Genomic DNA, 57,543 nt, shown 5'->3' on the forward strand with positions numbered 1-57,543 from the left:
CCCTTTGCCGCCATCGAGGGCGAGGGGCTGTCGAAGTTCCGCGACACGGCAATGGCGATCTTCGGCGGCGCCAAGCTGCTCACCGACGATCTGGTCGCCATGAACACGGCGCTGATCAACGGCGAGATCGATGCCTATTTCACCGGCGGCACCTATACCGCGTCGCCGGCCCGCTATGATGGGGCAACCAATGTGCGGGCGATCACCCCGAACTCTGGTCCGGTGGACGGCAAGGGCGGCTGTGTCTGGGTCGAGTTGACCTCGGCGGTGAACAATCCCGACCCCAGCTCCGTCGCCGAGGACTTCCTGGAGTTCGTGCAGACGCCGGAGATCGCCAAGGCGGTGGCCTTCACCGAAGGCACCTACAACCCGGTCAGCCAGATGGGCAATCCGGACGTGTTGGCGCAGTTCGACAGCGAGGAGCTGGACGCGATTCAGATGGACAGCCTGGCGGAGGAGATGGCCCGGTCGCTCGATTACGATGTGGTGACGTCCTACGACGCGCTGATCGACATCTACACCGAAGCCCGTCGCACCTGACCGAAGCCAAGCGCTGGAAGCCATTCATGACATCGCAACCCATCTTGCGGCTTCGGAATGTCGTCAAGACCTTCGGGAGCTTTACCGCGCTGCCCGGTGTGAACCTCGATATCGAGGAAGGTGAATTCTTCACCATCGTCGGTCCCTCGGGCAGTGGGAAATCGACGTTGATCCGTCTTCTCGTCGGCATGGACGAGGTGACTGAGGGGGAAATCTGGCTGCGCGACCGGCGCATCGACCAGACCCCGGCCAACCAGCGTCCCACCTGCATGGTGTTCCAGTCGCTTGCGCTGTTCCCGCATATGAGCGTGGGGCAGAACGTGGAATTCCCGCTGAAACTGCGCAAGGTCCCGGCCGAGAAGCGCCGGGACCGGGCGTTGGAGCTCCTGGATCTTCTGCGTCTGCCCCAGAGCTACTACAGCAAGCGGATTTCGCAATGTTCCGGTGGTGAACGGCAGCGGGTGGCGCTGGCCCGCGCGCTCGCCTTCGATCCGGAGATCCTGTTCTTCGACGAACCGCTTTCCGCGCTCGATTACCGGCTTCGCAAGACGCTGGAAAAAGAGCTGAAGGATCTGCACTCCCGCACCGGCAAGACCTTCGTCTACATCACCCATTCGCTGGAGGAGGCAATGGTGATGTCCGACCGGATCGCCATCATGAACAAGGGGCATTTCGAGCAGATCGCCGTGGCCGACGAGATCTACGGCCGGCCGGTCAACCGGTTCGTCGCCGAGTTCATGGGCGAGGTCAATCTGTTCGATGTCACCGGCACAGACGGGGGCGGGCTCTCCGGTGCGGGGCTGGAAAGTCATATGAACGGCCATGCCGAGACCTGCGGCGTGGCGATGGCGCCTGGTGCCACTGGCACCTTGATGGTGCGGCCGGAATACGTGCGCTTCCTTGCCAGTTCCGACACCGCCGACTTCACCCTGCGCGGCATTTTGCACGGCGAATACGCCCTTGGCTCGCGCATTCAATACGAGGTGGAGACGCTAGGCGGGCAGGTGATCACCGTGGAGAAGCTGCGCGAGGACCGGGTCGACCGTCAGCCGGGCGCCGAGGTGGTACTGGGGTTCGATGGCGACCATGTTCACCTGATCCGGGGGCAGTGATGGAGCGTCACGACCGCAAACTGGGTCTTCTGTCGGCGATGCCCCTGGGGCTGATCCTCGTGCTCAGCTTCCTGGCGCCGCTTGTGGTGGTCGCCGTCTTTTCCGTGATGCCGGCGAAGGTGTTCACCCTGGCACATATGCCGGACTTCTCCGCCTACAGCGTCTTCTTCGAGCGCGGCTATTACAAATCGCTGCTGTGGTCGCTCGCCATGGCACTCATTGCCACCCTGGCGTTGTTCCTGGTCTGCTGGCCGCTGGCCTTCGGCATGGCCAAGGTGTTTGGCCGGTTTACCCTGGTCCTCACCGTTGCCGTGGTGATGAGCCTGTTCGTGTCGGAAAACATCCGCCTGTTCGGTTGGGTGCTGACCCTGATGAAGGGCGGTCTGTTCGAGGGCTACTTCCGCTCTCTGACCGGCATCGGCTTTGACAGCCCGCTCTACAACACCGGCATCATCATCTTCGGGCTGGTCTACGTCTATCTGCCCTTCATGCTGTTTCCGCTGGCCCAGGGCATTTCCATGGTTCCGGACGATACACGCCAGGCGGCGGCCGATCTCGGTGCCTCGCGCTGGCAGATCCTGTGTCAGGTCGAGCTGCCACTGGCCGCGCCCGGCATCATGGTCGGCTCCCTCCTGACCTTCGTGCTGGCGGCCGGGGCACTGGCGGAATCCAAGATCCTCGGCGGTCAGGCGGTGATCGTCATCGCCGATGATATCGAAACCGCCTTCACCTTCGGCCAGAACTGGCCGCTCGGCGCGGCGCTCTCCATGGTGCTGATCGTCATCATCGGCGGGCTTGCGCTGTTCGGTGTCAGCCGGATCGACCTCGACGCGATCATGGGGAGGAAGCGCTGATGAAAACGAGCCAGACAACCCGGATCGCGCTCTATGTCTATGGCGTGGCGATCATCGTCTTTCTCTACCTGCCGCTGGTGTCGGTCGGCTTTGCCTCGATTTCCAAGGCGCGCTACCTGAGCTTCCCGATCCGGCACTACTCGACCAAATGGTACGCCGAGGCGCTGCGCAGCGATACGGTGAGCGATCTGCTCTTCACCTCGCTGAAGGTGGCGGTGATCGTCACGCTGGTATCGATGGTGGTGGCCTTTTTCGGCGCGCTGGCCTTTGCCCGCTACCAGTGGCGCTTCTGCAGCCTGTTTCAGAAGCTGATCCTGCTGCCGATCTTCTTTCCGCAGACCGTGCTCGGGCTGGCGCTCTTGATGTGGTTCAACTCGGTTGGGGTGATCCCGTCCTGGAAGACCGCAGTTGTCGCCCATCTGGTTTGGATCGCGCCAATCGCCACCCTGATCGTTGCCATTCGCGCCTATAGTTTCGACCCGGCGCTGGAGGAGGCGGCGCGCGACATGGGGGCATCGACCGTGACGATCCTGCGTGAGGTGACTCTGCCGCTGCTGATGCCGGGTCTCGTCTCCGCCGGTCTGTTCGCCTTTCTGCTCAGCTGGGGCAATTTCCCGCTGTCGCTGTTCACCACCGGCGCGGATTCGACCCTGCCGGAATGGCTCTACGCAAAGATGGTCTCCGGCTATTCGCCGCTGGTGCCGACACTGGGAGTGATGTCGGTCGTCGGCTCCTTTGCCCTGATCCTTCTGGCCATGTCCATCGGCTGGCTGGTCAGGTCCGTGCGGGAGGCGCGGGCCGGATAAGAGCGGCAGGGCAGGAACACACGTACTTGGAGCAACTCGGGAGGAAACATGCTCACATCCATCAAGGGAAAAAGCGTCATTGTCACCGGCGGGTCGAAGGGGATCGGCCGAGGCATCGCCTCCGTCTTCGCCCGGCAGGGCGCCAGGGTGACCCTGGCGGCGCGCGGCGAGGAGGCGCTGAAGAATGCCGCCGCCGAGATCGGCGGGGAGGTGCGCTACGAGGTCTGCGACGTCGCCGACTGGGACAGCATGCGTGCCATGGTCGACAGCACGGCCCGGGCGCAAGGCGGGATCGACATCCTGTGCGCCAATGCCGGCGTCTTTCCCCAGACCAAGATGGTCGACATGGATCCGGCCGAATGGGACCGGGTGATGGCGACCAACCTTCGCTCCTCCTTCCTGTCGGTGAAGGCCTGCATTCCCCATTTCGAGAAGGCGGGCAAGGGCAGGGTGGTGCTGACCTCCTCGATCACCGGCCCGGTGACCGGTTTTCCCGGCTGGTCCCATTACGGCGCTTCCAAGGCCGGGCAGCTCGGCTTCCTGAAGACCGCCGCGATGGAGCTGGCCCGCTACAACACCACCATCAACGCGGTCATGCCGGGCAACATCTACACCGAGGGCCTTCAGGACCTTGGCCAGGACTATCTCGACACCATGGCCGCCTCGATCCCCTTGAAGCGTCTCGGCGCGGTGGAGGATATCGGCAACGCCGCCCTGTTCTTCGCCTCCGATGAGGCCGGCTACATCACAGGTCAGCAGATCGTGGTCGATGGCGGGCAGATCCTCCCCGAATCGCTTGAGGCGATCGCGGAGATCTAGGTCGGCCTTCGCGGCGTCCGGCTAGGGCACCGCGACCGGAAAGCCCGATCGAATTCCAGCAGTCAGGGCCCCCGCGCCTCGCCAGGCGGCGGGGCGGCCCGGACGCCGAAGGTTAGGAAACAGCATGTCTAAATGCGATATGCCGCTCGAGGAGCTCCTCGAGCGATTGGAGACGCTTGCCAATCGCTCACTCATCCTGTGGGACGTCCCGGACGGGGCAACGGCTCGGCTGATCAATGTCTCGGAGAACGCGACTTATCTGGTCGAGGCGGGGGACTTTCGCTCCGTGCTGCGGGTCCACCGGGAGAATTATCACTCCGAACGGGCGATCGAATGCGAGCTGGCCTGGTCCGACGCGCTGAATGCGGAGGCCGGCATCACCACCCCCGGGGTCTATGTCGGGCGCAATGGCAAGCGCATCCAGCAAGGCAGCGTGCCGGGACTGCCGGCGCCGCGTTACATGGTGATGTTCCATTTCGTCGAGGGCGCGCAGCCAGACGAAAGCCAGGACCTGGTCGGCCATTTCGAGAAGCTCGGCGAGATTGCCGCCCGCACCCACAACCATTCCGTCAGCTGGCAACGCCCGGTGAATTTTGAACGGCTGGTGTGGGAGGAGGAGGCGGTCTTCGGGCGGAACCCGACCTGGGGCGACTGGCGCGATGGCCCGGAGGTGGATGGTCCGACCCGCGAAGTGCTGGAGGAGGTCGAGGCGCTGGTTCGCCAGCGGCTGGCCGCCTTCGGCAAGGGGCCGGACCGCTTCGGCCTGATCCACGCGGACATGCGCCTTGCCAACCTGCTGCTCAGCCCCGAGGGGCCGCGCCTGATCGACTTCGATGACTGCGGCATGGGCTGGTTCCTCTACGATTTTGCTTCCGCCATCAGCTTCATGGAAGACCACCCGGCTGTGCCGGACCTCAAGACCGCCTGGGTGCGCGGCTACCGCCGGCATCGGCCTCTCAGTGCGGCGGAAGAGCGGGAAATCGACACCTTCATCATGCTCCGCCGGATGGCGCTGCTGGCCTGGATCGGCAGCCATATCGAGGCGCCCGAGCCACAGGCGTTGGCGCCCGGGTTCGCCCGTGTGACGGCGGAGCTGGGCGCGGACTACCTGCGCCGGGTGGGTGAGGGCCAGCCTGTCAATTCAAACTGCGGACCTGTCAAGTCAGTCCTGCGGAAATCGCTCTAAGTAGCGGTAACTGTTGAAAGGAAGCCCGATGTCCCAGGCGAAGACAGAGTTTCTGGAACGGTCCAAGACCTTCTGGAATCCAGGGAAGACGCAGGACTGGATCGACATGGGAGTCGATCTGGTGATCGACCGGCGTGAAGGCTATCACCTTTACGATATGGACGGCCGTCGCCTGATCGACCTGCATCTGAATGGCGGTACCTACAACCTCGGGCACCGCCATCCGGAACTGGTGGAAGTGTTGAAGGCCGGCACCGAGCGCTTCGACATGGGCAACCACCATTTCCCGGCGCTGGCCCGCACCGCGCTGGCCGAGGCGCTGCAGGCGGTCGCTCCCGGTCCCAACTTCAAGTACACCGCCTACGGGTCCGGTGGCGGCGAGGCCATCGACATTGCCCTGAAGACCGCCCGTCACGCCGCGCAGAAGAAGAAGATCGTCTCGATCGTCAAGGCCTACCACGGCCACACCGGTCTGGCGGTGAAGACCGGCGACGACCGCTTTTCCAAACTGTTTCTCTCCGAGGATGCGCAAGGGGAATTCGTTCAGGTTCCCTTCAACGACCTCAATGCGATGGAAGACGCCCTGCGCGGCCGGGATGTCGCCGCCGTGATCATGGAAACGATCCCGGCGACCTATGGCTTCCCCATGCCCGAGGTCGGCTATCTGCCGGCGGTGAAGAAGCTCTGCGAGAAATACGATGCCTTCTACATCGCCGACGAGGTGCAGACCGGCCTCATGCGCACCGGTGAGATGTGGGGCTGCACCAAATACGGCGTCGAGCCGGACATCATGGTCACCGGCAAGGGCATTTCCGGCGGCATGTACCCCATTGCCTGTGTGCTGATTTCCGAGCGTTGCGGCGGCTGGCTGTCGGAGGATGGCTTCGGCCACATCTCCACCATGGGCGGCGCGGAGCTTGGCTGCATCGTCGCCATGAAGACGCTGGAGATCATCCAGCGCCCGGAGGTGCGCACCATGGTGCAGTACATCGGCGATTATCTGCGGGCAGGTCTCGACGACATCATGGCCCAGTTCCCCGACTTCTTCATCGGCATCCGCCAGCACGGCGTGATCATGGGGCTGGAGTTCAATCACGAACAGGGCGCCAAGCCGGTGATGAAGCACCTTTATGAAAACGGGGTCTGGGCGATCTTTTCCACGCTCGATCCCCGGGTGCTGCAGTTCAAGCCGGGCCTTCTGCTCAGCCAGGCCGATGCCGAGGACGTGCTTCGGCGCGTCGCCATCGCCGTCGAGCTGGCGCGGGATGAGGTCATGGGCAGCCGCCGGAGGACGTACTGATGGATCAGGCGCTTTACAATTCGCTTGTCGATATTTCGGACAGCCCCGCCGCGCGCGCCGGCAAGGCGGATCTGATGCTGGACCGTGCCCGCTGGGCCGCCACCGTCTTCGACCGCTACGATCGGGCCGCGACCATGGCGATTGTCGATGCGGTCGCCGAGGCGGCCCATGCGATGGCCGGGGAGATGGCGACCAAGGCGGTGGAGGAAACCGGCTTCGGCGTTGCCGAGCACAAGAAGCTGAAGAACGAGCTGACCGCGCGTCCACTGGTGGAGCACTACCGCGATCAGGATTTCGTCAACTCGCGCATTGATGACGCGCGCAAGATCGTCGAAATCCCCCGGCCGGCCGGGGTGATCTTCGCGCTGACCCCCTCGACCAATCCGGTGGCGACCCTCAACTACAAGATCCTGTTGGCGATGATGACCCGCAACGCCATCGTTATCTCGCCCCATCCGGCGGCGCGCGCGGTCTCCATCGAGGCGGCAACGGCGCTGGCCCGGGCGGCGGAGTCCGCCGGTGCGCCGAGCGGTGCCATCCAGATCCTGGAGACGCCGTCGATCCCGCTGGTCGAGGCTTTCATGACCTCGCCGAAGACCAACGTGATCCTGGCGACCGGTGGCACGCCGATGGTGCGCGCGGCCTATTCCTCTTCCAATCCGGCGATTGGCGTGGGGCCGGGCAACGCCCCGGTGTTCGTCGATACCTCGGCGGATATCGGCGCCGCCGCCCAGGCCATCGTTGCCTCAAAATCCTTCGACAACTCGATCCTGTGCACCAACGAAAGCGTGCTGATCACGGTTCCGGAGGTCGAGAACCAGTTGCGGATGGCGCTGAAGTCCGCCGGCGCCTACCTGTGCACGGAGGAGGAGACGGCGGCCTTGCGCCGGTTCCTGTTCCATCCGCGCGGCTTCAACGTGGAAGCCATTGGCCGGGACGCCACCTGGATTGCCCAGGAATGCAACATTCGCGTTCCCGCCAACACCCGGATCCTGGTGACGCCCATCACGCAGATCGGCGTGGAAGAGCGGCTGTCCAAGGAAAAGCTGTGCCCGGTTCTGGCTCTTCATGTTGCAAAGACCCGAACGCAGGCCCTCTCCCAGGCCCGCGCGGTCCTGCGGTTGACCGGAGCCGGGCACTCGGCGGCAATCCATGCCCGCGATGAGGCGGTGATCATGGACTATGCCGCGCTGGTGGAGGCCTACCGCGTGGTGGTGAATGCGCCCTGCTCGCAAGGGGCGGCGGGTTTCGCCACCAATCTGGCGCCCACCTTCACCATCGGCACCGGTTTCTTCGGCCGCTCGTCCATCGGCGAAAACGTCGGCCCCCAGCACCTCGTTCACTGGACCCGCATTGCCTACAACGCCGACCGGAAGGTGCCCTTCGGCAACTTTCAAGGCGTGACCCGCGCCTTCCGGGGACAGCTTCCCACCGCGCCCGCCGATGGTGTGCCGGGCACCGCACCGCCGCGCTACGCCGCCCCGTCGGCTGCCCTGTCCCCCGCACCGTCGGCGGCGTCCTCGCTGGACGCTGCGACCAAGGACGAGCTGCGCCGCCTGATTGCGGCCGAGCTTCGCGATCTCCTGAGGAAATAACCCCATGGCAGACCTTCGCTCCTTCATTTTCATCGACCAGTTGCAGCCGCAGACGCTGGCCTATGTGGCGACCTGGATGCGCGGCAGCCTGCCACGCTCGCGCATGGCCGCGCAGATTATCGAGATCGCCCCCGGGCTCGACATCGAGGCCCTGACCGACGTGGCGCTGAAAAGCGCCGACGTAAAGGCCGGCCTTCTGGTGGTCGAGCGCCAGTTCGGCACGCTGGAGTTCCATTCCCGCTCCACCGCCGAGGTGCAGGCCGGTGCCGACGCGGTGCTTCACGCGCTTGGCGCGCGGCGCGAGGATGCGGCGCCGCCGAAGATCCTCGCTTCGAAGATCGTCACGCGGGTGGATCACCAGCACGCCTTCCTGATGAACCGCAACCGCATGGGCTCGATGATCCTCGGCGGCGACAGCCTCTACCTCCTGGAATGCCAGTCGGCCTCCTACGCCATGCTGGCCTGCAACGAGGCGGAGAAGGAAGCGAACATCAAGCTGATCGACTACCGCATGATCGGCCCGAACGGGCGGCTTTATCTCGCCGGTGACGAGGCGGAGGTGCGCAATGCGCGCAACGCAGCGGAAGCCGCACTGCGGTCGGCGGGAGCGGTCTAGTGGACGACCTTCGCCAAGTCCTTCGCGAGCTGTTGCGCGAGGAACTGGGCCGGGTGCGGGCGGATCTGGCGCCCGCCGCCGCGCCGCAGGTCACGCAGGAAGCGGTGGCGATCCGCTCCAGCGCCGATCTCAACGCCTTCGCCCTCAGGGTGCTGGAGATGGCCCAGGACGGCGCGCGCCGGGCCGACATTCTCGCCGGGCGCCACCGTTTCCGCCTTGCCGAGGACGGCGCGCCGGTGCGGATCGAGGCGCATCAGCCGGCGGCCCCGCCGCCACAGGCCGCGCCCCGTCAGGTGCGGTTCGAGCGGGGGATGATCTCGGAACGGGACATCGCCGGCCTGCCGGACGGGACCACATCGGTTCTTGCGGATAAATCCGTGCGGCTCACCCCTCTGGCCCGCGACGAGTTGCGGCGTCGGGGCATCCGACTTGAAAGGACAGCGTCATGATCCGTGGAAAAGTGACAGGCCGGGTCTGGGCCACCAAACGCATCGACACCCTGCCGGTCGGCTCCCTGCTGGAGGTCGATGTCGCCGGCACCACCATCATCGCCTTCGACCCGCTCGGCTGCGCCGAGGGTGAGGACGTGCTGATCACCCAGGGCTCTGTTGCCGCTGGATATTTCACCAAGATCAAGGCTCCGGTCGATGCGCTGATCATCGGCTCGATCGACGAGAACTGACGGGCGGCCCCGCCCGTTCTGGACAAGACCTGAAAGAGGAGAAGCATCATGGCTAGTCAGGCAATTGGAATGATCGAGACCCGTGGCTATGTGCCGGCGCTGACCGCTGCCGACGCGATGGTCAAGGCGGCCAATGTGGAGATCGTCGCCCGCAACGAGGTCGGCGGCGGGCTTGTCTCGGTGGTCGTCAAGGGCGACGTCGGTGCGGTCAAGGCCGCGACCGAGGCCGGCGCGGAAGCCGCCAACCAGATCGGCGAAGTGGTGTCGGTGCATGTGATCCCGCGTCCGCATCCCGATCTCGGCAAGCACTTCGAAGCCGCGAACGTCAAGTAAGGCATCGATCAGGAGAAGGCCGGAACCATGACAGAACTCAGGGTCTATCTGCCGATCCAGGATCTGCAGCCACAGTTTGCGGCCTATCTTGCAACGCCGCTGCGGGCGCGGGGCTATCCGCCCTTCGAGGGTCAGAACAGCCTGATCATCGAGGTGGCCCCCGCGCTTGCCATTCACCGGATCGCCGATCTGGCCTTGAAGGAATCGCCGGACATGGAGCCCGGCATTCTCTTCACCGAGCGCCAGTTCGGCCTCCTGGAGCTGCATTCCGACGATCCGGAGGAATTGCAGAAGGCCGGACAGGCGATCCTGAAGGGGATCGGCGCCAAGGACAGCGACCAATTGGCGCCGAAGATCCTGTTTCAGGACATCATCGACGACCTGTCGGACCAGCACGCGATCATCCTCAACCGGTCACGCGATGCGTCGATCCTGGTGCCCGGCGTGTCCTTGCTGATCTACGAGATGGCGCCGGCGCTGTTTGCCTGTGTCGCCGCCAACGAGGCGGAGCGGGCCGCGCCCGAAGCCACCCTCAACGATGTGCAGATGATGGGCGCCACCGGCCGCATCTTCATGTCGGGCTCGCGGGCGGACATGGAAAAGGCCCGCGATGCCATCACCCGGACACTGGAACAAGTGCAGGGGCGGGCGGGGTAGCCGCCCGCCGCGCCGCAAAGTCACGGCGAAAACCGGAAACCGGCCGGATCCGTTCAAGGATCCGGCCGGTTTCGCTTGGGAGCTGCCCTGGGAGGAAGGCGCTCAGACCGCTTTCGCCAGTTCGCCGGCAAGGGCCTTTGCCGGAACGAAGTTGGTCTCGTAAAAACGCAGCCAGTTCTCGCCGAGAATGCCGTCGGTCTCGGCCTCCGAGAAACCGACCGCCAGCAAACCGTCGCGCAAGTTTCCGAAGTCCCGGTTGTCCCGGTACCACTCCGGCATCGGCGGGAAGCCCGGATTGTCCGCCGAGCCCTCGCCATAGTCGATCGACTTCGACCAGCGGCCGACCCGCATCCATTCCACCACGCTGTCCGGCTGGTCCTGGCACAGGTCCGAGCCGATGCCGATGGCGGCTGGCCCCATGATCTCCGCCGTGCGCGCCGCCATCTCGCAGAAGCTGGCCAGCGTGCAGTCGGACTTGTCCTTCAGGTGATGGGGGTAGAGCGAGAACCCGAGCATGCCGCCCGACTGGGCCAGCGCCCGCAGGATGTCATCGCTCTTGTTGCGCAGGGCAGGGGCCCAGGCCTTCGGATTGGCGTGGGTGATGGCGATCGGCCGGGTGGAAATCTCCATCGCTTCGAAGGTGGAGCGGTCCGCCGAATGGCTCATGTCGATGACGAGCCCGACACGGTTCATTTCGCGGATCACCTCTTTGCCCATGCGGGTGATGCCGGGGTCTTCCGCCTCGTAGCAGCCGGTGGCGAGCAGCGACTGGTTGTTGTAGCTGAGCTGCATGAAGCGGGCGCCGAGGTCATGAAGCACCTCGACGAGGCCGATATCATCCTCGATGGGCGAGGGGTTCTGGAAGCCGAAGAAGATCGCCGTACGGCCGGTCTCGCGTGCCCGGCGCACGTCGCTGGCCCAGCGCCCGGGCATGATCAGGTCGCCGTGCTGCTCGAACCAGCGATTCCACTTCTCGATATTGGCGACGGTTTCGCGGAAGGTCTCGTGATAGGCGATGGTCACATGCACCGCGTCGAGCCCGCCGGCGCGCATCTGTTCAAAGATCTTACGCGACCAGTTGGCGTATTGCAGATTGTCGATGCGAAAGGCCGGGCTTGCCATGGGCGGGGTCGTGCTCCTCGAAAAGAAAGCGCCGCCCGAAACGGCGGTGCGACTGTTGCCGCACTCTCGACCCGGAGACAGATTTCAGTCAAAATCAAATATCTGAAACGAACTTGAGAAAACCTGAAATGGCAATCAAGCTGGAGATGTTGCGCTGCTTCGCGGCGGTGGCGCAGCGGGGCAATCTGTCCGAGGCTGCGGACCATCTTGGCCGCACCCCCTCGGCGGTGTCGATGATGCTCAAGCAGTTCGAGGAGCACCTTGGCGCGCCCTTGTTCGAGACTGAGCGCAAGAGCAAGCTGACCGGCCTCGGCCAGCATATCTTCGAACAGGCGTTGCAGACGGTGAACCATTTCGACGGCACGGTCGATGAGATGCTGAGCTATGCCCGCTCCGAATCCGGCTCCGTTCGGATCGCCGCCGTGCCCTCGGTCGCGGCCAGCATCCTGCCGGAGGTGATCAAGACCTTCGCCCGCGCCCGACCTCGGGTCTTCATCGACCTGCGGGACATGGATTCGCTTGCGGTGACCCGTGAGTTGACCCGCGGCCGCGTCGATATCGGCCTGGCGAGCTTTGCCAACGATAGCGGCGAGCTGCTTGTTGAGCCGTTCCTGTCAGATCCATTCGGGCTGGTTTGTCCGCCGGATCATCCGCTGGCCGAACGGGGAGCGCCCGTCGACTGGAGCGATCTGCAAGGGCTCGACTTCCTCGCCAACGGCACCTGCTTCCAGATCACGGTTCCGGAGTTCAAGCCGATCCTCGACGGCTCCCGCATGATGGTGCGCAACAACACCTCGCTGTTCTCGCTGGTCCGGGCGGGGGTTGGTGTGACGCTCCTGCCGGAACTGACCATGCGCGGTGTGTCCGACCTGCGGTTCCTGCCGCTGGCTGATGAAAACGCGCGGCGGCGGGTCGGGATCCTGCGTGCGGCCCGCGCGGTTCCAAGCCCGGCAGTTCTGGCGTTCCTGGAGGAGTTGCGCGATCTCAGGTTGAAACTTCAGGAAAGCTGAAGTTTGCATCAGAAATTTAAGCTTGATGGAAAGGCGGCCACGCGTCACCCGTAGAGCATCGGACCAATACGACGCAGCGTCGCTTGCGCGATCCGTTGCCTTCAGGGAGGAACCATGATGGTTGAAGCACTGAACAGACGCACATTCCTCAAGTACACCGGCGTCGGCGCTCTTGCCGCCGCGCTGCCGCTGTCCGGCGGCCGGGCGCTTGCCGCCGCTCCGGACTTCCTGGCGATTGGCGCTGGCCCCTCGGGCGGCGTGTTCAACATCGTCGCCACCGGCATTGCCGACATCCTGCGCGGTGTCTACCCGGACACGATCATCGACGTGCAGCCGGGCGGCTCCGGGCCGAACCTTCTGCGTGTCCAGTCCGGCCAGGCGGATCTCGGCCTGACCTCCGCCAGCAACGCCTGGGATGCGTGGAACGGCAAGGACCCGGCGACGCCGGAAGCGCCGGTGCGCAAGACCCGTGGCCTCATGTCGCTGATGCAGAGCGGCATTCAGATCTGGGTCGACGCCACCTCCGACATTCACTCGCTCGCCGATCTTCGCGGCAAGCAGGTCAGCGCCGGTCAGCCGGGCCAGACCTCCTGGAACGCCTTCAAGACCCTGCTTGAGGCCGCCGGCATGTCCATGGCCGATATCGAGGCCGATGGCGGCGCGATCCGCGAGTTGAGCTGGGCAGAGTCCCACAATGCCCTGCGCAACGGCCAGCTCGATGCGGTGATGTGGCTGTCGCTCTTCCCGCATCCGAGCGTACGCGAGACCGAGACCGCGCGGCCGATCCGCACCCTGTCCCTCGACGCGGCTACCATCGACCGCTTCCTGGAACTGACTGGCGGCGGCTATGAGAAGCTGACCCTGCCGAAGGGGCTTTATGGCGGTCAGGCCGAGGAGGCCCACACCGTCGGCACCTCGACCTTCCTGTTCGCCTCCGAGGACATGCCCGACGATCTGGCGCGCGCCGTGGTCGAGGCGATCTGGGCCCGCCGCGAGGACTTCAAGAGCATTCACGCTCTGCTGGCCGGCGTCTCCGAAGAGAGTGTCGGGCGTGGCATGGGTGTGCCGATCCATCCGGGCGCGCTGGCCTTCTACAAGGAACAGGGCATCCCGGTTTCCCCCTCCACGCTTGTGCAAGACAAGGGTTGACGCCCGTGTGGCCCATGAATGACCGGCGTGTGGTCATCATCTCCGTGCTTGCGGTGATGATGACCCTCTTTCACCTCGCCGCCGCATCGCCGTTCTGGATCGCGCCGAACCTGGTGCTTCGGGGCGTCCATCTGTTGTTCGCGGTAATCATCGGCATCCTGATGTTCCCCGCGCGCACGCGCTTCTTCCCCCGCTGGGTGGATGGCGCGCTGATGGCGCTCGGTATCCTGTGTATCGGCTATGCGGTGGTTGAGCATCAGGCCATCTCGGTTCGCCCGCCCTGGACGCTTGAGGCCTCGCCCTTCGAGCTGTTCGTGGCGCTGGGTGCGATCGTCGTCGTTCTTGAGGTCACACGGCGCAGCCTTGGCATGACCATTACCGGTCTGTGCCTGGCCTTCATCGCCTATGCGTTTGTCGGCCCCTATCTGCGCTTCGTCGACTGGCTCCGGCCGCTCGCCCATCGCGGCGTCGGCATCAACGAGTTCGTCGACCAGATGTACTTCAGCTTCGAAGGCATCTTCGGCACCGCGCTTGGCGTTTCGGCGGAATACATCTTCCTGTTCGTTATGTTCGGCGCGGTGTTGCAGGTGGCCGGCGGCGGTGACTTCTTCATCAATCTGACCCGTGCGGCCACCGGCGCGAGCCGGGGCGGACCGGCCAAGATGGCGGTCATCGCCAGCGGCCTGATGGGCATGATGTCCGGCAGCTCGGTCGCCAATGTGGCAACCACCGGCTCGCTGACCATCCCGATGATGAAGAAGCTCGGCTATCCGGCGCGTTTCGCCGGTGCGGTGGAAGCCATTGCCTCCACCGGCGGGCAGATCACCCCGCCGATCATGGGCGCTGCGGCCTTCCTGATGGCGGCGATCCTCGGTCGAGACTATCTGGAAATCGCCTCGGCGGCGCTCATTCCGGCGCTGCTGTTCTTCGCCGCGCTGCTGATTGCGGTGCACTTCACAGCGCTGAAGAGCGATCTTGCACCGCTTGAGGAAGGCGAGCGCGGCTCCACCTGGAACACCTTCAAGGCCGGCTGGACTTTCATCATTCCGGTGGCCGTCATCATTGGCATGATGCTGAAGGGCTACACCGCCAGCTTCAGCGCCTTCTTCGGCGTGCTGGCGACGCTTGCGGTGCCGTTCCTGCGCCGCTCCACCTTCATCACCTTTCCCCGTCTTGTCACCGGCATAAAGCTCGGTGTGCAGGGGGCGGTGATCGTTGCCGCCGCCTGTGCCTCCGCCGGCATCATCGTCGGCATCGTGCAGATTTCCGGCCTCGGGTTCCGCTTCAGCGCGCTGGTGACCGATATCGCCGGCAACAACCTCGATGCGGCGCTGTTCCTGGCGATGATCGCTTCCTTCATCTTCGGCATGGGCATGCCGACGACGCCGGCCTACATCGTCCAGGCAACCCTGGTCGCGCCGGTGCTGATCAAGCTGGGCGCCGATCCGCTGGCGGCGCATTTCTTCGTCTTCTACTACGCCGTGCTGGGACAGGTGACGCCGCCGCTCGCCGTCGCCGCCTATGCGGCCGCGCCGATCGCCAAGGAAACCCCGTCCCGGGTTGGCTGGAGCGCCTTTGCCCTCGGCATTCCGGTCTACATCATTCCGTTCCTGTTCGTCGCCAACACCGAGTTGCTGGCGCCGCAGATGACGCCGGAATTCCTCGCCACGGTGCTGCGCAGTCTCGTCGCCATCGGCGCGCTGTCGATCATGATCGTCGGCTGGATTGGCGGCACCCGCCTGCCGGTTGTCGGCCGGGTTCTGCTTCTCGCGGTGGCGGCGTTGATGATCCATCCGGATCTGACGACGACGCTCGCCGGGCTGGCGCTGGCCGCCGCGATCTACGTGGTGCAGCGTTGGCGGGCGAAGGGCGAGGCGCGAACGCGCGGCGATGCGCTCAAGGAAGGAGTGTGATCATGGCCCTTGGCGAAGCATTCGAGACCGTCTTCGACTACATTCCCTCCGCCACCGATGGCCGGATCCTGTGTCTTGCCGGCCAGATCCCCAAGACGGGGCCGGAGACCATCCACATCGCCGGCCGCGTCGGCAGTGAGGTCTCGCTGGACGATGCGCGCGAAAGCGCCCGGATCGCAGCCCGGCAGGCACTGGCGTGGCTGGAGCGGGAAACCGGATCTCTGGAGCGGATCGATCGGATCCTGCGGATCAGCGTCTATGTGGCGGTTGCCGACGGGTTCGGTGAGATTTCGCAGGTCGCGGATGCGGCCTCCGGGATCTTCGCGGAGGTGCTCGGCGAGCGCGGCCGTCACCCGCGCTCCGTTATCGGCGTGTCCTGCCTGCCGCGCAATGCGCCGGTGCTGCTTGAGGTCACCGCAAGTCTGCGGGCCTGATCGCTTCCGGATACGCCACGGCGGCGAGCTCCATTTCACCCATTCTCTCTTCACCCGGACGGTCCCGGCCAGCCTCCCTGGTCGGGGCCGCCGTTTCCTGCCGCATGTGCGGCCCTTCCTCCATCCAGGGATTTCGACATGACTTCAACCGTCAAGCGCTTCGGCGCGCAGACCCGCTTTTCCAGCATCGTCGTCCATGGCAACACGGTGTATCTCGCCGGCCAGGTGTCGCAGCTCGTCGATGGCGACATCACCGCCCAGAGCGAGGATGTGTTCGCCAAGATCGACGCGATGCTGGCCGAGGCCGGTTGCAGCCGCGACAGCCTGCTGTCGGCGCAGATCTGGCTCCGCGACATGAGTGACTACGATGGCATGAACGCTGCGTGGGATCGCTGGCTGGAAGGACGCGCCAAGCCGGTGCGCGTCTGCGTCGAGGCGCCGATGGCGAAGCCCCATTACCTGATCGAGGTTCTGGCGGTCGCTGCTCTCGACGGCTGATCATTGCTGCCCCGGGGGCGGGATCGGCCCCGGGGCTTCTGGGCGGATAGTCCCGCCTCGAAAACGAACTCCGGCGCGCGCCCTTTCCCAGGTGCGCGCCGTTTTTTTGGCGTTAGCTGAAAACCACGGTCTTGTGTCCGTTCAGCATCACCCGTCCTTCCAGATGCATCTTGACCGCGGCGGCCAGCACCCGGCTTTCGATGTCGCGGCCCGTGGCAACCAGGTCCTCCGGACCCATCGCATGGGTCACGCGGCCGGTTTCCTGCTCGATGATCGGCCCCTCGTCGAGGTCCGGCGTCACGTAATGGGCCGTGGCGCCGATCAGCTTGATGCCCCGCTCATGCGCCTGATGATAGGGGCGGGCACCCTTGAAGCTCGGCAAGAACGAATGGTGGATGTTGATCACCTTGCCGTAAAGCCGCTTTGACAGGGTGTCGGACAGCACCTGCATGTAGCGGGCGAGCACCACCAGATCGGTTCCGGTCTCCTTCACCAGCGCCAGCAACTTCTCTTCCTGTTCGGCCTTGTTCGCCTTGGTCACCGGCCAGTGATGGAACGGGATGCCTTCGATCTCGGCGGTGCGGCGGCTGCCCTCGTGGTTGGAGACGATGGCGACCACTTCCGCGTTCAGCCAGCCGACCCGGATCTGATAGAGCAGATGCAGCATGGCATGATCGAACCGCGACACCATGATGATGATCTTGGGGCGGTAGTCGCCGTCAAGGATGTTGATGCGCATGTCGAAGCGGTCGACCGCCGGTTTCAGGCTGCGCTCGACCGTCTCCCGGCTGACGTCCTCGCCGGCGGTAAAGGCAATGCGCATGAAAAAGCGGCCGGTCTGGCGATCCCAGAACTGGTTGCTCTCGGCGATGTTGGCGCCAAGGCTGGCCAGTTCCGTCGTCACCGCGGCAACGATGCCGGGCTTGTCATCACAGGACAGGGTGAGGACGAACGAGCGGGTCGACATGAAACAGCATCTCCATGGAAGGCGGAAGCAGGAGTGAGTGAAATTTCCTGCGGGGCGCGCAGGGGAACTGATGGGTGCTCCGTCGCGAGAAGGGCGGGGTGCCCAGGTCACACGGAGCGACGCCGCGTCAGTGTAACGTCATCGCTGCAAATTCAGCAGCCATTCGTTCTGGTGGGACTGCATCGAGCGCGGTTTCAACAGCTTTTCTGTCGCATCGGTGGGCTTGCGAGACAAATGATCGCAAGACACCTGCAAAACGCAAGAAGGGCGCCCCGAGGGGCGCCCTTCAAATGTGGCCGAATGGCTCCAGACGTCAGCGACGCTGGTTGATCGGCATGTAGTCACGCGGCCCGGCGCCCGTGTAGAGCTGACGCGGCCGGCCGATCTTCTGCGACGGATCCTCGACCATTTCCTTCCACTGGGCGATCCAGCCCACGGTCCGCGCCAGGGCGAACAGCACGGTGAACATGGTGGTCGGGAAGCCGAGCGCACGCAGCGTGATGCCCGAGTAGAAGTCGATGTTCGGGTAGAGCTTCTTCTCGACGAAATACTCGTCGCTGAGCGCGATGCGCTCCAGCTCCATTGCCACTTCCAGCAGCGGGTCGTCGCGATGGCCCAGCTCGGCGAGCACCTCGTGGGTGGTCTTCTGCATGATCCGCGCACGCGGGTCATAGTTCTTGTAGACCCGGTGACCGAAGCCCATCAGACGGAACGGATCGTTCTTGTCCTTGGCCCGGGCGATGTACTCGGGGATGTTGTCGACGGAGCCGATCTCGGCCAGCATGTTGAGCGCGGCTTCGTTGGCGCCGCCATGGGCCGGACCCCAGAGGCAGGCGATGCCGGCGGCGATGCAGGCGAACGGGTTGGCACCCGAGGAGCCGGCAAGACGCACGGTCGAGGTCGACGCGTTCTGCTCGTGGTCCGCATGCAGGATGAAGATGCGGTCCATCGCCCGCGCCAGCACCGGATTGACCTTGTACTCCTCGCAAGGCACGGCAAAGCACATGTGCAGGAAGTTCGACGCATAGTCGAGGTCGTTGCGCGGGTACACGAACGGCTGACCCACATGGTACTTGTAGGCCATGGCCGCCAGCGTCGGCATCTTGGCGATCATGCGCAGCGAGGCAACCATGCGCTGATGCGGATCGGAGATGTCGGTGGAGTCATGGTAGAAGGCGGACAGCGCGCCGACCGTGCCGACCATGATGGCCATCGGGTGGGCATCCCGGCGGAAGCCGGTGAAGAAGCGGCTCATCTGCTCGTGGATCATCGTGTGATAGGTCACACGATTCACGAAATCGTCCTTCTGGGCCTTCGTCGGCAGTTCGCCGTAGAGCAGCAGGTAGCAGCTCTCCAGGAAATCGCCATGCTCGGCCAGCTGTTCGATCGGATAGCCGCGATACAGCAGCGTTCCGGCATTGCCGTCAATGTAGGTGATCTGGGATTCACACGAAGCCGTGGATGTGAACCCTGGGTCGTAGGTGAAGCAACCGGTCTGTCCGTAAAGGGACGCGATATCGATGACGTCCGGTCCAACGGATCCGGAACGGACCCCGAGATCCCAGGACTGGTCACCGATCGTCAACTTGGCAGTCTTGTCGCTCATTCAGGCTACCCCCATTTGAGTAAGGCGCGGTTGCACAGCCGGAAGTGGCCCCGTTTGCGGGGGACCGGACCGGTGGCACGGCGGGAGGAATGGTGCCCGTTGCCTATCCCATTTGCCGCCCCCCCGCAAGCGCGCGCCCATGACGCTTTCGTCACAGGGGGGGCGAAAAGGAGTGAAAACGCCAGATCTTCCCGAGGGGAATCCGGGATTCTCACTCCTTGTTTCAGACTCTCTTGAATTCAGCCCTGGGCCTGATCGAGCAGGCGGGCGAGTGATTCCTCACGGCCGAGAACCGCCAGAACGTCGAAAATACCGGGCGAGGTGCCCCGGCCGGTCAGCGCCGCGCGCAGGGGCTGCGCCGCCTTGCCGAGCTTCAATTCGACCTCTTCGGCATAGGCGCGCACCGCCGCTTCGGTGCTCTCCGCACTCCACTCAGGCAGTGCCGCCAGCCGCGCGTGCAGGGCGGCGATGATGTCGCGTGCCCCCTCGGCGCCGAGCAGCTTGGCCGCCTTCTCGTCGATGTCGAGCGGGCGGGTGGCCCAGAGATATCCTGCGCTATCAACGAGTTCGACAAGGGTCTTCGCGCGATCCTTGAGGCCAGGAAGGGCCATGCGTAGCATCGCCTCGTGAGCCGGATCGGCGAGCCAGTCCAGAATCGGCTGACCATTTTCCACATGCGGCAGGAAGGCCATCAGGTCGGCCATTAGCGAATCCGTATCCGCCGCGCGCATGTAGTGGCCGTTGAGGTTCTGCAGCTTCTGGAAGTCGAACCGCGAGGGCGATTTGCCGATGGCGTCGAGATCGAACCAGCCGATCATCTCCTCGGTGGAGAAGATCTCGTCGTCGCCGTGGCTCCAGCCGAGCCGCGCCAGATAGTTGCGCATGGCGGCGGGCAGGTAGCCCATCGCCCGGTAGGCCTCCGCGCCGAGGGCCCCGTGGCGCTTGGACAGCTTGGCGCCGTCAGGCCCGTGGATCAGCGGAATATGCGCCATCACCGGCACGTCCCAGTCCACCGCCTGATAGATCAGGGTCTGGCGGGCGGCATTGGTCAGGTGATCGTCGCCGCGCACGATATGCGTGATACCCATGTCGTGATCATCGACCACCACCGCCAGCATGTAGGTCGGCGTGCCATCCGAGCGCAGCAGCACCAGATCATCGAGATCCTTGTTGGGGAAGCTCACCCGCCCCTGCACCTGGTCATCGACGATGGTCTCGCCCTCGGTCGGTGCCTTCAGCCGCACCACCGGCTTCACGCCCTCCGGGGCTTCCGAAGGGTCGCGGTCGCGCCAGCGGCCGTCGTAGCGCGGCGGCCGGCCCTCGGCCCGGGCCTTCTCGCGCATTTCCGTCAGCTCTTCCTGGCTGGCATAGCAGTAGTAGGCGCGGCCCGCGGCAATGAGCTGCTCTGCCACTTCCCGGTGTCGCTCCGCCCGGGCGAACTGCGAGATCGGCTCGCCTTCCCAGTCAAGCCCCAGCCAGGTCAGCCCGTCGAGGATCGCCGCAACCGCCGGCTCGGTGCTGCGCTCCCGGTCCGTGTCTTCGATCCGCAGCAGCATCTTGCCGCCATGGCGCTTGGCATAGAGCCAGTTGAACAGCGCCGTCCGGGCTCCGCCGATATGCAGGAAGCCGGTTGGGGAGGGGGCGAAACGTGTGATGACGGCTGCGCTCATGAACGATGGGCCTTGTGATCGGGTGTGAATTTCAAATCGCGACAGACGACAGGCGGCAGGCGACAGACGACTGGCAGCGGGCAAACTGGGAACTCCCTCATGCCGCGTACCGCGTGCCGGCTGCACGTTTGGGCGTGGCGCGAGGTCGGCGCCCGTGTAGCATAGGCGCCGGTGTGGCCATAGCCACAAATATGCGGTGCTGGCAAGGCCGGCGCCGGGAGGGGGACAAGGTGTCGGGGCGTTCCGGGGGGCCACCTGCCATCGGAGAGGATGCGGAGGACGCCGCGCCGGAGGCGGTGGCTGCGGCCGCGCGCCTTGGCGAGCGGAGGGGCGTGGGGCTTGCGCGGTTCCGGGCAGCCCGCTCGCGCCCGCGCCCATCGCCCGCCCGCTGGAGCCGCGCCGCAGTATCCCACCGTTTTTCTCAGGCCGTATCGGAGGCGCTCGACCGGGGGCAGGGGCTGGTCTGGGCGGTGCTGCCGTTCGGGCTCGGCATCGCCCTTTACTTCCATCTGCCGGCCGAACCTTCGGTGGTCGTTCTCGGCCTGCTTGCTGGGCTGCTCACCGGGTTTTCTCTCTGGCTGCGCCGGGCCGGGCAGGCGCCGGCCGGGTTGATCGTCGCCGCGCTGCTGCTCGCCGGCATGACGGCGGCCGGTGTGCGCACCCGCGCAGTGGAGGCGCCGCGGCTTGACCGGCCGCGCACCGTCGAGCTGGCCGGCTTCGTTGAACACGTCGACAGGACCGCGCGCGGGCATCGCCTGGTGCTTCGTGTCGTCTCCGCCGGCCGTCTCGACGCGGCGGCGCGTCCCGCCCGCGTCCGGGTCTCGTTGCGCGGGGAGGCGAAGGCGCCAGTCGTGGGCGCAGCGGTGCGGATGCGGGCGCGGCTGATGCCGCCGCCCCGGGCCACCATGCCCGGCGGCTATGATTTCTCCTTCCGCGCCTTTTTCGACGGCATCGGCGCGACCGGATTTGTCTTTGGTGCCGCCCGCCCCGCAGATCTTGGCGCGGTTCCGACGGATCTGCGCCTGCGTAGCGCCATTGCCAGCCTGCGCGCTGCGGTGACCCAGCGGATTGTCGAGGCTCTTGGGCCGGGGACCGCCAGCGGTCTGGCGGCGGCGCTGATCGTCGGCGACCGCTCCGGCATTCCCGAGCCGGTCACCGATGCCCTGCGCACCGCAGGTCTTGCCCATATCCTCGCCATCTCCGGTCTGCACATGGCGCTGTTCGCCGGCTCGGTGTTCTTCGTCATTCGCGCGGGGCTGGCGCTGTCCATGCGCCTGTCGCAGTCGCGCCCCATCGACATCTGGTCCGCGTGGGGGGCGCTCTTCGCCGCCAGCTTCTATCTGGTGCTGTCCGGCGCCTCGGTCGCTACACAGCGCGCCTATGTGATGATCGTTCTGGTGCTGGCCGGACGCCTGCTCGGGCGCCGCTCGCTGACCCTGCGCAGCGTTGCCATCGCTGCCTTCGCGATCCTGCTGATGACGCCGGAGGCGCTGCTGGAGCCCGGTTTCCAGATGTCCTTCGCCGCCGTGGTCGCGCTGATCACCGCCTATGAGGAGCTCACCCGCCGCCGGCTCGCCCGGCAGCGCGAGCGTCACGAGGAACCGCAAGGGAGCGGCATTCGGCAGGCGCTTGTCTGGGCAGTGAAATGGCTCGGGGCGATCTTCCTGACATCGCTGATCGCCGGCATCGCCACCGGCGCCATTGGCGTGCATCATTTTCACCGGATCGCGCCGCTCGGGCCGTTGATCAACCTGTTGGCCATGCCGATCGTCACGGCACTGGTGATGCCGATGGCGGTGCTGGCGCTGGCGCTGCTGCCGCTCGGGCTGGAGGTGGTGCCGCTCACCATCATGGGCGCGGCCATCGATCAGGTGGTGGCCCTTGCCCTTTGGGCGCAAGAGAACACGCCGGGCGAAGGCACCGTCGGCGCGCCCTCCGCAGCGGCCACGCTGTTGATCGTGCTCGCTGGATTGGTGGCCTGTCTCGCGCCGAAGGGCTACCGGCGCGCGTGCCTTCTTCCACTCGCCGGCGCGCTCGTTCTACACCTGCAGCACCAACCGCCCGATCTCTTGATTTCCGACGATGGAAAGTCGCTGGCCCTGCGGGATCGCAGCGGTGATCTGTATGTCACCATGCGGCCCACCGGCTTTCTCGGCGAGGTCTGGCTGCGGGCGGAGGGAATACCGGAGGCGGAGCGACGACGGCGCCGCGTGCCGAAGTCGGCCATGTCCTGCGATCCGCAAAGCTGCATCCTGCTGGCGTACGGTCCAGATGGGGAAGGGGTAGAGGTAGGGGCAAGAGCAAGAGCGGGACAGGCCGCACCTGCCGCGCCGCCAGACGCGCTGCCGGGGACCCCGCGAACGGCCGCGTCGCGAGATCGGATGGCGCATGGACCACCGGCGCCCGAACCTCAGCCAGGCGACGCGCGGACACCGGCCTCTGCCGCACAGAGCCACGCGCCCCCACTCATTGTCGCGTTGGTGCGCCGGCCCGACGCCTTTGCCGACGACTGCCAGCGCGCCGATATCATCGTCACTCGGCTGCAGGCGCCTGAGGACTGCGCCGCCCGGCAGGTGTTCGACGCCGACCGGCTGCGCCCCAGTGGAACCATTGCCATTCGCCTGACGGCGGATGCTGCCGGCGAAACACGCCTGAATCTGACCCCGAGCTACCGCTGGCAGCGCCCCTGGACCCGGACTACGGAGCCGGGAGAGGCACGCTAGTCCCTCCCGGACAGGCTGCGAACACAACTCCAGACATGCGGGCGAACCGAAAGGGGCGCGCCTTTGCTCGATAGCGGCGTCAGTACCGGCGGAACAGCGACACCAGCCGTCCCTGAATCCGAACCCGGCCGGGACCGAAGATGCGCGTTTCATAGGCCGGATTGGCGGCCTCCAGTGCGACCGAGGCGCCTTTTTTGCGCAGGCGTTTCAAGGTTGCTTCCTCATCATCGATCAGGGCCACGACGATATCGCCGCTGTCGGCGGAATCCGAGCGGCGGATCACCACCGTATCGCCGTCGAGAATGCCCGCTTCGATCATCGAATCGCCGCGCACCTCAAGCGCGAAATGCTCACCGCCGCCCAGCAAATCCGCCGGCATGGACACGGTGTGCGAATGGGACTGGATTGCCTCGATCGGCACACCTGCGGCGATCCGGCCCATCACCGGAATGGCGACGGTATCGGCGGCCGGTGGCGTGTCGTCTCGAGGGCTTTCGACCGGGCGCGCCTTGCCAAGCGATCCCTCGATCACCGCCGGCGAGAACCCTTGCGCCCGCTGCGTCGCCAGCCCCGGGGCGACCGATTCCGGCAGCTTGATGATCTCCAGCGCCCGCGCCCGATTCGGCAGCCGGCGAATGAACCCGCGTTCCTCCAGCGCCGTGATCAGCCGATGAATCCCTGACTTTGACCGCAGATCGAGCGCATCCTTCATTTCATCGAAAGACGGCGGAACCCCGGTTTCCTTCAGTCTTTCGTGAATGAACAGGAGCAACTCGTGCTGCTTGCGGGTCAACATGGACTGGGCTCCTCGGTATCGATCGATTCACTCTATGTACAAAACATGAACACAATCTAACCGTTCCCGACCTGTTCCACAAGTCTTGCCGCGATGTTTGTCGGCCGTAAGCGGCGGCGCATCGCCGGATCAGCCCCGGGAGCGGGGCAGGCGCAGGATCGGCACCCGGGCGCCTGCGGCCAGTGGTGGGGCGTGCGGCGGGCGAATGACCAGGGCATCGGCCTGCGCCAGCGTCGCCAGCATGGAGCTGTCCTGGCGCGGGAAGGGGGTCACCTGCTCCACGCCCTCCGCGTCGTGGGTCAGGGCGGCGCGCAGATAATCCTCGCGCTGGTCATTTGCGCCGACACCCACCGCCAAAGGCAGGGTTTCGCCGACCCTTGGCGCGGGTGGCCGCCCCAGCAGCGCATCCATCAGCGGGCGCAGGAACAAGAGTGAACAGACGAGGCTGGAGACCGGGTTGCCCGGCAAACCCAGGACGCGCATGTCGTCGATATGCCCTGCCATCAGCGGCTTGCCCGGGCGCATGGCGATGCGCCAGAAGGCCAGCGCCATGCCGGCGCCGCCAAGCGCGTCCTGCACCAGGTCATGGTCGCCGACGGACGCGCCTCCCAGGGTGACGAGCACATCGGCATTGGCCTCGCGCGCCGCCGCGATCCGCTCGTTCAGCGCCTCCGGCCGGTCCGGCGCGATGCCAAGGTGGATCGGCGTGCCGCCGCAATCTTCAACCAGCGCGGCAACGCCCGCGTGGTTGGAGGCGATGATCTGATTCGGCCCCGGTTCCGTTCCCGGCGGCACCAGCTCATCGCCGGTGGCGAGAATGGCAACACGTGGCCGCCGGTGCACCGGCAACCGGGCATGGTTCATGGCGGCGGCCAGCGCCAACTCGCGAAAGCCGATCCGGGTTCCGGCGCGCAGCAACACCTCGCCTGCGTGAAAATCGAGACCTGCGGGGCGGACGAACTGGCCCTTGGAAACCGTCTCCAGCGCGGTCACCGTGTCGCCGTCGCGCTGCGCGTTTTCCTGGATCAGGATCGCATCGGTGCCATCGGGCACCGGCGCGCCGGTGAAGATGCGGACCGCTTCTCCCGTCAAGACCTTGCCGGAATACCCGTGCCCGGCCGGCGCCTCGCCAATGACGGTGAGCGTGGCCGGCGGATGGGCGAGATCGGCGGCGCGCACCGCATAACCATCCATCGCCGAGGCGGGGAAGGGGGGCTGGGTGCGGGTCGCGGCAAGGTCGCTGGCAAGCACCCGGCCGTTGGCCTCGGTCAGGTCGACCCCTTCGGCGGGCAGCGCCACCGTGCCCTGCAACAGCCGTTCAAGTGCCTCGTCGACGGAAATCAACGCCATGGGTCACTCCGCCGTTTCGCGTGGATCGACCGACCAGTCGCCGGACTTGCCGCCGGATTTCGCCAGAACGCGAATGCCGGAGATGGTCATGCCGCGATCGGCGGCCTTGGCCATGTCGTAGATCGTCAGGCAGGCGACCGAACAGGCGGTGAGCGCCTCCATCTCGACCCCGGTCTTGCCTGAGAGCTTGGCATAGCTTTCCACCCGAAGACCGGGCAGCGTCTCATCGATCTCGATATCGACGGCGACCTTCGACAGGACGAGCGGATGGCAGAGCGGAATGAGCTCGTGGGTGCGCTTGGCGGCCATGATGCCGGCGATCCGCGCGGTCGCCAGAACATCGCCCTTCTTGGCGTTGCCGTCCCGGATCATGGCCAGGGTTTCCGGCTTCATCCGCACGAACCCTTCCGCCCGCGCCTCGCGGGTGGTGTCGTCCTTGGCCGAGACATCGACCATATTGGCGCTGCCGGAGGCATCGAGATGTGTCAGGCTCTTGGAGGACGTCATGGCCTTCTCTGTTGGAATGGACTCCGGGTGTGCAACCTAACCGGCCATTGCCGCTCCGCCTTCGCGGGAGAGCAGCGCCCGGGTGGCGGCGGCCACGTCCGCCTGCCGCATCAGGCTCTCGCCGATCAGGAAGGTGGTGATGCCAACCGCGCCCATGCGGGCAAGGTCCGCCGGGGTGAAGAGCCCGGATTCGCCGACGACGATCCGGTCATCCGGAATACGCGGCGCCAGCTCCTCGCTAACCTCAAGTCGGGTCTCGAAGGTCTTCAGATTGCGGTTGTTGATGCCGATCAGCGGCGAGCGCATCCGCAAGGCCCGATCAAGCTCGGCGCCGTCATGCACCTCGATCAGCACATCCATGCCGAGACTGAAGGCGGTGCGCTCCAGCGCATCCGCCGTCTCGTCATCGACGGCGGCGAGAATGATCAGGATGCAGTCCGCGCCCCAGGCGCGCGCCTCGAACACCTGGTAGGTGTCGTAGAGGAAATCCTTGCGCAGCACCGGCAGCGTACAGGCCGCCCGCGCGGTCTTGAGGAAATCCGGGTGCCCCTGAAAGGACGGCGTGTCGGTCAGCACCGACAGGCAGGCGGCGCCGCCCTCTTCATAGGCTTTGGCCAGAACCGGCGGGTCGAAATCCTCCCGGATCAGCCCCTTCGACGGGCTGGCCTTCTTGATCTCGGCAATCAGGCCATAGGCGCCGATGGCGTGGCGGTCGGCCAGCGCGTTGAAGAAGCCACGCGGTGCATCGGCGGCCTCGGCGCGTCGCCGGATCTCGTCTTCGCCAACGGTTGCCTTTGCGGCGACGATCTCCACCCGCTTGTAGGCTTCGATCTTGCTGAGGATATCGCTCATGCGGCTTACCCGTTGGAGACGGAAACAAGATGCGTCAGGCGGGCAAGCGCTGCGCCGCTGTCGATCGACTGGGCCGACAGGGCAACGCCCTCGGCAAGATCCTTCGCCTTTCCGGCAATCACCAGCGTCGCCCCGGCGTTCATCAGCACCGTATCGCGATAGGCGTTCTTCTCGCCCTCCAGCACCGCCTTCAGTGCCGCCGCATTGACCGGCGCTTCGCCGCCGCGCAGGTCCTCCGGCTGCCAGAGCGACAGCCCGACCTCCTGCGGCGTGACTTCGAAGGTGCGGATTCGCTCCTCCTCCAGCGCGGCAACCTTGGTCGGGCCGGTAGTGGTGATTTCGTCAAGCCCATCGGATCCATGCACGACCCACACTGCCTTCGATCCGAGCGCGGCCAGCACCTCGGCAATCGGCTCGACCCAGCGCTCGGCAAACACGCCGACCATCTGCCGCTGAACCCCGGCCGGATTGGACAGGGGGCCAAGCAGGTTGAAGATGGTCCGCGTGCCCAGCTCCACCCGGGCCGGTCCCACATGCTTCATTGCCGAATGATGATTCGGAGCGAACATGAATCCGAGACCGACCTCACGGATGCAGCGGCCGATGTGTTCGGCCGGAATGTCGATGTTGACGCCGAGCGCCATCAGCACGTCCGCCGCGCCGGATTTCGACGACAGCGACCGGTTGCCATGCTTGGCGACCGGCACGCCGCAGCCGGACACGACAAAGGCCGAGCAGGTGGAGATGTTGTAGCTGCCGGAGGCGTCGCCACCGGTGCCGACCACATCGACCGCATCCTCCGGCGCCTCCACCGGCAGCATCTTTTCCCGCATGGTGCTCACCGCGCCAGCGATTTCATCGACGGTTTCGCCGCGCACGCGCAGGGCCATCAGGAAGCCGCCGATCTGGGCCGGGGTGGCGGCGCCGGACATGATGATATCGAACGCGGTCTGGGCTTCGGGCCGCGTCAGGGCGGTGCCGTCGGCGACTTTCGCGATCAATGCCTTGAGGTTGCTCACGCTGTCTAACTCCGAAAATGAAGGACCGCGCGCGCCCCGGACCTCCGGGCGAACGCGCGGTGGGCTTATCCACCCTGACCGATCACCCGGCCGATATTGGTCTGATTGACGGTCACCCCGAGCTTGTCCTGAAGCTCGCCAGCATATTGACCGATTACCGAATCGCGCAATGCCTCGGACAGGCGTTTGTCGAGCGCGGCGATCTCGCCCGCTTCGCGGAAGAAGGCAGGGCTGTTGACCGCCTCGACCACGAAGACGACGCGAGTGCCGTCCTGGCCGGCGGCCTCACCGGCGGTGCCCGCCGGCCCAGTGAAGGCGCTGGACACCGCCTCGGCAGGCAGGGTGTCATGGGCGCTGTTCCGCTTCACGCCGGTTGCCGTCGCAACGGTCAACTCGCTCTCAGCGGCCACCTCGTCCAGCGACTTGCCACTCTTGATGGCGGCCAGAGCAGCTTCGGCGCGCGCTTGCAGTTCCTTGGTCCGCTCCGCCTCGGTCCAGGCCGCGACCACGTCGGCACGCACCTCGTCCAGCTCCCGGTCGCGGGCCGGGGTCACGGCTTTGACCTCGAACCACAGGAAGCCGGTGCGGCCAAGCTGCAGCGGATCGGCTTCCACGCCAACATCGCTTTCAAAGGCTTCGCTGATCAGGGGCGCCACATCCGGAAGGTCGGCGGCGGTGCCGTCCTCGGCCTTGCCCGCGCTGTCGAAGGGCTTGGAGGTCTCAAGCTTCAGGTTGAAGCGCTCGGCAACCTCGGCCAGCAGGGCGCCGCCGGCGCGCGCATCCTCGATCTCGTCGTAAAGATCGAGAATTTCCCGCTCGGCGGCCTGCTCGGCCAGTTCCTTGCGCAGGGTGTCGGCGACCTCGGTCAGCGGCGTCTTGTGCGCCGGGGCGATCTTGGCGACCTTCAGAAGCACCGGGGCGAAGCGGCCCTCGACGATATCGGAGGTGGCGCCTTCCTCCAGGGTGAAGGCCACCTCGGCAATTGCCGGGTCGAGCATGTCGCTCTTCGCCAGAGCGCCGAGTGTCACGTCCTCGATGGTCTTGTCATTGTCCGTGACAATCTCTTCAAAGCTCTTGCCCTCGGCCAGCGCTGCGCGCGCCGCGTCCGCCGCATCCTTGGAGGCGAAGGTGATCTGCAGGATCTCGCGCCGTTCCGGCTCGCCGAACCGTTCGCCGGCGGCTTCATAGCTCTGCTGGATATCCGCGTCGCTGACCTCCTCGGGGCGAGCGACGCTCTCCGGGGTCATGGAGATGAAATCGATGGTGCGGTACTCGGGTGCCCGGAAGGCGGCCTTGTTGGCCTCGAAATAGGCGGCAAGCGCATCCTCGCTCGGCGCGGCGATTGCCTCGGCCGGTTGGGCCTTCAGAACGATGTAGCGGAGGGTGCGTTCCTCGTTGGCGTGGAGGTTGAACACCTCCAGCATCGGCGCCGGGGTGGTCAGCCCGCCGGAGATCGCCGCTGCGATCTGCAGCCGCTCTTCCAGCTTGCGCTGATCGGCAACGAAGTCATCCTCGCTCAGGCCATTGGCCTGCAGCACCTGGGCGAGCCGGTTGCGATCATAGCCGCCGGACGGCCCCTGAAAGGCCGGGGAGGACTGGATCTGGCGCACGAGCTGCTCGTCGGAGATGCCCAGGTTGAGGTCGCTGGCCGCCTGGTTCAGCGCTGCTTCGGCGATCATGCCGCCCAGCACCTGGCCGGGCAGTCCGAGCGCCGCGCCCTCGGTGGTCGACAGCGGACGGCCGATGCGTTGCCCGAGCTGGCGGAGCTGGCGCCGGTAGGCGGCGTCGAAGTCGGCGGTCGCCACCTTCTGCGAGCCGACGGTCGCGACCTGGTCGCCGCTTGTATTGAGCAAGTCGCCGGAGATCCCCCAGATCGCAAAGCTGATCACGAGCAGACCGATGAGGAGTTTTGAGATCCAGGACTTTGCGCCGCTGCGCAGAGTGTCGAGCATTGCGGTTTCCGTTGTTCGAACGCACACAACCGGTGCGGAGACGTTCCGACCGGACCAAAGCGAGCGGAGCATAGAGACGCGAACTGTCCGGAGCAAGGCGCCGCGAGGGCATTGGTTGTCCTGACCGCTTGATCCCTTCACGATTTCTGTTAGCAGGAACGCGAAACATGTCCCATCAGCCGGAGGCCCGAATGACCCAGACCGTGAAACCGCTCATTGCCGGAAACTGGAAGATGAACGGATTGAGCGCCTCCCGGGCGGAGCTGGACGCGCTGGCGCGCGGCGTCGCCGAGGCGACCGCCGGGCGGGTCGACATGGCGGTATGCCCGCCGGCGACCCTGGTGGCGACGGCGGCGGATGCCTTGCGCGGATCGGGCATTGCCACCGGCGGCCAGGACTGCCACACGGCGGCCAGCGGCGCGCACACAGGCGATATTTCCGCCGAAATGCTCGCCGATGCCGGCGCGAACATGGTGATCGTCGGCCATTCCGAGCGCCGCGCCGATCATGGTGAGGACGATGCCTGCGTGCGCGCCAAGGCGGAGGCCGCCTGGCGGGCCGGCCTGGTGGCGATCCTGTGCGTTGGCGAAACCGAGGCGGAGCGCAAGGCGGGCACGGCGCTTGAGGTGGTCGGCAAGCAGCTTGCCGGCTCGGTGCCCGACCGGGCGGACGCGGAGCGGCTGATCGTAGCCTATGAGCCGGTCTGGGCCATCGGCACGGGGCTGACGCCCACCGCCGAGGATGTGGCGGAAATGCATGCCTCGCTGCGGGCCGGTCTGGTGGAGCGCTTCGGCGCGGCCGGTGAGGGGATCCGGCTTCTCTATGGCGGTTCGGTGAAGCCGGGCAATGCCGAGGAGTTGATGTCGGTGGCCAATGTCAACGGCGCGCTGGTGGGCGGCGCGAGCCTCAAGGCCGCTGACTTCCTTGCGATTGCGGCCGCCACGGCGGCGGTGACGCAAAAGGCCTGACGACAAGGGTGGAAAGCACCGCCGCATTGGTGTAGAACCCACGCCAAATTCGTAACACCGAGGCAGATTCCGCCCCTTGATGGGGCGTGAATCATGTCTTGGGAACTCTGACCCCGATCAACGCGCCGGCCTTTGGGCTTTCGGTAGTCCGGCCGGTTGATCCAATCTGGTGTCCGATGGAAACCGTTATCATCGTCATTCATCTGATGGTCGTGCTCGCGCTCGTGCTCGTCGTTCTGTTGCAGCGCTCCGAAGGTGGCGCGCTCGGAATGGGTGGCGGCGGTGGCGGCGGCGGTCTGATGTCCAGCCGGGGCAGCGCCAATGTGCTGACCCGTGCGACCGCCATTCTCGGCGCTGCGTTTTTCGCGACCTCGCTGACCCTTGCCATTCTGGCGCGTACCGGCGACCGTCCGGCGTCGATTCTCGATGCGGCGCCCGGTACCCAGACGGCACCGCTCGGCCAGACCGAGGGCTCCGGCAACGGCATCCTGGATCAGTTGAAGCCGCAAGAGCAGCCGGCGGCGCCGTCAGGGCCGCAGGTTCCGGCCGCGCAGTAAGGCGCGGCGCGTTCCCTCTTCGAAGCCCCGCGATTGACGTCGCGGGGCATTTTCTTGTGTTTAATCCCGTGTCGAGCGTTGGAATCAATGCTCGCGGCGATATGGTATTGGTCCATGGCGCGATACATCTTCATCACCGGCGGCGTGGTGTCTTCACTCGGCAAGGGGCTGGCCTCAGCCGCTCTTGGCGCTCTTCTTCAGGCGCGTGGGTACAGAGTGCGGCTGCGTAAGCTCGACCCGTATCTCAATGTCGATCCGGGGACGATGAGCCCCTATCAGCACGGTGAGTGCTTCGTCACCGACGACGGCGCCGAGACCGACCTGGATCTGGGCCATTACGAGCGCTTCACCGGTCGTCCGGCCAATCGCCAGGACAACATCACCACCGGGCGTATCTATCAGGACATCATCGCCAAGGAACGGCGCGGCGATTATCTGGGCGGCACCGTGCAGGTGATTCCGCATGTAACCGATGCCATCAAGGCGTTCGTTCTGGACGGAAACGACGACTATGATTTCGTGCTGTGCGAGATCGGCGGCACGGTCGGCGACATCGAGGGGTTGCCGTTCTTCGAGGCGATCCGTCAGCTCGGCAACGATTTGCCGCGCGGCCATGCGATCTATATCCACCTGACCCTGATGCCGTTCATCCCGGCCGCTGGTGAGCTGAAGACCAAGCCGACCCAGCATTCGGTCAAGGAGCTGCGCTCCATCGGCATCCAGCCGGATATCCTGATGGTGCGCTGCGACCGGAAAATCCCGGAAAGCGAGCGGCGCAAGCTGTCGCTGTTCTGCAACGTGCGCGAGGGCGCCGTTATTCCGGCCTATGATGTGGCATCGATCTACAACGTGCCGATCGCCTATCACGAGGAAGGTCTTGACGAGGAAGTCCTCGCAGCCTTCGGCATCATTGGTGCGCCGCCGCTCGATCTGTCCCGCTGGGAGGGGATCTCGGAGAACCTCGCCAACCCGGAAGGCGAAGTGACGATTGCCATTATCGGCAAGTACACGGTGCTGAAGGATGCCTACAAGTCGCTGATCGAGGCGCTTGTGCATGGTGGCATCGCCAACAACGTGCGGGTCAAGCTGGAATGGATCGAATCGGAGATCTTCGAGAAGGAAGATCCGTCCCCCTGGCTGGAGAACGTGCACGGCATTCTGGTGCCCGGCGGCTTCGGCGAGCGCGGCGCGGAAGGCAAGATCGCCGCGGCCCGTTTCGCCCGGACCCACAAGATCCCCTATTTCGGCATCTGCTTCGGCATGCAGATGGCGGTGATCGAGGCGGCCCGCAACCTCGCCGGCATTCCCGAAGCCAGTTCCACCGAATTCGGCAGCACCAGCGAGCCGGTCGTCGGTCTGATGACCGAATGGAGCCGTGGCAACACGCTTGAGGTGCGCCGTGAGGATGGCGAGCTTGGCGGGACCATGCGGCTCGGCGCCTATCCGGCGCATTTGGCCGCCGGTTCGCGCATTGCCGAGATCTACGGCGCGGAGGAGATTTCCGAGCGTCACCGGCACCGGTACGAGGTCAACATCGCCTATCGTGCGCGGCTGGAGGACGCAGGGCTCTGCTTCGCCGGCACGTCTCCCGATGGCGAACTGCCCGAGACGGTCGAGATTCGCGATCACCCCTGGTACATCGGCGTTCAGTACCATCCGGAGCTGAAGTCGCGGCCATTCCAGCCGCATCCGCTGTTTGCGTCCTTCGTCGCGGCAGCGATGGAGCAAAGCCGGCTGGTCTGACGCGGGTCAGGATCCGAAGACAATGGAAGACTTGCCCCGTTCCGGCGCATGAGGATGCGCCGGACAGGAGGAGGGGCGCGAGGGGGGGATAGCAGGGCATGCACGCGCGCGGACTGGATCATCTTGTGTGGGCGGTGCGCGATCTCGACGCGGCCGCGGACTGCCTTCAGCGCCTCGGTTTCACCGTCACGCCGCGCGCCCGTCACCCCTGGGGCACCGAGAACCGGTGTGTCCAACTGGACGGTTTCTTCATTGAATTGCTGACGGTCGGCGAGGCGGCGCATATCCCGCCCGCATCGAATGCGACGTTCTCCTTCGGGGCGTTCAACCGCGATTTCCTGGAAACGGGCGAGGGCGCGTCGATGCTGGTCGCCGAAAGCCAGGATCCGGCCGCCGACCGGCGCGCCTTCGAACAGGCCGGACTTCCGGTGTTCGCGCCGTTTGCGTTTGAGAGGGAGCAAACCCTGGCCGATGGCGGTGTGCGCAAGGTCGGGTTCGACCTGACCTTCACCCGCGACCGGGACGATGCTCGCAACGGCTTCTTCACCTGCCACAATCGCTACCCGGAAAACTTCTGGTCGGCGGACTATCAGCAGCATGACAATGGTGCGCGGGAGCTGGAGGCGGTGATCGTCGTCTGCGATGAGCCGGCCAGCCATCATATTTTCTATTCGGCGTTTACCGGCGTGCGCGACATGCGCGCCAGCAGTCTCGGTATCACCATCGACACCCCGCGCGGGGCCGTTCGGCTCTTTACCCCCGGCGCTTTTGCCGGTTTGTTCGCGCAGGCAGCCCCCCGCGATCCGGCGGGCGCGCCGGTCATTGCCGCGCTTGTGCTGCGCGGGGCGGATCGGGCGGCACTTGTCGCGCGGCTTGAAAAAGCAGGCATGGATTACGTGCTTGCGCCAGAAGGTCTGGTGGTGCCGGAGACGGCCGAGCACGGTTTGTCGCTTGTTTTTGCCTGACTTGGCTGTAACGTCACGTGACGATAGTAGACAATGTAAATGAGGCGCCCGGCGCAGCGATGCCGGGCGCGGACCAGAACGCAAGGTGATCCACGGATCGCTGACAGACGTTAAGAGAGCCGGAGACGGCGAATCCTCGGAATACGCAAGGAGCTAGGGCGAATGATTTCTGCGGTCGGTCGGTATATGCGGAACACTGGCGGCATTGCGCTCGTTCTTGTCGCCGTTGGCGTTGCTGCGTGCAAACCGCAGGAAGAAAAGGCGTCCGCCGCTCCGCCGCCCTCTGTCCAGGTCGCGGCGGCCTTCAAGAAAGAGATTCGCCAGTCGGCCAGTTTCGTTGGCCAGATCGAGGCGGTGGACGATGTGAACCTGCTCGCCCGGGTGTCCGGCTTCCTCGAAACCAAGCAGGTCAAGGACGGCGCATCAGTAGAAAAGGATCAGATCCTTTTCACCATCGAAAAGGCATCCTATGAGGCCACGCTTGCTTCGGCAAAGGCCGATGCCGAGAAAGCCGAGGCCGATGCCGCACTGAAGGCCGCCGACCTGGAGCGGGATACGGACCTGTACGAAAAGGGGCATGTCTCCAAGGCCAAGTTCCAGGCGACGCTGGCCACCAAGGAGCAGGCCGACGCGGCGGTGGAAGCTGCCCATGCGCAGGTCAAGCAGGCCGAACTTAATCTCGGCTATACCGATATCTACGCGCCGTTCCCGGGCAAGATCGGCAAGACCACCTACAGCGTTGGCGATGTGGTGGGGCCGACGTCGCAGCCCCTTGCCCGGCTCGTGCGCTTGGCGCCGGTCTATGTCAACTTCGCCATCAGCGAGAAGGATTATCTCGACGCGGTGCGCGGGTCGGGCAAGTCGCCGGAGGACGTCAGGACCGGTGATGCCAAGATCCAGATCCATCTTATTCTGCCGAACGGAAAGCGCTACGGCGAGGATGGTGAGATCGTCTTCATCGACAACACGGTCGATCCGAAGACCGGCACCATCTCCGTGCGTGGTCAGTTCGCCAACAAGGATACGCTCCTGGTAGCCGGCACCTTTGTCACCGTGGTGATCGAAGCCGGCGAAAGCTCGAATGAGCTGCTGATCCCGCAGGCGGCGATCCAACGCGATCAGCGCGGCGCCTTCGTGCTCGCCATCGGCAAGCAGGAGATGGTCGAACAGCGTTACGTCGAACTGGGCGAACAGGTCGAGACCGACTTTGTGGTGAAGAAGGGCCTCCAGGAAGGTGATCGTGTCATCACCGAGGGCCTTCAGAAGGTTCGTCCCGGCGTTCCCGTCAACGCTGTGCTTGCCGGCACGCCGGTGGAGTAAGCCAGATGCTGTCACGGATCTTCATTTACCGACCGAAATTCGCTCTGGTGATTTCACTGGTGATTTCGATTGCCGGTGCCCTGGGCTACATGGCCCTCCCGGTCGAGCAGTTCCCCAACATCACGCCGCCGGTGGTCAATGTTTCGGCCACCTACACCGGTGCCAATGCCGAGGTGCTTGAGGAAACCGTCGCCGCGCCCATCGAGGCGCAGGTGAATGGTGTCGACAACATGATCTACATGTCGTCGAACAGCACCGACAACGGCAACTATTCGCTGAACGTCACCTTCGCGGTCGGGACCGATCCGGATATCGCCACGGTGAACGTGCAAAATCGGGTGAGCCAGGCGACCAGCCAGTTGCCGTCCGATGTGACCAAGAACGGCGTGACGGTGCAGAAAGCCAGCACCAACATGCTGCTGGTCACCACGCTGTATTCGCCGAACAAGACCTATGATGAGGTCTTTCTCGCCAACTATGCCTCGATCAACCTGAAGGATGCGCTTGCGCGTGTTCCCGGCGTCGGCAAGGCGGATGTGCTGACCGATTTCGCCTATGGCATGCGCATCTGGCTGGATCCGGACCGGCTGACGAGCATGGGCATGACGCCCTCGGATTTCATCACCGCGATCCAGGACCAGAACCTTCAGGTCGCCGCCGGCCAGATTGGCGCCCCGCCGGTGCCGGACGGGCAGCAGTTCCAGTACACCATCAAGGCGCAGGGACGCCTGACCAGCGTCGAGCAGTTCGAGAAGATCGTGCTGCGCACCGGCTCTGATGGCGCGGTCGTGCGCATTGGCGATGTTGCCCGGGTGGAGTTGGGCTCGCAGATCTATTCGGCCAATGGTCGCTTCAACGGACGTCCGGCGACGGTTCTGGCGGTCTATCAGGCACCGGGAGCCAATGCTCTGGCGGTCTCCGAAGGCGTGCTCAAGCGGCTTGAGGAACTGTCGAAGGCCTTCCCCGACGACATGGCCTATGAGGTTCCGTTCAACACGACGGACTTCGTCAAGCAGTCGCTGAGCGACGTGGTCTTCACCCTGTTCCTGACCTTCACGCTTGTCGTTTCCGTGGTGTTTATCTTCCTTGGAAACTGGCGGGCGACGGTCATTCCGACGGTTGCCATTCCGGTGTCGCTGATCGGCACCTTCGCCGTTCTCCTGGCGGCGGGCATGTCGCTCAACACCATCAGCCTGTTCGCGCTGGTGCTGGCGATCGGTATCGTCGTCGACGATGCCATCATCGTGGTGGAGAACGTCGAACGGATCATGGAGGAAGAAGGGCTTCCGCCGAAGGAGGCCACCGCCAAGGCGATGGAGCAGATCACCACTCCGGTGATCGCCACCACGCTGGTGCTGCTCGCGGTGTTCGTGCCCACCATCTTCATGCCGGGCATCACCGGTCGGCTCTACTCGCAGTTTGCCGTGACGATCTCCGTCGCGGTGGTGATTTCCTCGATCAACGCCCTGACCCTTTCGCCGGCGCTGTGCGGCCTGGTGCTGAAGCTGCGCAGCGGTCCGCGGACCGGTATCTTCGCGGTATTCGAGGCGATTATCGACCGGATGCGCAAGGGCTACGTTGGGATTGTTTCTCGGCTCTTGCCCCGCTCCTTCATCGGTCTGGGGGCGGTGGGCCTGGCGGTTGCCCTCATCGTGCTGCTCGGCGGCCGGCTGCCACAGGGCTTTCTTCCGCTGGAAGATCAGGGCTACCTGATGGTCGATGTGCAGTTGCCCGATGGCGCGGCCCTTCCGCGTACCGACAAGATCACCGAGGAGATGGAAACCCGGCTGGAGAAGATCGATGGCATCGCCAATGTGGTGATCGTCAACGGCTACTCGATCCTGAACGCCGGATTGTCGCCGAATGCGGCGATGGTGATCGTCACGCTCGATCCATGGGACGAGCGTCAGACGCCGGCACTGAAGGCGGACGGAATCCTGGCCACCATGTGGCAGGATTTCTCCACCATCGCCGGCGCCAACATCATCGCCTTCAATGCGCCGCCGATTCCGGGTCTCGGCACCACCGGCGGCGTGGAGATGAAGGTCCAGCAGACCGGCGGCGGCACGCCGCAGGATCTGGCCGCAGGCATCGGCTCGATGGTCTATTCCGCCAATCAGGCGAAGTCGATCGGCCAAGCCTATTCCACCTTCCGGGCCAACGTGCCACAGGTGTTTGTCGATCTTGATCGGGAGAAGGCCAAGCTTCTGGGCATCAAGATCTCGGATGTCTTCCTGACGCTACAGGCCTATCTCGGCTCATACTACGTGAATGACTTCAATCTCTTCGGCCGGGTCTACAAGGTGATGATCCAGGCGGAGGGCGCGTTCCGCAACCAGGTGGAGGATATCGACCGGCTCTACGTCCGCTCCGCGGATGGCGACATGGTGCCGCTGCGCTCTCTGGTCAACATCGAGAACATTCTCGGTCCGCAGATCCTCAACCGCTACAACATGTTCCGGTCGGCGTCGGTCAACGCCTCGCCTCGGCAGGGCGCATCGACCGGCACGGTGATGACGGACATGGAAAAGGCGGCGGCCGAGGCCTTGCCGGCCGGCTATACCTTTGAATGGACCGGAACGGCCCTGCAGCAGCAAGGGGCGGGCGCCATCGTCATCTACATCCTGCTGCTGTCGATCCTGTTCGCTTATCTCTTCCTCGTTGCCCAGTATGAAAGTTGGTCGATGCCGATCGCCATCCTGATGTCGGTCACCATCGCCCTGCTCGGTGCCTTCGTCGCCGTTCTGGTCACCGGGCGAGACGTCAACCTCTATACCCAGATCGGCATGATCATGCTGGTGGGCATGGGGGCGAAGAACGCGATTCTGATCGTGGAATTCGCCATGGAGGAGCGGGCTGCGGGCCGGTCGATCATCGCTGCCGCGCGTAAAGCGGCGGGCCTTCGGTTCCGGGCTGTGATGATGACGGCGCTGTCGTTCCTGCTCGGCGTCGTGCCGCTTCTGGCGGCCTCCGGTGCCGGTGCCGCCAGCCAGCAGGCGATTGGCTACGCGGTCTTCGGCGGCATGCTGTTCGCGACCCTGTTCGGCGTCATCGTCATTCCGGTCCTCTATGTGGTGATGCAGATCATTCGGGAGCGGCTGAAGGGGCAATATCGCGGCGCCAACACCGAGCGCGAACCGGAAGCGCCTCTTCCGGGCAAGGAGCCCGCGCCGCAGGCCGGCTGATCGCCTTGCTGCTATCGAGACGATCAAAACCCGCCGGCTCTTTAATGTCGGCGGGTTTTTTTGCATTCCGGCGCCGTCGAACCGGCCGGCGGGCGTGCGAGCTGTGGCATCTTCTGGTTGAGTAGTGGCCTATAAATGCTGATTACCACTTGATAATCTGCTATGACCGCTCTCCTGAAACATGAGAATGGCCGAGGACACTCCTTGAAGAAGGAAACTTCCCTGAACAGCCTGCGACGCGGCTTCCTGATCCTTGAAACCTTCGGCGTTGGCGAGGACAGTCTGAGCAATGCAGAGATCTCGGCACGCACCGGCATGCCGAAATCGACCGTTTCGCGTCTGACTGGCGTGCTGTGCGAAATGGGATACCTCAGCCCCGCGCTCGAGACCGGCGGTTTCCGAATCGGTGCCGGCGCGCTGCGACTGGGCTATTCGGCGCTGGCGAGCATGAACATTCGCCAGCGTGCCCGCCGGCCGATGCAGGAACTGGCGGATCGGGCCTCGGTTTCGGTGTCCCTGGCCATCCGCCAGGGCGTGCACATGCTGTATATCGAGCAGGCGCGCGGGGCGGCGGCCGTCACCACCCGGCTGACGGTCGGCGACCGGTTGCCGATTGTCGTCTCCGCCATCGGCCAAGCCTATCTGGCGGCCTGCGATGCGGCGGAGATCGCCGAGATCGCCGAGCTGCTGGCGGAGAGTGATCCGCAGGCCGCAGCCACCCTCGGCGACAAGGTCACCGAAGCGCGGCGGCAGATCGCCGAGCAGGGGTTCTGCCTGTCGATGGACACCTGGCTGCCGGGCATTCATGCCATCGCCGCGCCGGTGCTGGATCTGGATACCAAGACGCGCATGGCGGTCAATTGCGGCGGCGTCGCGACCCTGTTGCCGAAGGAGCGCCTTGTCGCGGAACTTGGTCCGGCAATCGAGGCGCTCGCCTCCCACATCTCTGCGCTGCCGCCGCGCGCGCTGGTGGCCGAGGTCGAGGCCGGCCGCCAGATCTGACGTCTCGGCGCGTCGCTTCGGTCAAACGAAAACCGGGCTGCCATCTGGTGATGACAGCCCGGCTACAGAGCGGATCAACGGTCGATGGGGCCGGTGATCAGAAGCGCCCGCAATCCAGCGTGATCGTTTGTCCGGTCATCGCTTCGTTGCAGGAGAGAAACACGATCGCTTCCGCCACATCAGAGGCTTCCACCCAGCGCTTCAGGGTGGTCGCCGCGAGCGAGCTTTCGGTGCGGCTCTCCGGCCAGGTTTCGGTCCAGGGCGTGCGCGTGAGGCCCGGGGCGACCGCATTGACGCGGACCTTCGGCCCCAGTCCCTTGGCCAGATTGATGGTCATGTTGACCAGCGCCGCCTTGCTGGCGGCATAGGCCATGGAGCTTGCTCCGCCGCCAAGGCCCGCGATGCTGGCGGTGTTGACGATGGCGCCGCCGTCGCGCAGATGCGGGGCTGCCGCCCGGGCACACCAGAACGGCCCCATCAGGTTGGTGTTCAGGATCTTGTCCCAGAACGCATCGTCAAGCCGGTCGAGGTCCGACAGGGGGATCGGCTCCAGCGTCCCCGACGTGCCGGCATTGTTCACCAGAACGTCGAGCCCGCCGAGGTCGGCGATCGCGGTCTTGACCATGGTCTCCGCATCGGTGCGGACGGAGACGTCACCGGGGGCGGAGAGAACGCGGCCCTGGCCGTGTTCCTCAGTGAGACGGGCGATCAGCGCCGGGACATTTTCATCCCCCGGCAGGTGGTTGATCGCAACGCGTGCCCCTGCGGCCAGATAGGCCTCCACGGTGGCAAGGCCGATGCCCGAGGAGCCGCCGGTCACCAGGACCCGGGTTTGCGCGGAAATCTGCATCGGATCAGCGAAGCTCCAGGATTTCGCGGGCTTCGGCGGCGTTCGCGGTTTCCTTGCCGAGACCTTCAAGGATCTGGACGGCGCGCCGCACCAGCGAGGCGTTGTCCGGCGCCAGGACGCCGCGCGACAGGTAGAGATTGTCTTCCAGGCCGACGCGCACATGGCCGCCGCAGACCGCCGACAGAGCCACGATGTCGAACTCCTGCCGGCCGATGCCGAAGGCCGCCCAGTTGGCGTTCTGCGGCAGCTGCGACTGCAGGAACAGGTGGGACTGCGGCGTGGCATCCGCGCCGTAGGGGATGCCGAGGCAGATCTGGAACAGCGGGGTGCCGGTGAGGGCGCCCTCGGCAATCAGCTTCTTGGCGAGCACGATGTGGCCAATGTCGAAGACCTCCAGCTCCGGCTTGGTGCCGGCTTCCTCGACCAGCCGCGCCATGGTGCGCAGATGGGAGGGGAGGTTGAGGAAGGCATGCTCGCCGAAGTTCATGGTGCCGATGTCGAGCGTGCACAGCTCCGGCTTCAGCTCCAGAACATGGGAGACGCGCTCTTCGGGCGAGCAAAGCGTCGTGCCCGGACCGCCGACCTGCATGTTCTCCGCGGAAGGGACATAGCGCGCGCCGGCACCGGTGGTGAGGTTGAGGACGATGTCGACATCGGCGTCGCGGACGCGTTCAACCACTTCCCGGTAAAGGGCGATGTCCATCGACGGAGCGGCCGTCTCGGGATCGCGCACATGGATATGCGCCACAGCCGCGCCGGCCTTGGCCGCGCCGATGGCCGAATCGGCGATCTGCTTCGGCGTCACTGGGACCGCGTCGCTCTTGCTGGGGGTGTCGAAGGATCCCGTGATCGCACAGGTGATAATGACTTTGTCGGCCATACGCGTTCGTCTCCGGAAGTTCCAAAAAACCTGAATCGGCCCGGCACGGCGCATGAGACTGCGCGGCACCATGGCGCGCTAGCTGTGCCACAACCTCAACTGTTCCGCAATATGGAACAGTGTGCCATTTTGTGCTTTCCCAAGTTGCGATTTTGTGCAAGCTGCCTATAGGAGGGGCGAATCCACCCTTCGACGGGTAATTTGTCAGCCGAGAGGAGAAAGACTTGAAGCGCTACTCGAAAACCGCATTCGCCGCGGCCGCTCTTGCCACGACCATTCTGGGAACGGCATCGCTTTCCGCACAGGAACTGCCGAAGACCATCGCCTGGTCGTCCTACGGCGTTGGCGGCGCCAGCTACAATCAGGCCGTTGCCATCGGCAAGGCGATGAAGGAAGAGCTGGGTGTGAACCTGCGCATCCTGCCGGGCAAGAACGACATTGCCCGCACCATTCCGGCCCGTGCCGGCAAGGTGCATGCGATTGCCGGCGGTGTTGCCAGCTACTTCGCCCAGGAAGGCGTGTTCGACTTCTCCGGTTCCGACTGGGGCCCGCAGCCGATCCGCATCGTCATGACCTCCATCGGCGACACCAACCTTGGGCTGGGCGTGGCCAATGACATTGGCGTCAAGACCCTGGCCGACCTCAAGGGCAAGCGCGTTGCCCGCATCAAGGCCGCCGCGGCGCTGAACTACAACACCGAGGCGCTGCTGGCCTCCGCCGGCCTGACCTGGGACGACGTTGAAGTGGTCGAGTTCTCCGGCTTCGGCGATTCCTGGGACGGCATCATCTCGGGCAAGGTGGACGCTGCCTTCGCCCTGATGGCGACTGGCCGGGCTTATCAGCTCGAAGCTTCGCCGCGTGGCCTGATCTGGCCGGAAGTGCCGGAAAGCGACACCAAGGCCTGGGCCGCGCTCAAGGCCAAGGCGCCGTATTTCGTCTACAGCGTCGGCACCGAAGGCGCGGGCGTCAGCCCGGAGAAGCCGCATCATGGCGCGCTCTACCCGATGCCGCAGCTGATGGTCTACGCCAACCAGGACGACGATCTGGTCTATGCCATGACCAAGGCGATGGTCGACCTCTACCCGAGCTACAAGGACGGTGCCCCGGGTGCCTCCGGTTGGGCTCTGGAGCGGCAGAACTTCAAGTGGGCGGTTCCCTACCATGATGGCGCGATCCGCCTGTTCAAGGAAAAGGGCGTGTGGACCGACGAGATGCAGGCCCATAACGACGGGCTGATCAAGCGTCAGGACGTTCTGGCCGCAGCCTGGACCGACTTCAAGGCAGGCGCTGGCGCCGACCTTTCCGGCGATGCGTTCGAAAAGGCCTGGCTCGAAGCCCGTGCGGCAGCCCTGACCGAAGCCGGCATGGAGCCTGTCTTTAAATGACAACGACGGGGGTCGATGCGCCCTCGACCGAGGAACGGAACGATACGGTAGCGGAGACTCTCCGCTACCGGACTCTGACCGGAACTTGGCGCGTCGTTCTGGTCCTCGCCACGATCGCTGCGGTGGGGGTTGTTATCAATCAGTTGTTCAATCTCCAGTTTATGGTTGGGCACACGCTGGTTGGCTCGTCGTTCCTCTATTTGCTTGCGCTGTTTATCCTGCCCTTCATCTTTATCGTCGCCCCGGCGAGCGCTTCCGCGCCGCGTGACAGGGTGCCGCTTTACGATGTGGTGCTGGCGCTGGTGGCGGCCGGTATTCTGCTGTTCTTCAACCTCAACAGCGAAACCATCGTCATGGCCGGCTGGGAGTATGTGGCTCCCGTCTCGGCCCAGATCGTCGCCGCGCTGTTCTGGCTGCTTCTCGTGGAGGCCAGCCGCCGCGCCGGTGGCACGGCGCTCGGCATCATCGTCGCGATCTTCTCGCTGTATCCGCTCGTCGCGGACCAGGTTCCCGGACCCATTCAGGGCTTCCCGCAGGAACCGGAGACGGCGGCCAGCTTCTATGCCTTTTCCAGCGAAAGCGCCTTCGGTATTCCGATGCAGGCCTTCGGCGGACTTGTCGTCGGTTTCATCATCTTCGGCGCGGCCTTGCAGGCGACCGGTGCCGGCAAGGTGTTCATGGATCTGTCCTTCGCGATCCTCGGCACCGTGCGCGGTGGCGCGGCCAAGGTCTCGATCTTTTCCAGTGGCCTTCTGGGGTCGATGAGCGGCAGTGTCATCACCAACGTGCTGACCACCGGCGCCATGTCGATCCCGGCGATGCGCAAGACCGGCTTCGACAAGGAACACGCCGCCGCCGTGGAGGCCTGTGCCTCGACCGGTGCGGTCCTGATGCCGCCGGTCATGGGTGCGACGGCCTTCATCATGGCCTCGTTCCTGCAAATTCCCTATTCCGACGTGGTGATCGCCGCTGTCATCCCCTCGGTGCTCTACTATCTGGCGCTGTTTCTGCAGATCGACGCCTATTCGGCCCGTCGCAAGCTGAAGGGTATTCCGCGTGCGGATCTGCCCCGGGTGCGCGATGCCCTGAAGGAGGGCTGGCACCATATCTTCGCCTTCGCGCTGTTGATGTGGATGCTCCTGTTCCTGAAGCAGGAGGCCGCCGCGCCGTTCTACGCCACCGTGGTCCTGCTGGTGGTCAACCAGATCTTCGGCAAGCGGCTGAACTGGTCCGCCGCCACCAACCTGGTCTATGACATCGGCCGCACGCTGGTGGAGCTGACCGCGATCCTGACCGGTATCGGCCTGATCATCGGTGCGCTGGTCGTGACCGGCCTCGCCGGAACCTTGGCGACCGATCTGATCGTGCTGGCCGGTGGCAGTGCCCTGCTGATGCTGTTGATGGGGGCGGTGACCAGCTTCCTCCTCGGCATGGGCATGACGGTGACCGCCGCCTATGTGTTCCTCGCGATCATTCTGGCGCCGGGCCTCGTCTCCGCCGGTCTCGATCCGCTGGCGGTACACCTGTTCATCCTCTACTGGGGCATGCTGTCCTTCATCACTCCGCCGGTTGCGCTTGGGTCCTTCACCGCGGCCAGCATCGCCGGTGCCAGCCCGATGCGGACCGGCCTGACCTCCATGCGGCTCGGCAGCATCATCTACTTCGTGCCGTTCTTCTTCGTGCTCAATCCGGCGCTGATCCTGAAGGGAACGCCGCTGGAGATCGCGTACATTCTGGGAACGGCCGTCGTCGGTGTGTTCTTCATCTCCGCCGGCACTCAGCGCTATCTGGTCGGCTTCGGCTCCCTGGGCCGTGGTGTCGCCGGGCTGGTGGCGCAGATCCTGATGCTCGTGTCCGGCCTGTGCCTGCTCTATCCGGGCGGCGTTGGCGGGGTGTCGACGGAGCTCGTCCTGGTGATCGCCGTGGTCGCGGCGGTTGTGGCCATCGGCCTTGCCTGGATCTTCCCGGAGCGCGTCGAGGCGGAGCCGGCCGGAGGAGGGGCGCGCAATGCGTGACCCCGCGATGATCGAAACCGTGGCCGTGATCGGCCTCGGGACCATCGGCACCGGCTGGGTCGCCCGGTTCGCCGCCGCCGGATTGGCGGTGCGGGCTTTCGACCCGGACGCTGCGCAGCGCGAGGCCTTGCCGGAGGCGATCCGGCAGGTCCTGCGTGATGGCGGGCATGGCGAAGCCGCCGAGGCCCTGCGGCTCAGCCTGCATGACACGCTTGAAGAGGCAGTTTCCGGCGCGGATTTCATCCAGGAAAACGTGCCGGAGCGGCAGGCGATCAAGGCCGATGTGCTGGGCCGACTGGACCGGGCCGCCCCCGTCGATGTGATCATTTCCACCAGCACCTCCGGCCTGATGCTCGGTCAGTTCCAGGAGGCGCTTTCCGCGCCGGAGCGGACCGTGGTTGGTCACCCGTTTCACCCGGTCTACCTGATGCCGCTGGTGGAAGTGGTGCCGGGACCGCGCACCGCGCCCGAGGCGGCGGACGCCGCCGCCCGCTTTTATGAGCGGGTCGGGCATGTGGCGGTGACCTTGCAAAAGGAGGCGCCCGGCCATCTGGTCAATCGCCTTCAGGCGGCCCTGTGGCGGGAGGCGGTGGCCTGTGTCGAGGATGGCATTGCCTCGGTCGAACAGGTCGACAAGGCGGTGGTCAACTGCCTTGGCCCGCGCTGGTCGGTGGTGGGGCCGCACATGGCCTTTCACCTCGGCGGCGGCAAGGGCGGTCTGCGCCATTTCGTGGAGCAGCTCGGCCCCGGGATCCAGAAGCGCTGGAACGAATTTCGCACGCCGGACCTCGCCGCGATGACCGACACGCTGGTGCGCGGTGTCGAGGAAGAGGCCGGGGGCAGGGATCTTAACACCCTGCAGCGGGAACGGGATCGCAAGCTGAGCGCCTTGCTCGCCCATCTCGCCGGCTGAGCCCTTCCGTCGGCGCGGCCCGCATGCGGCTGCGCCGGCCCCGCACCCTTTCGCATTGCCGTGAAACGCCGGACCCTCCCTCCGGCAGAAGGACTGCACACCCATGACTGACCAGACGGAGCCATCGGTCGTTTACGACACGGGCGATGGCTATGCCAAGCTGACGCTGAACCGCTCCGAGACGCTCAATGCCTTCACCCCGGACATGCATGCCGGGCTGATGGAGGGACTGGCCCGGGCCGAGGCGGATCCCGCTTGCCGCGCGGTGCTGATCACCGGAGCGGGGCGGGGCTTTTGCGCCGGCCAGGACCTGCGCGACCGCGATCCGCGCAAGATGGACGGCCCGCCCGACCTCTCCGACTCCGTCGGGCGCTACTACAACACCCTGGTGCGGCGCATTCGCGAGTTCGACAAGCCGGTGATCTGCGCTGTCAATGGCGTGGCAGCCGGTGCCGGGATCGGCATCGCGCTTGCCTGCGACATCACCCTGGCCAGTGAGGAAGCCCCTCTGGCCATCGGCTTTTCCCGCATTGGTCTGGTGCCGGATGCCGGCACGAGCTGGACGCTGACCCGCCGCCTGGGCGAGGCGCGGGCCATGGGGTTGGCACTCACCGGCGGCCGGTTGAGCGGGCGCGAGGCCGCCGACTGGGGTCTGATCTGGCGGGCTGTCCCGAACGAGGATCTGGCCACTGAGGCTGAAATCATGACCGCGCAACTGGCGCGCGGGCCGGCGCAGGCGCTGCGCCTGACCCGAAACGCGATCCGCGCCGCCGCCGATCAGCCGCTCGACGATCAGCTTGAGCTGGAGCGCGGCTTTCAGGGCCAGGCAGGCCGGAGCCCGGATTACGCCGAAGGCGTTCTCGCCTTCCTGGAAAAACGCAAGCCTTGCTTTGCCGGGGCGCATGACGAAGCGGAGCACGAAAAATGACGGATGCCTTTCTCTGCGAAGGTTTGAGAACCCCGATCGGCCGGTACGGCGGCGCGCTGTCCTCGGTGCGACCCGACGATCTTCTCGCTGGCGTTCTGCGTGCGTTGATGGAAAAGGCGCCGGGGCTGGCTCCGGATGCCATCGACGATGTCATCATGGGCTGCGCCAACCAGGCCGGCGAGGACAACCGCAACGTGGCGCGCATGTCCGCGCTGCTGGCCGGCTTGCCGGAAAGCGTTTCGGGCACCACCATGAACCGGCTGTGCGGCTCCGGGCTCGATGCGGTGGCAACCGCCGCCCGCGCCATCAAGGCCGGCGAAGCCGAGCTGATGATTGCCGGCGGTGTGGAAAGCATGAGCCGCGCGCCTTTCGTCATGCCCAAGGCCACCAGCGCCTTCAGCCGCGCCGCCGAGGTGCATGACACCACCATCGGCTGGCGCTTTGTCAACAAGCTGATGAAGGAGCGGTACGGCGTCGATTCCATGCCGGAGACCGCCGAAAACGTGGCCGAGGATTTCGGCATCTCCCGCGAGGATCAGGACGCCTTCGCCCTGCGCTCGCAGCAGCGGGCCGTGGCGGCGCGCAGCGCCGGTCGTTTCGCTCAGGAGATCGCGCCGGTGTCCGTGCCGCAGCGCAAGGGCGATCCGGTGATCGTCGAGCATGACGAGCATCCCCGCGAAACCAGCCTTGAGAAACTGGCCGCCCTGCGCACGCCCTTCCGCGCCGGCGGATCGGTGACGGCGGGCAATGCCTCCGGTGTCAACGATGGCGCGGCCGCGCTGATCATTGCCTCCGCCGAGGCGGTGAAGAAATACGGCCTCACGCCGCGTGCCCGCATTCTCGGCGCGGCCAGCGCTGGCGTTGCCCCGCGCATCATGGGCTTCGGTCCGGCTCCGGCCACCGAGCGACTTCTGGCGCGCACCGGCTACAAGATCGGCGATATCGACCTGATCGAGCTGAACGAGGCCTTCGCCGCACAGGCCCTGGCCGTGACCCGTCATCTCGGCCTTCCCGACGACGCGGAGCATGTGAACCCCAATGGCGGCGCCATCGCCCTTGGTCATCCGCTCGGCATGTCGGGCGCGCGGCTGGCGCTGACGGCCTCGCAGGAACTGCAATATTGCGATGCACGGCTCGCCCTTTGCACCATGTGCATCGGCGTCGGCCAGGGCATCGCCCTTCTGATGGAGCGCGTGTGATGAAGCTGAGCGATCCCGTCACCATTTCCCAAAAGGGCGATCTGGCGATCGTCACCATCGACAATCCGCCGGTCAACGCCACCTCGCAAGCCGTCCGCGCCGGGCTGCTTGAGGCGGTGAAGCGGATCGAGGCGATGCCGGAGGTTGCCGCCGTTGTCCTCGCCTGCGCCGGGCGGACCTTCGTCGCCGGTGCCGACATCACCGAGCTGGGCAAGCCCCCGCGCGAGCCGCATCTGCCCGATGTGATCGCCGCCATCGAAGCGAGCCGGGTGCCGTGGGTCGCCGCGATCAAGGGCGCGGCCCTTGGCGGCGGGCTGGAAATCGCCCTTGGCTGCCATGGGCGCGTTGCCGCGCGGGGCGCCAAGCTCGGCTTGCCCGAGGTCACGCTGGGGATCGTCCCGGGTGCTGGCGGGACGGTGCGCCTGCCGCGCCTGATCGCAGGCGCCGATGCGCTGGACATGATCACCACGGGCAAGCCGGTCAGTGCCGAAAAGGCCCTGACTACTGGCCTCGTCGATGCGGTGGCCGAGGACGACCTGCTGGAGGCGGCGACGGCCCGTGCCGGTGCGCTCGCCGCTGAGGGACGTCCGGTGGCGCTGCTCGATCGGGATCCGGTCGCACCGTTGGCTGATGCGGACTGGGACGCGGCCGCCGACCGTCTGCGCAAGAAGGCGCGCGGGCAGGCCTCTCCGCTGGAGGCCCTGGCCGCCCTGCGCGATTCCGCGAACCTTCCGGCGCGCGAGGCTCTGACCAGGGAGCGCGCCCGCTTCCTTCGTTTGTCGGGCAGCGAAGAGGCGGCCGCGCTGCGGCATGTCTTCTTCTCCGAGCGCCGCGCCGGTGCCAGCCTGAAGGCGGCCGAGGCCGCGCCGGCCGATCTTGGCCATGTGGGCGTCATCGGGGGCGGCACCATGGGAGCGGGCATTGCCGCAGCTCTTCTGCTGTCGGGATCGCGCGTCAGCCTGATCGAGCGGGATGAGGCAAGTTGCGCCGCCGCGGCAGGGCGCATCACCGGGATTCTGGAAGGAAGCCACAAGCGCGGACTGCTCGACGATGCCGGTCTGGCCGATGCCACCGCGCGGCTGGAAACGGGCAGCGATTATGCCGCTCTTACGCCGTGCGAACTGGTGATCGAGGCGGTGTTTGAGGACATGGACGTCAAGACCGAGGTCTTCGCCCGTCTCGATGCGATCATGGCGCCGGACGCGATCCTTGCCAGCAACACGTCCTATCTCGACGTCAATGCGCTGGCGGCCCGCACCGCCCGTCCGGAGCGGGTGATCGGGTTGCATTTCTTCTCGCCGGCCCATGTGATGAAGCTCTTGGAGGTGGTGCGCACCGATGTGGTGTCGGACCGGGCGCTGGCGACGGCGGGTGCGCTGGCCAAGCGTCTGCGCAAGACGCCGGTGGTCGCCGGGGTCTGCGATGGCTTCATCGGCAACCGCATCATGAGCGCCTATCGCCGCGAATGCGACTTCATGCTGGAAGAGGGCGCGCTGCCCTGGCAGATCGACGCGGCCATGCGCGACTTCGGCTTCGCCATGGGCATCTACGCGGTGCAGGACATGGCCGGGCTCGATGTCGCCTGGGCCATGCGCAAGCGCCGCGCGGCGACCCGTCCGGCGGACGAGCGCTATTCGCGCATCGCCGATCGCCTGTGCGAGATGGGCCGCTTTGGGCGCAAGACCGGCGCCGGTTGGTACAGCTACGAGGATGGCAAGCCGGTGCCCGATCCGCTGGTCGAGGGGATCATCCTTGAGGAGAGCGAACGTCTCGGCATTGCCCGGCGCGACTTCAGCGAGGCCGATATCATCGCGCGCATCATGTCGCTGATGCAGGCGGAGGCCCAGGCCGTGCTCGATGAGGGCATTGCCGAGGGACCCACCGACATCGATGTGACGATGATCCTCGGCTACGGCTTCCCCCGGCACAAGGGCGGGCCGATGTTCCTGGCCGGGCGGGTCTGACCCGCGTCCGTAGTCCTTCAGAAACGTCGGTTGGCGGTGGCAGGTCCATCGCCAACCGGCCGCTTTCGATCAGAGCAGCAGCTCGGCGCGCCCCGTGGAGATGGGGCACGACAGGATCAGGGCAATCAGATCCGCCTGACGGTTGGTGCCGGTTTTTTCAAACAGATTTTTCAGATGAAATGAAACCGTGGTCGGGGCAATGCTCAGCTCTGCCGCGATCTCCGAGGTGCGCATGCCTTTTGCCAGGGCAAGGGCGACCTCCGTTTCCGTCGGCGTCAGTTTGAAAAGCTCCGCCAGGATCGCGTGGGGAATGCCGAGCGGCTGGTCCGGGTCGATGATGAACAGCGCCGTGACCGGGGCGCCTTGGGCACTCGTCACCTTGCTGGCAACCAGGAGATAGTCGTGCTTGCCCGAGGGCCGGGGCAGCGACAGCGAGGCTGTCGAGGGGGCGGGGGCCGCCGCCTTCTGAAGGTCGCCAAGCATCTCGCGAACCTTGCGATCATCCAGCCCATCCTCCGCCTGGATCCGGCGGTCGATGCGTATCCCGTCCTTCTGGTCGGCAATCTGCCGGGCCGCGCGGTTGGCGAAGATGATTTCGCACCGGTCACCGATCAGGACCGTTCCAAACCCGAGGAGGTCGAAGGCTTGCACGAAGGCGCTGTGGAGGCCGTCTGGCCCCTGCGCCGCACGGTTCTCGCGTATGCGCTCCACCTCGCGCAACCGCGCCTCGATGGTCGCCAGCATCAGGTCGAAATCGATCGGTTTGACCAGGTAGTCGTCCGCGCCGGCCTTCTTGCCTTCGACGATCTCGCGCCGGTCCGCAAGGGCCGTCAGGAAGACGAAGGGCGTGTCGGCCAGCTCCGGCCGGCCGCCGCGCACCGCGCGCAGCACATCGTAGCCGGTGAGGCCGGGCATGCTGATGTCGCACAGGATCAGGTCCGGCGTTGCCTCATCGAGCGCGGCCAGGGCGGACGCCCCATCCAGCGTGGAAAGGGTGCGGTATCCAGCCTCCGCCAGTTCTTCCTCAAGATCGTTGAGAAGCTCCGCCTCGTCCTCCACGCACAGAATGAGCGGGGCGTCTGCGGGCGTTTGGTCCTTTCGCTCGGTCATGGAACTGGAAGGTCTCTCCTGATGTGAACGGGGGCGGCATAAAGGGAAGGTGTCGCGGGGCCGGCGCCGATGCGCGGCAGGAGAAAGCGGAATTCGACTTTCCCTTCATGCTCCTGGACTGAAAGCTCTATGTCGCCATTTTGCATGCGCGCCAGCGCGCGCGCCATGTAAAGACCGATCCCGGTGCCGGGAAGGCCCATGGCATTGCTGCCACGGTAGTATCTGTCGAACAGTTTTGCGCGGTCGTCGTCGGTCAGCGGTTTCGCGGTTTCATTGCGCACCGAGCAGGTGACCAGATCGCTTTCGAGAGTAACCCTCACGGAAATGGGAGAGCCTTCGGGGGCGTATTTCACCGCATTGGAGATGAGGTTCGACAGAACATGTTCCGCGTGGGTCGGGTCGAACTGCGCGGGCGCGGGCCCTGTCGTCTCCAGGTGGATCCTGCAGCCCGGAGAGGCTTCCCGCTGGCGGTCGCAGATGGTCGCTGCCAGATCCGCGATGTCGCATCGCTCGCAGGTTACCTCGACTTGACCGGCATCCAGTCGTGCGGTGTCCAGGGTCGTTGCGACCAGCGAGGTCAGGCGCCGGATGGCATCGCGGGCCTTCGTCGCCCGCTCGGTTATCTCAAGCGACGAGACCCGGTCGGCCCGTCGCACCAGGCGTTGCAGGGCGGAATCGATGATGGCGAGCGGCGTCCGGAACTCATGCGAGACCATGGCCGCGAAATTGCGGTAAAGATCCGCGGCCGAACGCTGCTGCTGGAGTGCTTCGTTCAGCTCCCGGGTCCGGTCCGCGATCAGTTCCTCAAGCCGTTCGTTGTGCCGCGCAATCGCCTCTTGCGCGGCGTGCTTGTCGGTGACGTCCCGCACAAGACCGATGATGCCGATGGTCTGATCCCGGTCGCGCAGCGGGAACAGGCGCAGGTCGACATAGTGGGGCAACTCCTCGCCCGAACGGAAGAACGGAAGGAACGGCAGGTCGAACGGATCGCCCGCCAGCGCCCGTTGCAAGCCCTCGCGGACCCGCTCGGTGGCAAAGAAGCCGGAAATGTCTTCCAGCGACGCACCCCGCGCCTGGTTCGGGGAAACGTCGAACAGCGCGTGCATGGCATCGTTCCAGACGGTGCAGCGGCCGTCCGCGTCGGCGGCGAGAACGCCATCGCCGCTGGAGGCGACGAGCAGTTCCGAGAACCGGCGTTCCCTTCGCAACAGGCTCGTGCGGTGCCGCGATTGCCTGAGGGTGAAGATCAGATAGGCCGAGAGAACCGCACCGGCCGCCATCAGGCCGAAGAGAAGCCAGATGATCTGCCAGAGCTTCTGGCGATGGGTGTCGAGGCGACTGCCCAGTTGGTTCCATTCGGAAATCATCGCCGCATTGCCGGCGCGCCCCAGAACCGGATTGAAGGGGTGCAGCGCGTCCCGGATTTCCTGAATGTTGGCGCGGGTCGGATCCTTGACCATGGGGGCTACGGAGCGGGCCGCCGTCGTCAACCGGTCCAACTCGTCGGAATACCCCAGTGCCTCCACCTGCCGCCGTTGCGGTCCCTCGTTCAGGAGGGCGATGCGGCTCAACAGCACATTGTAGCGTCTTTCGATCTCCGCCGGCGAGACCGCTCCGGAGTCTGCCTTCAGCAGGACATTCTCCAGTTGGAGAGCGGACGAATGCGCCTGATACATCGTCCACAGCATGTTTTGCGTGGCCTTGATGCGCATGTCCTGCTCGATCTCCGCAAGACGGGACAGGGAGTAGAGCAGGAGAGCGGCAAAGACGGCGATCAGGGCAAGGGGCAGAAACAGGCCGAGGAGGGTCCTTGGCAGGCGGTTCATTTGATATCCAGGCGATAGAGCTGCCAGACCCAGCGATAATCGTAGCGAATGTCCTGCAACTCCTCATGATCGTCACGGGGATAGACGATCCAGAGCGGGCCCTTGCCGCTTTTCTCAAGGCGCTTTCCGTTCCGTGTGATGGCGACGATCACGTCGTAACGGCTGAAGTCGCTGACGGGAATCTCGACCGAATAGTCATTGAGCGCCGTGGCCGCGACCATCGAGCCTCGGGCGCCGAGAAGCGCCAGCAGGTCGCGCATGAGAAAACCCTCGAAGACCTGCGTGCCGTCCGTGACGACCGTCGATGTCTCCAGACGGTGGGACGGCAGGGCGGCCAGCATTGCCTCGTCGAAACGCGCGATCCCGGTGCCGCCATTTCCGTTCGCGATGTTTCCCTCCACTTCAAGGATCACCGTGCCGGTGGGAGCAGCCAGGGACGCGCCTGCCGAGGGCATGCCTGGTGCTTCCGCCGCGATCGGTTGTGCGAGCATGAGCAAGAGGCAGAAGGCATATCGTCTCATTGAAGGCATCGTCTCCCGTTCCAGCCTGCAAGCCGCTGGCCGTATGATCGGCGTTTGCACCGCCACGATACAGGATCGGCGGCTTCGCTCCGCCCTCCGTCCGAAGGGGGCGGGGCCTCCTCTTGCCGGATCATGGAGAATGCGGTCCGCCTGTTCAATTGCAAAAGGGGCGCCCGACAACCGACAACCGGCGCGCCTGAGCGCTTCTGACGACGGGTCAGCCTGACACGGAACAGCGGGATTTGGTTCGCCGGAACACGCCCGGGCTCTCTCCGGTCCACCGACGGAATGCCTTGTGAAAATTGGCGGAAGAGGAAAACCCGAGATCCTCGGCAACCTGCTCGACGCTCTTTTCCGCGTTCAGAAGCTCCCGCATGGCAATGTCGCGACGCAGGCTGTCCTTGATCGCCTGAAAGGACGTGTTCTCGCGGTCGAGGCGCCGCATCAGGGTCCGCGGTGTCATGCCGAACAACGCGGCGGCATCGGCCAGCCGGCAGTCCTCCCAGTCTGAGCGATAGAGAAACTCGCGCACGCGCAGCGACTGCGCATGTTCGCGGTAGCGGGTGAAGATCCAGTCTCGCGGCGCGCGGGTCACGAATTCGACCAGCTCGGATTTGCTGCGCGCCAGGGGAGGACCAAGGGCGGCGCGGTCGAAGGAAATCTCCGAGTACGGAGCATCGAAATCCACCCGCGCGGGAAAGATCACGGCGTAATCCTCCGCGAAATCGGGCTGGGCAAAGGCAAAGCGAATGGTGCGGACCGGGACCTCGTACCCGGCGAGCCAGGACATCAGCCCATGCGCCAGCTTCAGGATCAGCAGATGACCGAAACGCTGTACCGGCTGCTCGCCCATCGGCATCAGCGACAAGGCAATCCGGTCCGTGTCCTGCGTCAACTCGAAGCGGAAATCGTCGAGCAGGAGATTCCAGAAAGTCGAGAACCGAAACAGGGCCGAGGGGAGGGTATCGGCCTCCCGCACAGTGGTGAGAAGGTGCTGCAGCGCGCGCGCCCGGATGGGGCGGCTCCACAATCCCATCATCTCGTCGCCGCTCTCCACGGCGGCGATCTGATAGAGCAAGACGATCTGGTCGAGCGTCACCCGGGTGTCGGCATGGGTGGGTATGTCCTCCAACCCCGAGCCTTGCAGCAGCGCGCGCATCTGCGCAGTGGAACAGCAGCGGCGCAACGCCTCCAGCCAGTCCTCGATCAGGTGGCGGGAGACGGTTGTGGGGCTGACGGGGTCCGTGATGGCGATCATGGCAATCGGGGCGCTGTCTTTGTCACTTTTGGAAATAAAAATGTCATTCTATGACGTTGAGACGGCATCTTAAGCGGAATAGATGTCACATAACAACAGAGCAGGGAGAGGCCAAGGATGACCTTCCAGGCGCCGATAGATGACATCATGTTCAATGTCCTGAACTTGTCGCAGTGGCCTGAGGTCAGCGCCCTGCCGCGCTATGACGGCATTGACCATGGCGACATCCGGACGGCACTTGATGCCTTTGGCCGGTTCTGTAGTGGCGTGGTCGCCCCATTGGCACAGGCGGGAGACGTGGCCGGGGCACGTCTCAGCGAGGGGCGGGTGGTCATGCCCGACGGGTACGGGGAGGCCTACCGGAAGTTCGTGGAGACCGGCTGGCAGAGCCTGTCCCATCCGGCCGAGTTCGGCGGTATGGGGATGCCCCGCGCGGCCGGCGCGGCGGCGACCGAAATCGTCAATGCCGCGGATATGAGCTTCGGCCTCTGTCCGCTGCTGACGGATGGGGCCATCGACGCGCTGTCGGTCAACGGTTCACCGGAACAGCAGGCGCTCTACCTTGAAAAGCTGATCTCCGGGCGCTGGACCGGCACCATGAACCTGACCGAGCCGCAGGCGGGAAGCGATCTGGCGCGCATCCGCACCATGGCCACCCGTCGGGAGGATGGCACCTACGCGGTGTCCGGGAGCAAGATCTTCATCACTTACGGCGAGCATGATCTGAGCGAGAACATCGTTCACCTGGTTCTGGCCCGTACCCCCGGCGCACCGGTGGGCGCGCGCGGATTGAGCCTGTTCGTGGTGCCGAAATTCCTGCCGGAACCCGATGGGTCTCCCGGCGCGCGCAATGCGGTCGCTTGCGGCAGTCTCGAACACAAACTCGGCGTTCGCGCCAGCCCAACGGCGGTTCTGAACTACGAGGAAGCGACCGGTTTCCTCATCGGCGAGGAAAATCGCGGGCTGGAATACATGTTCGTGATGATGACCTCCGCCCGTTTCGCGGTGGGGATACAGGGCGTTGCCATCGCCGAGCGCGCCGCCCAGCAGGCATTCGCCTATGCCCGTGAGCGGGTGCAGGGCCGTCCGGTCGACGGCAGCTCCGCCGACAGCGTGCCGATCATCGAGCACCCGGAAACGCGTCGCACCCTCATGCGGATGCGCGCCACGGTGGAGGGCTGCCGGGCGCTTGCCATCGCCACTGCTGGCTGGCTCGACATCGCCGAGAATGGCGACGAGACCAGCCGGAACGACGCCAGGGCAATGGCGGAGTTTCTGGTGCCGCTGGTCAAGGGATACTGCACCGAGAGCGCGGTCGATGTCGCCTCAATGGCGGTGCAGGTGCATGGCGGCATGGGGTTCATCGAGGAAACCGGGGTGGCGAGGCTCTACCGCGACGCGCGCATCTTGCCGATCTACGAAGGTACCACGGCGATCCAGGCCAACGATCTGTTGGGGCGCAAGGTCCAGCGCGACGGTGGCGCCGCCGCGCGGTGCTTCGCCGGTATGGTCGTCGACACCGCCCGTGCCCTTTCCATGGGAGACGCACAGTCCCAGTCGGTGGCGGCCCAGCTTGACCTGGCCCGTGCGCAGTTCGAAGCGAGCCTCAATCACCTGCTTGCCGCGCTCGGGGGGGATGTCAACGCGGCCTATGCGGGCAGCGTTCCCTTCCTGATGCTGTCCGGCAACCTCGCCGCCGGGTGGCAATTGGGCCGCGCCATGCTGGCGGCCAAGGCCGCGCTGGCGCGCGACGAGACCCCCGAGTTCATGGCGAACAAATGCGCCACCGCATCCTTTTATGCCCACAACATCCTCGTGCAATGCGCGGCCGACCGCGCCCGCATCACCGAAGGCGCGCCCAGCCTGCGGGACGCCACCCTTTAGACCTGACCTGCATGGGCGCACCGCGCCCGCCTCAAGGAGTTTACGATGCCCCTGGATGCCCGTTTCGACGGCTATACCAACCTTTCGATCGAACTGCGCGACAACGGCGTTGCCATCGTGTCCCTGAACCGCGCGGCCAAGCGCAACGCGCTCGACATGGCGACCATTGACGAGTTGGTGAGCTTCTTCGGTTCGGCTCATCGTGACGGCGTGCGCGCCGTGGTCTTGCGAGGGGAGGGCGACCACTTCTGCGCCGGCCTCGATCTCATCGAACACTGGAAGGCCGATCGGACCCCGGACGAGTTCATGCATGTCTGCCTGCGCTGGCATGAGGCGTTCAACAAGATGGAATACGGCGGGGTCCCGGTGATCGCCGCGCTCAAGGGCGCGGTGGTCGGCGGCGGGCTGGAGCTTGCCTCCGCCGCGCATATACGGGTGATGGATCAGACCACCTATTTCGCTCTTCCCGAAGGGCAGCGCGGCATCTTTACCGGCGGCGGCGCCACGATCCGGGTCAGCGACCTGGTCGGCAAGGCCCGGATGATCGACATGATCCTGACGGGGCGCGTCTACCAGGGGCAGGAGGCTGTCGATCTGGGGCTCGCGCAATACATCACCGAGGGATCGAGCTTCGACATGGCGCTGGAGCTGGCGGACAAGGCGGCGGCGAATCTGCCGCTGACCAATTTCGCGATCTGCTCGGCGGTCAGCCATATGCAAAACATGTCGGCCATGGACGCCGCTTATGCGGAATCGGTGGTGGCCGGCATGGTCAACACGCAGCCCGCCGCCCGCGAGCGGCTTGAGGCCTTCGCCAACAAGACCGGCGCCAGAATCCGCCCCAACAGCTGACCTGATCGGGTCGAGGCGCGCGACCGGGCCTTATTGCCATGGGCCCGGTCGGCAGCGCCGACCGCAGACGCATCGGGCCTTGTCCTGGCGGGCAAAGGACCCGCGTCGTCCTTGGTGAGGCAGCTCTTTCGGTTCAGGCATGTGCCCTTG

General features: G+C 65.4%; 50 protein-coding genes (1 of these 50 running past the window's edge). 34 read left to right on the forward strand and 16 right to left on the reverse strand.

Annotated features, from left to right (window positions below; translation table 11 throughout):
• The 13 genes from IEV83_RS01495 to IEV83_RS01555 form a co-directional block, all read left to right on the forward strand.
• Positions 1-540 carry the final stretch of an ABC transporter substrate-binding protein gene (locus IEV83_RS01495; RefSeq protein ID WP_181758489.1) on the forward strand. Its footprint begins 597 nt before the window's first position, so 540 of the gene's 1,137 nt are visible here — the last part of the coding sequence; its start codon lies off the left edge, out of view; it ends in the stop codon at positions 538-540.
• Between the two features lie 26 nt (positions 541-566).
• Positions 567-1,652 (forward strand): ABC transporter ATP-binding protein, encoded by a 1,086-nt coding sequence (locus IEV83_RS01500; protein ID WP_181758490.1) that lies wholly within the window; start codon positions 567-569, stop codon positions 1,650-1,652.
• On the forward strand, positions 1,652-2,506 hold the full coding sequence (locus IEV83_RS01505) for an ABC transporter permease (RefSeq protein ID WP_181758491.1): 855 nt from the start codon (positions 1,652-1,654) through the stop codon (positions 2,504-2,506). The genes IEV83_RS01500 and IEV83_RS01505 overlap by 1 nt, the downstream gene beginning before the upstream one ends.
• On the forward strand, positions 2,506-3,312 hold the full coding sequence (locus IEV83_RS01510) for an ABC transporter permease (RefSeq protein WP_181758492.1): 807 nt from the start codon (positions 2,506-2,508) through the stop codon (positions 3,310-3,312). The genes IEV83_RS01505 and IEV83_RS01510 overlap by 1 nt, the downstream gene beginning before the upstream one ends.
• A 48-nt stretch (positions 3,313-3,360) precedes the next feature.
• Positions 3,361-4,131, forward strand: coding sequence for a 3-oxoacyl-ACP reductase FabG (gene fabG / locus IEV83_RS01515; protein WP_181758493.1), 771 nt, complete (start codon positions 3,361-3,363; stop codon positions 4,129-4,131).
• Between the two features lie 124 nt (positions 4,132-4,255).
• Positions 4,256-5,317 carry a phosphotransferase enzyme family protein gene (locus tag IEV83_RS01520; RefSeq protein WP_244628023.1) on the forward strand — a complete coding sequence of 354 codons (1,062 nt, stop codon included), beginning with the start codon at positions 4,256-4,258 and terminating at the stop codon, positions 5,315-5,317.
• Positions 5,318-5,345: 28 nt separating this feature from the next.
• Complete coding sequence (locus tag IEV83_RS01525) at positions 5,346-6,617, forward strand: class-III pyridoxal-phosphate-dependent aminotransferase (RefSeq protein WP_181758494.1); 1,272 nt, start codon at positions 5,346-5,348, stop codon at positions 6,615-6,617.
• Positions 6,617-8,212: an aldehyde dehydrogenase family protein gene (locus IEV83_RS01530; protein WP_181758495.1), complete on the forward strand. Its 1,596-nt coding sequence runs from the start codon at positions 6,617-6,619 to the stop codon at positions 8,210-8,212. Before IEV83_RS01525 ends, IEV83_RS01530 begins: the two co-directional genes overlap by 1 nt.
• Before the next feature lie 4 nt (positions 8,213-8,216).
• A complete protein-coding gene (locus tag IEV83_RS01535; protein WP_181758496.1) occupies positions 8,217-8,828 on the forward strand; it encodes a BMC domain-containing protein in 612 nt (203 codons plus the stop codon).
• On the forward strand, positions 8,828-9,277 hold the full coding sequence (locus IEV83_RS01540; RefSeq protein ID WP_181758497.1) for a hypothetical protein: 450 nt from the start codon (positions 8,828-8,830) through the stop codon (positions 9,275-9,277). The genes IEV83_RS01535 and IEV83_RS01540 overlap by 1 nt, the downstream gene beginning before the upstream one ends.
• Complete coding sequence (locus IEV83_RS01545; RefSeq protein ID WP_181758498.1) at positions 9,274-9,510, forward strand: EutN/CcmL family microcompartment protein; 237 nt, start codon at positions 9,274-9,276, stop codon at positions 9,508-9,510. Before IEV83_RS01540 ends, IEV83_RS01545 begins: the two co-directional genes overlap by 4 nt.
• Before the next feature lie 48 nt (positions 9,511-9,558).
• The gene (locus IEV83_RS01550) at positions 9,559-9,843 is read left to right on the forward strand and encodes a BMC domain-containing protein (RefSeq protein ID WP_181758499.1); all 285 of its coding nucleotides are present in this window, start codon (positions 9,559-9,561) and stop codon (positions 9,841-9,843) included.
• A 27-nt stretch (positions 9,844-9,870) separates the two neighbouring features.
• Positions 9,871-10,500, forward strand: coding sequence for a microcompartment protein (locus IEV83_RS01555; RefSeq protein WP_181758500.1), 630 nt, complete (start codon positions 9,871-9,873; stop codon positions 10,498-10,500).
• Between the two features lie 102 nt (positions 10,501-10,602).
• On the opposite strand, the gene IEV83_RS01560 is transcribed toward IEV83_RS01555, so the two are convergent.
• A complete protein-coding gene (locus IEV83_RS01560) occupies positions 10,603-11,622 on the reverse strand; it encodes a membrane dipeptidase (RefSeq protein ID WP_181758501.1) in 1,020 nt (339 codons plus the stop codon).
• A gap of 128 nt (positions 11,623-11,750) precedes the next feature.
• Between IEV83_RS01560 and IEV83_RS01565 the strand changes: the two genes are divergently transcribed.
• The 5 genes from IEV83_RS01565 to IEV83_RS01585 all read left to right on the forward strand — a co-directional run bounded on the left by IEV83_RS01565 (position 11,751) and on the right by IEV83_RS01585 (position 16,626).
• Positions 11,751-12,632, forward strand: a complete 882-nt coding sequence (locus tag IEV83_RS01565; protein ID WP_181758502.1) for a LysR family transcriptional regulator — start codon at positions 11,751-11,753, stop codon at positions 12,630-12,632.
• Positions 12,633-12,746: 114 nt separating this feature from the next.
• Positions 12,747-13,781 carry a TAXI family TRAP transporter solute-binding subunit gene (locus IEV83_RS01570; protein ID WP_181758503.1) on the forward strand — a complete coding sequence of 345 codons (1,035 nt, stop codon included), beginning with the start codon at positions 12,747-12,749 and terminating at the stop codon, positions 13,779-13,781.
• Positions 13,782-13,795: 14 nt separating this feature from the next.
• A complete protein-coding gene (locus IEV83_RS01575) occupies positions 13,796-15,694 on the forward strand; it encodes a TRAP transporter permease (RefSeq protein WP_181758504.1) in 1,899 nt (632 codons plus the stop codon).
• Between the two features lie 2 nt (positions 15,695-15,696).
• Positions 15,697-16,128: a RidA family protein gene (locus IEV83_RS01580; RefSeq protein ID WP_181758505.1), complete on the forward strand. Its 432-nt coding sequence runs from the start codon at positions 15,697-15,699 to the stop codon at positions 16,126-16,128.
• A gap of 138 nt (positions 16,129-16,266) precedes the next feature.
• Complete coding sequence (locus tag IEV83_RS01585; RefSeq protein WP_181758506.1) at positions 16,267-16,626, forward strand: RidA family protein; 360 nt, start codon at positions 16,267-16,269, stop codon at positions 16,624-16,626.
• 112 nt (positions 16,627-16,738) lie between these two features.
• Here IEV83_RS01585 and purU read toward each other — a convergent pair whose 3' ends face one another.
• From purU to gltX, 3 genes are all read right to left on the reverse strand, one after another.
• The gene (gene purU, locus IEV83_RS01590; protein ID WP_181758507.1) at positions 16,739-17,593 is read right to left on the reverse strand and encodes a formyltetrahydrofolate deformylase; all 855 of its coding nucleotides are present in this window, start codon (positions 17,591-17,593) and stop codon (positions 16,739-16,741) included.
• Positions 17,594-17,906: 313 nt separating this feature from the next.
• Positions 17,907-19,199, reverse strand: coding sequence for a citrate synthase (gltA, locus tag IEV83_RS01595; RefSeq protein ID WP_181758508.1), 1,293 nt, complete (start codon positions 19,197-19,199; stop codon positions 17,907-17,909).
• A 239-nt stretch (positions 19,200-19,438) separates the two neighbouring features.
• Positions 19,439-20,869, reverse strand: a complete 1,431-nt coding sequence (gltX, locus tag IEV83_RS01600) for a glutamate--tRNA ligase (protein WP_181758509.1) — start codon at positions 20,867-20,869, stop codon at positions 19,439-19,441.
• Between the two features lie 230 nt (positions 20,870-21,099).
• Here gltX and IEV83_RS01605 point away from each other — a divergent pair, with 230 nt between their 5' ends.
• Entirely contained in the window at positions 21,100-23,592 is a 2,493-nt protein-coding gene (locus tag IEV83_RS01605; protein ID WP_181758510.1) for a ComEC/Rec2 family competence protein, read from the forward strand.
• A gap of 79 nt (positions 23,593-23,671) precedes the next feature.
• On the opposite strand, the gene lexA is transcribed toward IEV83_RS01605, so the two are convergent.
• The 6 genes from lexA to IEV83_RS01635 form a co-directional block, all read right to left on the reverse strand.
• Entirely contained in the window at positions 23,672-24,388 is a 717-nt protein-coding gene (gene lexA, locus IEV83_RS01610; RefSeq protein WP_181758511.1) for a transcriptional repressor LexA, read from the reverse strand.
• A 129-nt stretch (positions 24,389-24,517) separates the two neighbouring features.
• Entirely contained in the window at positions 24,518-25,738 is a 1,221-nt protein-coding gene (locus tag IEV83_RS01615) for a molybdopterin molybdotransferase MoeA (RefSeq protein ID WP_181758512.1), read from the reverse strand.
• A 3-nt stretch (positions 25,739-25,741) separates the two neighbouring features.
• Entirely contained in the window at positions 25,742-26,245 is a 504-nt protein-coding gene (moaC, locus tag IEV83_RS01620) for a cyclic pyranopterin monophosphate synthase MoaC (RefSeq protein WP_181758513.1), read from the reverse strand.
• A 36-nt stretch (positions 26,246-26,281) separates the two neighbouring features.
• A complete protein-coding gene (gene trpC, locus IEV83_RS01625) occupies positions 26,282-27,097 on the reverse strand; it encodes an indole-3-glycerol phosphate synthase TrpC (protein ID WP_181758514.1) in 816 nt (271 codons plus the stop codon).
• A gap of 5 nt (positions 27,098-27,102) precedes the next feature.
• Positions 27,103-28,116: an anthranilate phosphoribosyltransferase gene (gene trpD / locus IEV83_RS01630; RefSeq protein ID WP_181758515.1), complete on the reverse strand. Its 1,014-nt coding sequence runs from the start codon at positions 28,114-28,116 to the stop codon at positions 27,103-27,105.
• A gap of 65 nt (positions 28,117-28,181) precedes the next feature.
• Entirely contained in the window at positions 28,182-30,068 is a 1,887-nt protein-coding gene (locus IEV83_RS01635) for a peptidylprolyl isomerase (RefSeq protein WP_181758516.1), read from the reverse strand.
• Between the two features lie 191 nt (positions 30,069-30,259).
• Here IEV83_RS01635 and tpiA point away from each other — a divergent pair, with 191 nt between their 5' ends.
• The 7 genes from tpiA to IEV83_RS01670 all read left to right on the forward strand — a co-directional run bounded on the left by tpiA (position 30,260) and on the right by IEV83_RS01670 (position 39,808).
• Entirely contained in the window at positions 30,260-31,036 is a 777-nt protein-coding gene (gene tpiA, locus IEV83_RS01640; RefSeq protein ID WP_181758517.1) for a triose-phosphate isomerase, read from the forward strand.
• 176 nt (positions 31,037-31,212) lie between these two features.
• Positions 31,213-31,593 (forward strand): preprotein translocase subunit SecG, encoded by a 381-nt coding sequence (gene secG / locus IEV83_RS01645; protein ID WP_181758518.1) that lies wholly within the window; start codon positions 31,213-31,215, stop codon positions 31,591-31,593.
• A gap of 114 nt (positions 31,594-31,707) precedes the next feature.
• On the forward strand, positions 31,708-33,336 hold the full coding sequence (gene pyrG, locus IEV83_RS01650) for a CTP synthase (RefSeq protein WP_181758519.1): 1,629 nt from the start codon (positions 31,708-31,710) through the stop codon (positions 33,334-33,336).
• Positions 33,337-33,434: 98 nt separating this feature from the next.
• Positions 33,435-34,301, forward strand: a complete 867-nt coding sequence (locus IEV83_RS01655) for a VOC family protein (protein ID WP_181758520.1) — start codon at positions 33,435-33,437, stop codon at positions 34,299-34,301.
• Positions 34,302-34,463: 162 nt separating this feature from the next.
• Entirely contained in the window at positions 34,464-35,621 is a 1,158-nt protein-coding gene (locus IEV83_RS01660; RefSeq protein WP_209002929.1) for an efflux RND transporter periplasmic adaptor subunit, read from the forward strand.
• A gap of 5 nt (positions 35,622-35,626) precedes the next feature.
• Positions 35,627-38,806: an efflux RND transporter permease subunit gene (locus IEV83_RS01665; protein WP_181758521.1), complete on the forward strand. Its 3,180-nt coding sequence runs from the start codon at positions 35,627-35,629 to the stop codon at positions 38,804-38,806.
• Between the two features lie 204 nt (positions 38,807-39,010).
• On the forward strand, positions 39,011-39,808 hold the full coding sequence (locus tag IEV83_RS01670; protein WP_181758522.1) for an IclR family transcriptional regulator: 798 nt from the start codon (positions 39,011-39,013) through the stop codon (positions 39,806-39,808).
• A 97-nt stretch (positions 39,809-39,905) separates the two neighbouring features.
• Here IEV83_RS01670 and IEV83_RS01675 read toward each other — a convergent pair whose 3' ends face one another.
• The gene (locus IEV83_RS01675; RefSeq protein WP_181758523.1) at positions 39,906-40,658 is read right to left on the reverse strand and encodes an SDR family NAD(P)-dependent oxidoreductase; all 753 of its coding nucleotides are present in this window, start codon (positions 40,656-40,658) and stop codon (positions 39,906-39,908) included.
• 4 nt (positions 40,659-40,662) lie between these two features.
• A complete protein-coding gene (locus IEV83_RS01680) occupies positions 40,663-41,538 on the reverse strand; it encodes a beta-keto acid cleavage family enzyme (RefSeq protein WP_181758524.1) in 876 nt (291 codons plus the stop codon).
• Positions 41,539-41,762: 224 nt separating this feature from the next.
• Here IEV83_RS01680 and IEV83_RS01685 point away from each other — a divergent pair, with 224 nt between their 5' ends.
• The 6 genes from IEV83_RS01685 (at position 41,763) to IEV83_RS01710 (ending at position 49,942) form a co-directional block, all read left to right on the forward strand.
• A complete protein-coding gene (locus tag IEV83_RS01685) occupies positions 41,763-42,923 on the forward strand; it encodes a TAXI family TRAP transporter solute-binding subunit (RefSeq protein WP_181758525.1) in 1,161 nt (386 codons plus the stop codon).
• Positions 42,920-44,938 carry a TRAP transporter permease gene (locus tag IEV83_RS01690; RefSeq protein ID WP_181758526.1) on the forward strand — a complete coding sequence of 673 codons (2,019 nt, stop codon included), beginning with the start codon at positions 42,920-42,922 and terminating at the stop codon, positions 44,936-44,938. The genes IEV83_RS01685 and IEV83_RS01690 overlap by 4 nt, the downstream gene beginning before the upstream one ends.
• On the forward strand, positions 44,931-45,851 hold the full coding sequence (locus IEV83_RS01695) for a 3-hydroxyacyl-CoA dehydrogenase NAD-binding domain-containing protein (RefSeq protein WP_181758527.1): 921 nt from the start codon (positions 44,931-44,933) through the stop codon (positions 45,849-45,851). Before IEV83_RS01690 ends, IEV83_RS01695 begins: the two co-directional genes overlap by 8 nt.
• Before the next feature lie 103 nt (positions 45,852-45,954).
• Entirely contained in the window at positions 45,955-46,779 is an 825-nt protein-coding gene (locus IEV83_RS01700) for an enoyl-CoA hydratase-related protein (RefSeq protein ID WP_181758528.1), read from the forward strand.
• Positions 46,776-47,978 carry a 3-oxoadipyl-CoA thiolase gene (gene pcaF, locus IEV83_RS01705; protein WP_181758529.1) on the forward strand — a complete coding sequence of 401 codons (1,203 nt, stop codon included), beginning with the start codon at positions 46,776-46,778 and terminating at the stop codon, positions 47,976-47,978. The genes IEV83_RS01700 and pcaF overlap by 4 nt, the downstream gene beginning before the upstream one ends.
• Entirely contained in the window at positions 47,978-49,942 is a 1,965-nt protein-coding gene (locus IEV83_RS01710; RefSeq protein WP_181758530.1) for an FAD-dependent oxidoreductase, read from the forward strand. Before pcaF ends, IEV83_RS01710 begins: the two co-directional genes overlap by 1 nt.
• Positions 49,943-50,011: 69 nt before the next feature.
• Here IEV83_RS01710 and IEV83_RS01715 read toward each other — a convergent pair whose 3' ends face one another.
• The 4 genes from IEV83_RS01715 to IEV83_RS01730 form a co-directional block, all read right to left on the reverse strand.
• A complete protein-coding gene (locus IEV83_RS01715; protein ID WP_181758531.1) occupies positions 50,012-51,052 on the reverse strand; it encodes a response regulator in 1,041 nt (346 codons plus the stop codon).
• On the reverse strand, positions 51,049-52,878 hold the full coding sequence (locus tag IEV83_RS01720) for a sensor histidine kinase (RefSeq protein WP_181758532.1): 1,830 nt from the start codon (positions 52,876-52,878) through the stop codon (positions 51,049-51,051). Before IEV83_RS01720 ends, IEV83_RS01715 begins: the two co-directional genes overlap by 4 nt.
• Positions 52,875-53,369 carry a putative pterin-binding protein gene (locus IEV83_RS01725; RefSeq protein ID WP_181758571.1) on the reverse strand — a complete coding sequence of 165 codons (495 nt, stop codon included), beginning with the start codon at positions 53,367-53,369 and terminating at the stop codon, positions 52,875-52,877. Before IEV83_RS01725 ends, IEV83_RS01720 begins: the two co-directional genes overlap by 4 nt.
• A gap of 247 nt (positions 53,370-53,616) precedes the next feature.
• Entirely contained in the window at positions 53,617-54,657 is a 1,041-nt protein-coding gene (locus tag IEV83_RS01730; RefSeq protein WP_181758533.1) for an AraC family transcriptional regulator, read from the reverse strand.
• A gap of 117 nt (positions 54,658-54,774) precedes the next feature.
• On the opposite strand from IEV83_RS01730, the gene IEV83_RS01735 reads away from it, so the two are divergent.
• On the forward strand, positions 54,775-56,541 hold the full coding sequence (locus IEV83_RS01735) for an acyl-CoA dehydrogenase family protein (RefSeq protein WP_181758534.1): 1,767 nt from the start codon (positions 54,775-54,777) through the stop codon (positions 56,539-56,541).
• 45 nt (positions 56,542-56,586) lie between these two features.
• The gene (gene dmdD / locus IEV83_RS01740; RefSeq protein ID WP_181758535.1) at positions 56,587-57,393 is read left to right on the forward strand and encodes a methylthioacryloyl-CoA hydratase; all 807 of its coding nucleotides are present in this window, start codon (positions 56,587-56,589) and stop codon (positions 57,391-57,393) included.
• Positions 57,394-57,543: the final 150 nt, after the last annotated feature.

Source organism: Stappia taiwanensis (assembly GCF_014635285.1).
Classification (GTDB): domain Bacteria; phylum Pseudomonadota; class Alphaproteobacteria; order Rhizobiales; family Stappiaceae; genus Stappia; species Stappia taiwanensis.

Bases quoted from the DNA above. Each gene is read 5' to 3' on its own strand.
- IEV83_RS01500 (WP_181758490.1), top strand. From the start codon at position 567: ATGACATCGCAACCCATCTTGCGGCTTCGGAATGTCGTCAAGACCTTC.
- IEV83_RS01505 (WP_181758491.1), top strand. From the start codon at position 1,652: ATGGAGCGTCACGACCGCAAACTGGGTCTTCTGTCGGCGATGCCCCTG.
- IEV83_RS01510 (WP_181758492.1), top strand. From the start codon at position 2,506: ATGAAAACGAGCCAGACAACCCGGATCGCGCTCTATGTCTATGGCGTG.
- fabG (WP_181758493.1), top strand. From the start codon at position 3,361: ATGCTCACATCCATCAAGGGAAAAAGCGTCATTGTCACCGGCGGGTCG.
- IEV83_RS01520 (WP_244628023.1), top strand. From the start codon at position 4,256: ATGTCTAAATGCGATATGCCGCTCGAGGAGCTCCTCGAGCGATTGGAG.
- IEV83_RS01525 (WP_181758494.1), top strand. From the start codon at position 5,346: ATGTCCCAGGCGAAGACAGAGTTTCTGGAACGGTCCAAGACCTTCTGG.
- IEV83_RS01530 (WP_181758495.1), top strand. From the start codon at position 6,617: ATGGATCAGGCGCTTTACAATTCGCTTGTCGATATTTCGGACAGCCCC.
- IEV83_RS01535 (WP_181758496.1), top strand. From the start codon at position 8,217: ATGGCAGACCTTCGCTCCTTCATTTTCATCGACCAGTTGCAGCCGCAG.
- IEV83_RS01545 (WP_181758498.1), top strand. From the start codon at position 9,274: ATGATCCGTGGAAAAGTGACAGGCCGGGTCTGGGCCACCAAACGCATC.
- IEV83_RS01550 (WP_181758499.1), top strand. From the start codon at position 9,559: ATGGCTAGTCAGGCAATTGGAATGATCGAGACCCGTGGCTATGTGCCG.
- IEV83_RS01555 (WP_181758500.1), top strand. From the start codon at position 9,871: ATGACAGAACTCAGGGTCTATCTGCCGATCCAGGATCTGCAGCCACAG.
- IEV83_RS01560 (WP_181758501.1), bottom strand. From the start codon at position 11,622: ATGGCAAGCCCGGCCTTTCGCATCGACAATCTGCAATACGCCAACTGG.
- IEV83_RS01565 (WP_181758502.1), top strand. From the start codon at position 11,751: ATGGCAATCAAGCTGGAGATGTTGCGCTGCTTCGCGGCGGTGGCGCAG.
- IEV83_RS01570 (WP_181758503.1), top strand. From the start codon at position 12,747: ATGATGGTTGAAGCACTGAACAGACGCACATTCCTCAAGTACACCGGC.
- IEV83_RS01575 (WP_181758504.1), top strand. From the start codon at position 13,796: ATGAATGACCGGCGTGTGGTCATCATCTCCGTGCTTGCGGTGATGATG.
- IEV83_RS01580 (WP_181758505.1), top strand. From the start codon at position 15,697: ATGGCCCTTGGCGAAGCATTCGAGACCGTCTTCGACTACATTCCCTCC.
- IEV83_RS01585 (WP_181758506.1), top strand. From the start codon at position 16,267: ATGACTTCAACCGTCAAGCGCTTCGGCGCGCAGACCCGCTTTTCCAGC.
- purU (WP_181758507.1), bottom strand. From the start codon at position 17,593: ATGTCGACCCGCTCGTTCGTCCTCACCCTGTCCTGTGATGACAAGCCC.
- gltA (WP_181758508.1), bottom strand. From the start codon at position 19,199: ATGAGCGACAAGACTGCCAAGTTGACGATCGGTGACCAGTCCTGGGAT.
- gltX (WP_181758509.1), bottom strand. From the start codon at position 20,869: ATGAGCGCAGCCGTCATCACACGTTTCGCCCCCTCCCCAACCGGCTTC.
- lexA (WP_181758511.1), bottom strand. From the start codon at position 24,388: ATGTTGACCCGCAAGCAGCACGAGTTGCTCCTGTTCATTCACGAAAGA.
- IEV83_RS01615 (WP_181758512.1), bottom strand. From the start codon at position 25,738: ATGGCGTTGATTTCCGTCGACGAGGCACTTGAACGGCTGTTGCAGGGC.
- moaC (WP_181758513.1), bottom strand. From the start codon at position 26,245: ATGACGTCCTCCAAGAGCCTGACACATCTCGATGCCTCCGGCAGCGCC.
- trpC (WP_181758514.1), bottom strand. From the start codon at position 27,097: ATGAGCGATATCCTCAGCAAGATCGAAGCCTACAAGCGGGTGGAGATC.
- IEV83_RS01635 (WP_181758516.1), bottom strand. From the start codon at position 30,068: ATGCTCGACACTCTGCGCAGCGGCGCAAAGTCCTGGATCTCAAAACTC.
- tpiA (WP_181758517.1), top strand. From the start codon at position 30,260: ATGACCCAGACCGTGAAACCGCTCATTGCCGGAAACTGGAAGATGAAC.
- secG (WP_181758518.1), top strand. From the start codon at position 31,213: ATGGAAACCGTTATCATCGTCATTCATCTGATGGTCGTGCTCGCGCTC.
- pyrG (WP_181758519.1), top strand. From the start codon at position 31,708: ATGGCGCGATACATCTTCATCACCGGCGGCGTGGTGTCTTCACTCGGC.
- IEV83_RS01655 (WP_181758520.1), top strand. From the start codon at position 33,435: ATGCACGCGCGCGGACTGGATCATCTTGTGTGGGCGGTGCGCGATCTC.
- IEV83_RS01660 (WP_209002929.1), top strand. From the start codon at position 34,464: ATGATTTCTGCGGTCGGTCGGTATATGCGGAACACTGGCGGCATTGCG.
- IEV83_RS01665 (WP_181758521.1), top strand. From the start codon at position 35,627: ATGCTGTCACGGATCTTCATTTACCGACCGAAATTCGCTCTGGTGATT.
- IEV83_RS01675 (WP_181758523.1), bottom strand. From the start codon at position 40,658: ATGCAGATTTCCGCGCAAACCCGGGTCCTGGTGACCGGCGGCTCCTCG.
- IEV83_RS01680 (WP_181758524.1), bottom strand. From the start codon at position 41,538: ATGGCCGACAAAGTCATTATCACCTGTGCGATCACGGGATCCTTCGAC.
- IEV83_RS01690 (WP_181758526.1), top strand. From the start codon at position 42,920: ATGACAACGACGGGGGTCGATGCGCCCTCGACCGAGGAACGGAACGAT.
- IEV83_RS01695 (WP_181758527.1), top strand. From the start codon at position 44,931: ATGCGTGACCCCGCGATGATCGAAACCGTGGCCGTGATCGGCCTCGGG.
- IEV83_RS01700 (WP_181758528.1), top strand. From the start codon at position 45,955: ATGACTGACCAGACGGAGCCATCGGTCGTTTACGACACGGGCGATGGC.
- pcaF (WP_181758529.1), top strand. From the start codon at position 46,776: ATGACGGATGCCTTTCTCTGCGAAGGTTTGAGAACCCCGATCGGCCGG.
- IEV83_RS01710 (WP_181758530.1), top strand. From the start codon at position 47,978: ATGAAGCTGAGCGATCCCGTCACCATTTCCCAAAAGGGCGATCTGGCG.
- IEV83_RS01715 (WP_181758531.1), bottom strand. From the start codon at position 51,052: ATGACCGAGCGAAAGGACCAAACGCCCGCAGACGCCCCGCTCATTCTG.
- IEV83_RS01720 (WP_181758532.1), bottom strand. From the start codon at position 52,878: ATGAACCGCCTGCCAAGGACCCTCCTCGGCCTGTTTCTGCCCCTTGCC.
- IEV83_RS01725 (WP_181758571.1), bottom strand. From the start codon at position 53,369: ATGCTCGCACAACCGATCGCGGCGGAAGCACCAGGCATGCCCTCGGCA.
- IEV83_RS01730 (WP_181758533.1), bottom strand. From the start codon at position 54,657: ATGATCGCCATCACGGACCCCGTCAGCCCCACAACCGTCTCCCGCCAC.
- IEV83_RS01735 (WP_181758534.1), top strand. From the start codon at position 54,775: ATGACCTTCCAGGCGCCGATAGATGACATCATGTTCAATGTCCTGAAC.
- dmdD (WP_181758535.1), top strand. From the start codon at position 56,587: ATGCCCCTGGATGCCCGTTTCGACGGCTATACCAACCTTTCGATCGAA.